The 57671-nt window shown below is 43.3% G+C and carries 49 protein-coding genes (2 of these 49 cut by a window edge); 23 read left to right on the top strand and 26 right to left on the bottom strand.

Translation table 11 applies throughout. The features are described from left to right. Positions 1-460, top strand: the 3' portion of a protein-coding gene (locus H4W00_RS03505; protein WP_209956260.1) for a hypothetical protein. Its footprint begins 326 nt before the window's first position; the window shows 460 of its 786 coding nt (coding positions 327-786); its start codon lies beyond the left edge, outside the window; it ends in the stop codon at positions 458-460. A gap of 318 nt (positions 461-778) precedes the next feature. On the opposite strand, the gene H4W00_RS03500 is transcribed toward H4W00_RS03505, so the two are convergent. From H4W00_RS03500 to H4W00_RS03480, 5 genes are all read right to left on the bottom strand, one after another. Then, complete coding sequence (locus H4W00_RS03500) at positions 779-2596, bottom strand: aminopeptidase P family protein (protein WP_209956259.1); 1818 nt, start codon at positions 2594-2596, stop codon at positions 779-781. A gap of 513 nt (positions 2597-3109) precedes the next feature. Further along, on the bottom strand, positions 3110-4672 hold the full coding sequence (locus tag H4W00_RS03495; protein ID WP_209956258.1) for a peptide MFS transporter: 1563 nt from the start codon (positions 4670-4672) through the stop codon (positions 3110-3112). A gap of 337 nt (positions 4673-5009) precedes the next feature. Beyond that, on the bottom strand, positions 5010-5441 hold the full coding sequence (locus H4W00_RS03490; protein WP_209956257.1) for a hypothetical protein: 432 nt from the start codon (positions 5439-5441) through the stop codon (positions 5010-5012). Positions 5442-5581: 140 nt separating this feature from the next. After that, on the bottom strand, positions 5582-7156 hold the full coding sequence (gene lnt / locus H4W00_RS03485; RefSeq protein WP_209956256.1) for an apolipoprotein N-acyltransferase: 1575 nt from the start codon (positions 7154-7156) through the stop codon (positions 5582-5584). A 286-nt stretch (positions 7157-7442) separates the two neighbouring features. Beyond that, positions 7443-8342: an HlyC/CorC family transporter gene (locus H4W00_RS03480; RefSeq protein ID WP_209956255.1), complete on the bottom strand. Its 900-nt coding sequence runs from the start codon at positions 8340-8342 to the stop codon at positions 7443-7445. A gap of 446 nt (positions 8343-8788) precedes the next feature. On the opposite strand from H4W00_RS03480, the gene H4W00_RS03475 reads away from it, so the two are divergent. Continuing rightward, positions 8789-10069 (top strand): Lnb N-terminal periplasmic domain-containing protein, encoded by a 1281-nt coding sequence (locus H4W00_RS03475; RefSeq protein WP_209956254.1) that lies wholly within the window; start codon positions 8789-8791, stop codon positions 10067-10069. Between the two features lie 101 nt (positions 10070-10170). Here H4W00_RS03475 and H4W00_RS03470 read toward each other — a convergent pair whose 3' ends face one another. Next, positions 10171-10674, bottom strand: a complete 504-nt coding sequence (locus tag H4W00_RS03470) for a YcgN family cysteine cluster protein (RefSeq protein ID WP_327193342.1) — start codon at positions 10672-10674, stop codon at positions 10171-10173. A gap of 282 nt (positions 10675-10956) precedes the next feature. Between H4W00_RS03470 and H4W00_RS03465 the strand changes: the two genes are divergently transcribed. The 4 genes from H4W00_RS03465 (at position 10957) to mutY (ending at position 17669) form a co-directional block, all read left to right on the top strand. Then, on the top strand, positions 10957-11694 hold the full coding sequence (locus tag H4W00_RS03465) for a dienelactone hydrolase family protein (RefSeq protein WP_209956252.1): 738 nt from the start codon (positions 10957-10959) through the stop codon (positions 11692-11694). Positions 11695-11835: 141 nt separating this feature from the next. Beyond that, complete coding sequence (locus H4W00_RS03460) at positions 11836-14958, top strand: DUF2339 domain-containing protein (protein ID WP_334684860.1); 3123 nt, start codon at positions 11836-11838, stop codon at positions 14956-14958. 153 nt (positions 14959-15111) lie between these two features. Further along, entirely contained in the window at positions 15112-16068 is a 957-nt protein-coding gene (gene ylqF, locus H4W00_RS03455) for a ribosome biogenesis GTPase YlqF (protein WP_209956251.1), read from the top strand. A gap of 332 nt (positions 16069-16400) precedes the next feature. Beyond that, positions 16401-17669 (top strand): A/G-specific adenine glycosylase, encoded by a 1269-nt coding sequence (gene mutY, locus H4W00_RS03450; RefSeq protein WP_209956250.1) that lies wholly within the window; start codon positions 16401-16403, stop codon positions 17667-17669. Positions 17670-17792: 123 nt separating this feature from the next. Here mutY and H4W00_RS03445 read toward each other — a convergent pair whose 3' ends face one another. Next, positions 17793-18695, bottom strand: a complete 903-nt coding sequence (locus H4W00_RS03445) for an acyl-CoA thioesterase (RefSeq protein WP_209956249.1) — start codon at positions 18693-18695, stop codon at positions 17793-17795. Positions 18696-19291: 596 nt separating this feature from the next. Continuing rightward, entirely contained in the window at positions 19292-22210 is a 2919-nt protein-coding gene (gene rapA, locus H4W00_RS03440; RefSeq protein ID WP_209956248.1) for an RNA polymerase-associated protein RapA, read from the bottom strand. A 393-nt stretch (positions 22211-22603) separates the two neighbouring features. On the opposite strand from rapA, the gene H4W00_RS03435 reads away from it, so the two are divergent. Next, the gene (locus tag H4W00_RS03435; RefSeq protein ID WP_209956247.1) at positions 22604-23545 is read left to right on the top strand and encodes a D-2-hydroxyacid dehydrogenase; all 942 of its coding nucleotides are present in this window, start codon (positions 22604-22606) and stop codon (positions 23543-23545) included. Here H4W00_RS03435 and H4W00_RS03430 read toward each other — a convergent pair. Next, positions 23542-25032: a flavin-containing monooxygenase gene (locus tag H4W00_RS03430; RefSeq protein WP_209958860.1), complete on the bottom strand. Its 1491-nt coding sequence runs from the start codon at positions 25030-25032 to the stop codon at positions 23542-23544. The two genes, H4W00_RS03435 and H4W00_RS03430, sit on opposite strands and share 4 nt — an antisense overlap. Positions 25033-25438: 406 nt before the next feature. Then, entirely contained in the window at positions 25439-26152 is a 714-nt protein-coding gene (locus tag H4W00_RS03425) for an RluA family pseudouridine synthase (RefSeq protein ID WP_209956246.1), read from the bottom strand. A gap of 344 nt (positions 26153-26496) precedes the next feature. On the opposite strand from H4W00_RS03425, the gene trxA reads away from it, so the two are divergent. The 3 genes from trxA to H4W00_RS03410 all read left to right on the top strand — a co-directional run bounded on the left by trxA (position 26497) and on the right by H4W00_RS03410 (position 29307). After that, positions 26497-26823 carry a thioredoxin gene (trxA, locus tag H4W00_RS03420; protein WP_209956245.1) on the top strand — a complete coding sequence of 109 codons (327 nt, stop codon included), beginning with the start codon at positions 26497-26499 and terminating at the stop codon, positions 26821-26823. A 512-nt stretch (positions 26824-27335) separates the two neighbouring features. Beyond that, complete coding sequence (gene rho, locus H4W00_RS03415; RefSeq protein WP_209956244.1) at positions 27336-28604, top strand: transcription termination factor Rho; 1269 nt, start codon at positions 27336-27338, stop codon at positions 28602-28604. 469 nt (positions 28605-29073) lie between these two features. Beyond that, entirely contained in the window at positions 29074-29307 is a 234-nt protein-coding gene (locus H4W00_RS03410) for a glycine zipper 2TM domain-containing protein (protein ID WP_209956243.1), read from the top strand. A gap of 231 nt (positions 29308-29538) precedes the next feature. On the opposite strand, the gene ypfJ is transcribed toward H4W00_RS03410, so the two are convergent. Then, the gene (ypfJ, locus tag H4W00_RS03405) at positions 29539-30417 is read right to left on the bottom strand and encodes a KPN_02809 family neutral zinc metallopeptidase (protein ID WP_209956242.1); all 879 of its coding nucleotides are present in this window, start codon (positions 30415-30417) and stop codon (positions 29539-29541) included. A gap of 433 nt (positions 30418-30850) precedes the next feature. On the opposite strand from ypfJ, the gene H4W00_RS03400 reads away from it, so the two are divergent. After that, the gene (locus H4W00_RS03400) at positions 30851-31189 is read left to right on the top strand and encodes a hypothetical protein (RefSeq protein ID WP_209956241.1); all 339 of its coding nucleotides are present in this window, start codon (positions 30851-30853) and stop codon (positions 31187-31189) included. A 107-nt stretch (positions 31190-31296) separates the two neighbouring features. Here H4W00_RS03400 and H4W00_RS03395 read toward each other — a convergent pair whose 3' ends face one another. From H4W00_RS03395 to rpmI, 7 genes are all read right to left on the bottom strand, one after another. Further along, positions 31297-31734, bottom strand: a complete 438-nt coding sequence (locus H4W00_RS03395) for a BLUF domain-containing protein (RefSeq protein ID WP_209956240.1) — start codon at positions 31732-31734, stop codon at positions 31297-31299. 67 nt (positions 31735-31801) lie between these two features. Then, complete coding sequence (locus H4W00_RS03390) at positions 31802-32308, bottom strand: BLUF domain-containing protein (protein ID WP_209956239.1); 507 nt, start codon at positions 32306-32308, stop codon at positions 31802-31804. A gap of 553 nt (positions 32309-32861) precedes the next feature. Continuing rightward, the gene (locus tag H4W00_RS03385) at positions 32862-33161 is read right to left on the bottom strand and encodes an integration host factor subunit alpha (RefSeq protein ID WP_209956238.1); all 300 of its coding nucleotides are present in this window, start codon (positions 33159-33161) and stop codon (positions 32862-32864) included. Between the two features lie 355 nt (positions 33162-33516). Further along, positions 33517-35928: a phenylalanine--tRNA ligase subunit beta gene (gene pheT / locus H4W00_RS03380; protein WP_209956237.1), complete on the bottom strand. Its 2412-nt coding sequence runs from the start codon at positions 35926-35928 to the stop codon at positions 33517-33519. 107 nt (positions 35929-36035) lie between these two features. Continuing rightward, positions 36036-37091 carry a phenylalanine--tRNA ligase subunit alpha gene (pheS, locus tag H4W00_RS03375; protein ID WP_209956236.1) on the bottom strand — a complete coding sequence of 352 codons (1056 nt, stop codon included), beginning with the start codon at positions 37089-37091 and terminating at the stop codon, positions 36036-36038. Between the two features lie 347 nt (positions 37092-37438). Then, complete coding sequence (gene rplT, locus H4W00_RS03370; protein ID WP_209956235.1) at positions 37439-37795, bottom strand: 50S ribosomal protein L20; 357 nt, start codon at positions 37793-37795, stop codon at positions 37439-37441. A gap of 91 nt (positions 37796-37886) precedes the next feature. Next, entirely contained in the window at positions 37887-38084 is a 198-nt protein-coding gene (rpmI, locus tag H4W00_RS03365; protein ID WP_209956234.1) for a 50S ribosomal protein L35, read from the bottom strand. Positions 38085-38726: 642 nt separating this feature from the next. On the opposite strand from rpmI, the gene H4W00_RS03360 reads away from it, so the two are divergent. The 7 genes from H4W00_RS03360 (at position 38727) to H4W00_RS03330 (ending at position 45399) form a co-directional block, all read left to right on the top strand. Continuing rightward, positions 38727-39158 carry an acyl-CoA thioesterase gene (locus H4W00_RS03360; RefSeq protein ID WP_209956233.1) on the top strand — a complete coding sequence of 144 codons (432 nt, stop codon included), beginning with the start codon at positions 38727-38729 and terminating at the stop codon, positions 39156-39158. Positions 39159-39317: 159 nt separating this feature from the next. Further along, on the top strand, positions 39318-40199 hold the full coding sequence (gene hisI, locus H4W00_RS03355) for a phosphoribosyl-AMP cyclohydrolase (RefSeq protein WP_209956232.1): 882 nt from the start codon (positions 39318-39320) through the stop codon (positions 40197-40199). Positions 40200-40405: 206 nt separating this feature from the next. Then, positions 40406-40723 carry a Sec-independent protein translocase subunit TatA gene (gene tatA / locus H4W00_RS12700; protein WP_209956231.1) on the top strand — a complete coding sequence of 106 codons (318 nt, stop codon included), beginning with the start codon at positions 40406-40408 and terminating at the stop codon, positions 40721-40723. A gap of 49 nt (positions 40724-40772) precedes the next feature. After that, complete coding sequence (tatB, locus tag H4W00_RS03345; protein WP_334684859.1) at positions 40773-41603, top strand: Sec-independent protein translocase protein TatB; 831 nt, start codon at positions 40773-40775, stop codon at positions 41601-41603. Between the two features lie 155 nt (positions 41604-41758). Next, positions 41759-42496 (top strand): twin-arginine translocase subunit TatC, encoded by a 738-nt coding sequence (gene tatC, locus H4W00_RS03340; protein WP_442966457.1) that lies wholly within the window; start codon positions 41759-41761, stop codon positions 42494-42496. A gap of 222 nt (positions 42497-42718) precedes the next feature. After that, positions 42719-44215 (top strand): UvrD-helicase domain-containing protein, encoded by a 1497-nt coding sequence (locus H4W00_RS03335; protein WP_209956229.1) that lies wholly within the window; start codon positions 42719-42721, stop codon positions 44213-44215. A gap of 119 nt (positions 44216-44334) precedes the next feature. Beyond that, complete coding sequence (locus H4W00_RS03330; protein WP_209956228.1) at positions 44335-45399, top strand: tRNA dihydrouridine synthase; 1065 nt, start codon at positions 44335-44337, stop codon at positions 45397-45399. A gap of 92 nt (positions 45400-45491) precedes the next feature. Here the strand turns inward: H4W00_RS03330 and H4W00_RS03325 are convergent, their stop codons facing one another. Both H4W00_RS03325 and H4W00_RS03320 read right to left on the bottom strand, forming a co-directional pair. Next, positions 45492-45917: an MAPEG family protein gene (locus H4W00_RS03325; protein ID WP_209956227.1), complete on the bottom strand. Its 426-nt coding sequence runs from the start codon at positions 45915-45917 to the stop codon at positions 45492-45494. 14 nt (positions 45918-45931) lie between these two features. Next, positions 45932-46345: an OsmC family protein gene (locus H4W00_RS03320; protein WP_209956226.1), complete on the bottom strand. Its 414-nt coding sequence runs from the start codon at positions 46343-46345 to the stop codon at positions 45932-45934. 433 nt (positions 46346-46778) lie between these two features. On the opposite strand from H4W00_RS03320, the gene H4W00_RS03315 reads away from it, so the two are divergent. Then, complete coding sequence (locus H4W00_RS03315) at positions 46779-47297, top strand: RNA pyrophosphohydrolase (RefSeq protein WP_209956225.1); 519 nt, start codon at positions 46779-46781, stop codon at positions 47295-47297. Positions 47298-47466: 169 nt separating this feature from the next. Here H4W00_RS03315 and H4W00_RS03310 read toward each other — a convergent pair whose 3' ends face one another. After that, positions 47467-48435 carry an NRDE family protein gene (locus H4W00_RS03310; protein WP_209956224.1) on the bottom strand — a complete coding sequence of 323 codons (969 nt, stop codon included), beginning with the start codon at positions 48433-48435 and terminating at the stop codon, positions 47467-47469. A 327-nt stretch (positions 48436-48762) separates the two neighbouring features. On the opposite strand from H4W00_RS03310, the gene lgt reads away from it, so the two are divergent. The 3 genes from lgt to H4W00_RS03295 all read left to right on the top strand — a co-directional run bounded on the left by lgt (position 48763) and on the right by H4W00_RS03295 (position 51252). After that, positions 48763-49647 (top strand): prolipoprotein diacylglyceryl transferase, encoded by an 885-nt coding sequence (gene lgt / locus H4W00_RS03305; protein WP_209956223.1) that lies wholly within the window; start codon positions 48763-48765, stop codon positions 49645-49647. A 61-nt stretch (positions 49648-49708) separates the two neighbouring features. Next, on the top strand, positions 49709-50569 hold the full coding sequence (locus H4W00_RS03300) for a thymidylate synthase (RefSeq protein ID WP_209956222.1): 861 nt from the start codon (positions 49709-49711) through the stop codon (positions 50567-50569). A gap of 83 nt (positions 50570-50652) precedes the next feature. Continuing rightward, complete coding sequence (locus H4W00_RS03295) at positions 50653-51252, top strand: dihydrofolate reductase (RefSeq protein ID WP_209956221.1); 600 nt, start codon at positions 50653-50655, stop codon at positions 51250-51252. Positions 51253-51379: 127 nt separating this feature from the next. On the opposite strand, the gene uvrC is transcribed toward H4W00_RS03295, so the two are convergent. The 3 genes from uvrC to H4W00_RS03280 all read right to left on the bottom strand — a co-directional run bounded on the left by uvrC (position 51380) and on the right by H4W00_RS03280 (position 55490). Then, positions 51380-53224: an excinuclease ABC subunit UvrC gene (gene uvrC / locus H4W00_RS03290; RefSeq protein WP_209956220.1), complete on the bottom strand. Its 1845-nt coding sequence runs from the start codon at positions 53222-53224 to the stop codon at positions 51380-51382. A gap of 221 nt (positions 53225-53445) precedes the next feature. Beyond that, complete coding sequence (locus tag H4W00_RS03285; RefSeq protein WP_209956219.1) at positions 53446-54975, bottom strand: DUF3360 family protein; 1530 nt, start codon at positions 54973-54975, stop codon at positions 53446-53448. Positions 54976-55136: 161 nt separating this feature from the next. Beyond that, positions 55137-55490 (bottom strand): HNH endonuclease, encoded by a 354-nt coding sequence (locus H4W00_RS03280; RefSeq protein WP_209956218.1) that lies wholly within the window; start codon positions 55488-55490, stop codon positions 55137-55139. 341 nt (positions 55491-55831) lie between these two features. Here H4W00_RS03280 and H4W00_RS03275 point away from each other — a divergent pair, with 341 nt between their 5' ends. Then, entirely contained in the window at positions 55832-56389 is a 558-nt protein-coding gene (locus H4W00_RS03275; protein WP_209956217.1) for a DUF4442 domain-containing protein, read from the top strand. Positions 56390-56594: 205 nt separating this feature from the next. On the opposite strand, the gene rplS is transcribed toward H4W00_RS03275, so the two are convergent. Both rplS and trmD read right to left on the bottom strand, forming a co-directional pair. Further along, positions 56595-57026, bottom strand: coding sequence for a 50S ribosomal protein L19 (gene rplS, locus H4W00_RS03270; protein ID WP_209956216.1), 432 nt, complete (start codon positions 57024-57026; stop codon positions 56595-56597). A 207-nt stretch (positions 57027-57233) separates the two neighbouring features. Then, on the bottom strand, positions 57234-57671 hold the 3' portion of the coding sequence (gene trmD, locus H4W00_RS03265) for a tRNA (guanosine(37)-N1)-methyltransferase TrmD (RefSeq protein WP_209956215.1). 327 nt of this gene lie beyond the right edge of the window; only the last 438 of its 765 coding nucleotides appear in the window; its start codon lies beyond the right edge, outside the window — the gene reads right to left on this strand; the stop codon is at positions 57234-57236.

Below are 57671 nucleotides of genomic sequence, written 5' to 3'. Positions count from 1 at the left end.
TTTGCAAGAAACAGAAGAAGTGCAAACTAAAAAAAATAAAATAGCTACGAATCGAGCAAATATTAATAGTAACAGCACCGATAACCTTCAAGATCATCAAGATCATCAAGATCATCAAAATGAGGCTGACGACTCAATTAGCAACGCTACGCTGACTGAAAATGACAATAAATTAGCTGATGATAAAGCCCGTACTGAAGATAACGCGACCAATGATAGTCATATCAAAGCGCTTACAGACAAGCTGAACCAGAGTTCAGTAATTGACCTATCTCTAAAAGACCTTAAACTAAGTGCCGCTCATGAAAGCTTGATCCATGAGTTAGAAATACACGTTGATGATTACTTAAGCGAACAGATGGCGCAAATGTCTGAGAATTTAAAGTCTTGGCTACGTGCTGAGGTTACCCAGCAATTGACCGCACAAGATTCAGCTGTTGATATAAATAATAAAAAATAATAAGAAATAATAAGAAATAATGCCATTAAAAAGTAAGCCTGCTAATAACAACAGCCATTAGTCGCTATAGTCAATCCAATTTAGAAACGGTACAGTGCTAATAAGATGCTACTGTAACAAACGTTTTGTAGCTTATGTCATGCTGGCGAACAGCACGCCAGAAAAACTTATGCCAGCAGTATGTTATGTATCGATATTACTTTTCATCGACTATATAGCACTTAGTTAAATTTCTAAACAAAAAAGCGCCCAGCAAATCATTTACTGGGCGCTTTTTTACCTTACTTTTAGTATTTTAACAATGTTCTAATAGCTGTTTTATATTGCCTTTGTGCGCTCGGTTAGCCACTCAAGAGCAGCCCCTTTAACGCGGCTATTTAGCTCAGCATAGACTTGCTTATGATAATTATTTAACCAATCTACTTCTACATCGCTTAATAATGACTTTTCGATTAAACGAGTATCGATTGGACAGTAAGTTACGGTTTCAAAGTTCAGAAAATCACCGAAATCAGTTTCTGTAGGCTGAGCAACACGCTTATTGACCATCAAATTTTCAATACGAATACCGTACTTACCTTCACGATATAAGCCCGGCTCATTACTTGAAATCATACCGGCTTTCATCGCGCGCTCTTTAGGCGTGCTGGCACTATAGGCAATAACTTGTGGGCCTTCGTGAACGTTTAAAAAGAAACCAACGCCATGACCGGTACCATGACCATAATCCATCTGTGCTTGCCATAATGGGGCACGGCAAATGGCATCGATCAATGGTGAGGCAATCCCATCAGGGAAGTTGGCGCGTGCAAGGGCAACATGCGCTTTAAGCACAGTCGAAAAGTCACGTTTGTGCGCGTCGCTCACTTGGCCAATACCAACCACGCGCGTGATATCGGTGGTACCGTTTTGATATTGGGCGCCGGAGTCAATCAATAACAAACCGCCTTCGCCCTCGGCAACATCAAGATAGCTGAACTTTTCCGGCGTCGCACGATAATGCGGCAATGCGCCATTATCATTGAAGCCAGCAATCGTTGGAAAGCTCGGTGAGACATAATGCGGTTGCTGACTACGTACTGCTATTAACATACTGTCAACATCAAGCTCACTTAAACGTTCGCCATCGGCTAAACGCTGCTCAAAGTCGGCAAAGAACTCACATAAGGCAGCTCCATCTTGGCGCATCGCTTCACGGACATGATCAATATCAGCATCTGATTTAACTGATTTAAGTAACGAGCTGGGCGCCATTTGCTCAATAAAGCCCACGTCATCTGCTATTTTTGACAAGGTACCGATAGCAACTTTACTTGGGTCTAATAGCAATAAGTCCTCAGGCGTAAGCGCGCCTAGTGCATCCTGTACGGCATTATAGTCAGCCAGAGTAAAACCACTATCTTTTAAGCCTTGCTCGATTTCACTACTGATTTTATTGTTATCGATAAACAAGGTTGCATTGTCGCTACTGATAAGCAAATGCGATAAGAATATCGGATTGTAATCGATATCAGCACCGCGTAAATTGGTCAGCCAGGCGATATCATCTAAGCTTGATAGCAAATGGTGAGTCGCACCTGCTTCCTTCATGCCTTCTCGTACCGCGGCAAGCTTTGAAGCCGCTGATTGCGCAACAAACTGAGCATTATGCACGTACAATTTTGCTGTTGGTAGCGCTGGACGGTCTGCCCAAACGTCATCAAGCACATCACGATCCGTAATGAGGGTAATGTCATTGGCGTCAAAAGCATTTAGCAGCTTATCTTGCTCGGCGATAGACAGGACATTACCATCAACTGCCACACTATCACCCTCTTGTAGATGTCCAGCTAGCCAGGCGATATGATTGGGCTGACCAGGAGCAAGTTTCTCCAAGCTGATACCCGTACCTTCTAGCTGATCAGCAGCGTGCACCCAGTAGCGACTATCGGTCCATAACCCAGCAAAATCAGCAGTCACCACTAAGGTGCCGACTGAACCGGTAAATCCGGTCAGCCACTGTCGCGCTTGCCAGTATTCTGGTAAATACTCAGATAGATGAGGATCGGCTGAGGGCACAATAATGGCGGTCAAATCTTGCTCAACTAATGCTTGGCGCAAGTTATCGATACGATCATGAATATTTTGCTTATTCATTAAGTTATTCCTTATTTATTATTCAGAAAATTTCCATCATAAGTTGACTATAGACAGTCTTTTTATTTGAGCAGTTAAACTTATAGTTAGTCTTTAATAACGACAAACACTATCTAAATCTAAGCAAATATAGTCAATGAAAAGTAATATCGATACATAACCTACTACGCATAAGTTTTTCTGGCTTGCTGTGCCTACGCAGACAGAGGCTGCAAAAATCTTATACCAGCAGTACCATCGCGTTTTTAAGGTGTTTTAACTATAATTCAGTTTGCTAAAAACAAAAACATCGAGGATAAATGCGATACGATATATAAAGATGGCCAGATAAACGTGATGTTATTACGAAAGCCTGTCATTAGATGTTTGGGCAGATACTAAGCTTTCAATAGCCTAGTAAAAATATATGAGCAATTAGATAACAAAAACGTGCTACCGATGAGGGTAACACGTCCTATCACACGTAAATTATGCGGTTGTCATTCACGAATATATCTTAATACATCTTATCAATTAGCTAAGCTGATCAGCACGCTCGCTCTTTTTAAGCATATTATTAACCGGCTTGGCTAATGCTAACAGCATAATAGCAGTGACCACCAAGAAGATGGTCATGGTCGTAAACAAACCCGGTAACCCTTCAATTTTATCAGCTGACACATGGCCACCAAAGAAGGCAGCAACCAAGTTACCCAGCGCTATAGAGGCAAAGAAAAGCCCCATCATCTGGCCTTGCATACCTTTTGGCGCAAGCTTAGTCATTGCCGACAAGCCAACAGGACTGAGTGCCAACTCACCAAGGGTCAAGAGGAATAGGCTACCCACTAACCATAAAGGTGACGCCAACCCACCTTCATTGGTCAAGATGCTTTTAGAGGCAAATATCATCAGGGCAAAACCGGCAGCGGCCAACAGCATACCAAGCGCAAACTTAGTCATACTACTCGGCTCAAGATTTCGATTGCCAAGCTTGACCCATAGAATACTAGCGATAGGTGCTAACATTAAGATAAATAGTGGGTTCAATGACTGAAACCATATACTAGGTACCTCAAAGCCTAAAACATTAAGATCAGTATAGTTATCAGCGAACAAGTTAAAAGAAGTCGGCTGCTGCTCAAAGCTTGACCAAAATAGTGTCGAGCCAATAATCAGGATAAAGCAAATCAACAAGCGCAGCTTATCTGTTTTATCCAATCGTGGAGAGATGAACATAACCGCAAAGTACAGTATGACCACAGCTGCAATCAGATAAGTCATATACTCTGCGACCATTTCAGGCGCGAATGGCATGATACCAGTAGATACCAAGACAATGATGGCAACCAGTAAAGCCAAAAATCCTGCAACCCAGCGACCTACGTTTTTATAACCCTCATTAGCATGCTCCCAATCCGCAGTGATACCTTTGGCTCGCGCATAGCGCGTTAGACTTTTTTGAGCCGTAAAACGGTATATCAGCAACGAAACTAACATGCCCAGACCACCGACCCCAAAGCCCACGTGCCACATGCCTTTTTCTTTAAACACCCCGACAATAAGCGCGGCTAATAACGCGCCAATATTGATACCCATATAAAACAAAGTAAAGCCGCCATCACGGCGAGCATCACTCTTGGGGTACAAGGCACCTACCATCACTGAGATACAGGTTTTGAATAAGCCTGAACCCAAAACAATACATATCAGACCGACGAAAAATAGCGTCATACCAAACATAGCAGATAGCGCAATACACAAGTGACCAAGGGCAATTATAATGCTGCCCCACCATAGCGCTCGCTCCTGACCCAGCCAGTTATCAGCCAACCAGCCGCCCGGTACCGCTGCCAAATAAAGGGAGCCAGCAAAAATACCATAGATAGCAGAAGCTGTTACTTCATCGAAGCCAAAACCACCGCTACCAACGCTCGCCACCATAAATAAAACCAGTAGCGGACGAATACTATAATACGAAAAACGCTCCCACATTTCTGTGAAAAATAATGGACGTAGCGGTTGGGGATGTCCCATAAAGCCATCTTCTAGCGCTGCCAATTCAGCAGCACTAAATTCTGATTGTGGTTCCGTGCTCATAAATTTATTCCTTTAAATACCACTATTAATAATGACCAAGCCCTTAATTATTTTGTTGGGTGGTCATGTGCGCGGGTTATTGTTCCACCAGACTGTTTACATGTAAAGAAAAAAATGGTTAATAATTGAACGACTACCCACAAAAAAACTCGCCCTCAGTAGCTGGGGGCGAGTTTTTGGCAATGATAATGGCGGTATCATAGTTCTATAAGACGGCAAGTATAAAAACCTCAGCCATGTTATAGAGCAGCTATTGGATATCTACTCTACTTATGGATACCCAAATAATTATGGATGTCCAAGTAGGCCAAACAAACTTAGTTGGCTATGTATAGACTTACTGTATGGTTGTTGTTTTATCAGCATTGCCCGCATCTAAGTCGCCATCAGCTTGTTCAGCAGTCGCATCAGCATCTGCAACAGCAGCTTGGTTCGCTGTTCCTTCAGCGGTTGCCGTACCCGCTTCAGCAGCAACGATCGCATCGCCAGTATCTGGAGCAGGGGTAACTGTCGCATCAGCGGGTGTTGCTACCGCTGCAGTTGTGGCCTCTGTAGTGGCAGCCGGTGCAGCAGCATCTTCTGCAGCAATTGCTGCTGCTTCGTCAGCAGCGACTGACTCTTCTGTGGGCTCAGCGGTAATATGCTCACCAGCTGGACGCAAAAAGGCTGAGATACCAATGAGCAATACGATACCCAAAAATAAGCCCACGCCGCCTAAGGCAAACAGGAACTCTTTCTTGGGGTTATTTTTAACAATATCTTCTGACATACCTTATCCACCTTGCACAAAAAATATTTAAAATATCGGTTTATTATATCGCAATTTATAGCGTTTTGTTCAAACCCTTAACGATTTAAAGGAATTATTAGTAAAAAATATATTCATTGGATATTTACCATGATTGTTATTTATTTACCCGAACGCGTACAAGTATGTTCACGCTTGCCAAGATAGCTTAGTAGCAAGAGCAGAGCGATGATGATTAAGATGGGGTAATGACCAAACAGCATAAACGGGGTGTTGCCAACTCGTGCTTGGATATCACCACGTAGGACAGTGCGTTCAAACTGCGGGGCGCGCTTTACGATACGCCCTTTATGATCAATGATCGCAGTCACACCAGTATTAGTCGCACGCATAAACCAGCGACCATTTTCAAGAGAACGCATTTGTACCATTTGTAAATGTTGTAGCGGTCCTGCTGAGGTACCAAACCAAGCATCGTTTGAGATAGTTAATAAAAAGTCAGCACCAATGGCGTTTTTACGAGTGGTGTCCGGATACGCCACCTCGTAACAAACCGCCACACCGATATTATGACCACGCACACGCAGTGGTGACTGCTGCTCGCTACCACGACTATAGCTCATAATATCTTGGCTACCCGCTAGATTAGGCAAAATATCCAATAGACCTTCAAATGGAATATATTCACCAAACGGTACCAAGCGTTGCTTTTTATACAAGCCATCGGCTTCAGCGCCTAGCGCAATGACACTATTATAAAATGGCGGATAATCATCAGTACTGGCGTTGTATGCGGCTTCATCTTTGTAAGGAATACCCGTTATCCACGAGGTATTAGTCTCATTGGCCATTTTGACCATCTCACTAATAAAGCCCACAGCCTCAGTCTGAAACATCGGAATAGAGGATTCTGGCCACAGGACAATATCACGCCCCCACTCAGTACTGGTCAAGGTCGCGTAAATATTCAGAGTTTCAACTTGATAATCCGTTAACCATTTTAAATCTTGCGGAATATTACCTTGGATTAAGGATACTGATAAGTCTGGGGTGCCTTTGGGCTGGGTCCATTGTGGGTTAATTAGCCATAACGAGGTACTGATTATCAATACCGCAGCGGAGGCGATAAGATAGCCGCCGCGACGACGTAGCAGCTCCACCACACTTGCTGCCAATAATACGGCAACGAAGGAAACCGCAAACACACCCCCAACTGGTGCTAACGAAGACAGCCAATACTCTTCAGTGAAGGCGTAGCCAACGAACAGCCACGGAAAACCTGTCAATAGCCAAGTCTTTAGCCATTCTTGTAATACCCAAAGGGCGGTAAAGGAAAAAGGTTGCTTGCCTACCATGCGGTTAAAAGTAAGCGCTAGAAAACCATGAAATAATCCCATAGCCAAACCCATCAGCGCGATCATAATCAATGCTAGCCAAGCCGGCGTATTGCCATAATCATGGATGGAGGTATATAACCAAAAGGCCCCAACACACCATAATCCCATGCCATAAGCTTCACCGATAATAAAGGCGCGCTTGCCACTCATCTCTGGCAATAGCAGCGCATATAAAATAGCCGGTGATAGCAGGGCTACAGGCCAGAAACCGTAGGGCGCAAGGGCAAATAAGAATATACCCCCCGCCACCCAAGCAAGCAAAATAGTCAGACTCAGAGGTAAGCGCTTAGACTTGGTGGGGTTCAGACGCTTTTGTAGGTCAACCGTAGACAGACGCATATCAATTATCCAAAATTATCAACGTTCAATACCAGCTTTTAAAATTAAAGTCTTAGCTTACGGTTTGATTTGAAGAAAGCCAACCAACATAAGATTTGACCCCTCAAATTTAAACTCGCCTATGATAACAGTCTGCGCTAATAAATGGGTAAATTTGCGTGCCTTGATAAGCTGACTGTTATGTATATTTTTATAAATCCCTGACAGCAAAAAACACGATCACAATCGTGTTTTTATGGTGTTTACTGTAGTAATTTGATTTATCAAGACTGAGCAACTGGCTCGTTTAGTGGTTGCCTATCAATAAATGCTGATCGGGATCAGTTTTGGTCAGCTCTAAATTATGAATGAAGCGACCCTCAACATCCGTAACCGTGATTTGCCAGTCATCTATTTTTACGCTCTCACCTTCCAAATCGCCTACGTAACCAAGCGCTTGCATGACCAGACCACCCATGGTATCAACATCGGTATCGTCAAAATGGCTGCCCAACTCGTCATTACAATCTTCGATCACAGTAGAAGCCTGAACGCGCCAAGTATTGGGCTTTTCTGGATGGACAACAATATTATTAATATCACTGTCTTCATCAAAATCATCATGTTCATCAACGATATCACCGACGATTTCTTCTAGTAGATCCTCCATCGTTACCACGCCAGCGAAGCCACCAAAATCATCAACCACAATGGCCATATGTACCTGGGTACGCTGCAATGAACGTAACAAGGTATCAGAGCGCGCCGACTCACTAATATATAGCGGCTGGCGTACTAGGTCTTTTAAGCGTTTGCTGTCGATTTTATCTTCTTGATCACGCACCATGTGCACTAAGATAGGAATTAGATCTTTCGCCAATAAAATACCAATAACCGCAGCATCATCCTGGCTGTCAATGACCGGATAACGAGAATGGGTGGTCTCAAGAATAATATCCATGACCTCCGCGAGGCTGGTACTTTCGTGCAAGCTAATGACTTGTGGACGCGGGGTCATAATTTCGCGTACTTGAGTCGCGGGTAGATCCAGCACACCTTCGAGCATATCTACAGTGTCGGGTTCTAAGAATTGGCGCGAGTGCTGCACCAAACGAATCAGTTCATCGCGAGTTTCGGGGGCGGTCGATAGCCAGCGTTTTAAGCCGCGCATCGACCAACTACTCGGGCTGGGAGTGTCGTCAGACATGGTGTTGTGAGTTAACCTCGTTAGTAAATATTAAAATGTTAGATGGGGATGATGTTACTAAATAAAAGTCGCTTAGGTACATAAAAAGTGCTAAAAATTAACGCTGTCCTGAACCTAGTACTTCGCTTTGCATTAGACTTATAGATGTAAGATTTGCATTAAATTAGCTTCACTTTATCGTAAGCTCAACAGACATTCAACGACAAATTTATCCAAATTGTATTGTCAGTGTGTTATAAATTTTGCTATGGTCAGGGCATTCATTCATTTAATTCACGCTTATGTCGCCTCGCTCTTTTTTTTCACGCTTATTATCTTTGCGTACCAACAATCAAAATCTAACAAACTGTAGTAAAGACGGCACTTGCCAGCACCATACATGGCGACATTACCTTGTACATTTTTTTATCGTAATCGCTTTAATACTGTCTGCCGTCTGGCTATTAATGGCAATTTGGTATCAGTTTGGTGCACACAGTCCTCTGGCATGGTTTACCACCGCAGTCATTGTAGGTTTGTTAGCTGCTCTATTAACGATGCGTTATTTACCTGATACGCTCACTAAAAAAATATTTAATAAACAACTTTTTAATGCGAATCTTTCATATAAGAAGCTTTCCTATAATAAGACTATTGAAAATAATCTTTCTAAAGCCCTTTCTAAAAATAATACTACTGAAAGTATCGCTTTTGATAAAAGTACTGCTGTTAAAAATACTGACATTAAAAATATAGCGATTAGAAACACTACTACTAGGTGGTTAACTGGGTTTTATGTCGCTGTTTGGCTAATCGGTGCGGGCTGGTTTGTCTCCATCTCACCGCAGCAGAATCGTGACTGGCAGGCCGATGTCAGTCAAAGGCTTTCTTACCAACGCGATACCAATAACCCTAATTTGATTACCTTATCTAACGTGCGTAACTTTGATTGGCACACTGCTGACCAAGCTACCGAGCGCTGGGAAACCCGTACTATCGACTTATCAAAACTGTCTGGCGTCGATGTTGTCAACTCTTACTGGATGGGGCCATTGATTGCTCATACCTTAGTCAGCTTTCGCTTTGAGGATGACCGACCGCTATCGTTATCGCTAGAGATTCGTAAAGAAAAAGGCGAATCATTTTCGGCGCTAGGTGGATTTTTTAAACGCTTTGAGCTCAGCTTAATTGCTGCAGAAGAGCGCGATATTATTTATACGCGAACTAGCGCACGCGGTGAGCAAGTCTATTTATTCCCCGTTAGCCATTTACAGCAGCAAGAAGTAAAGTCGTTATTTGAATCTTATTTAACCGTTGCCGATGAGCTGAACGCAAAGCCGGCGTGGTATAACACCTTGACCAATAACTGTACCAATCTTATCTTTTATATGGCACGGGTGGTGAGCGGTGAGCGACTACCTTGGGACTACCGAATTTGGGTCTCCGGCTGGCTGCCAAATTACCTGTATGACATCGGCATGCTAGATGCTGATCCTCAGCTAAAAAACGAGGCGCCAAGCGGTCAGCTGTGGTCAATGGATATGTGGTATGAGCGCACCCACCTTAACCCCAAGGTGCAAGGTTTTAATAATCAGTTTGATAGCAATAGCGATACCAGTGACGGTCATGGTAGGGCGTTCTCGAACCAAATCCGTCAAGGCATTCCTATTCCCCTACTCGCTGACTCTCAAGCCGCTGCTGAGGCAGAAGCCAAATCTGCTGCCAAGGCTGTTGATGAGGGCTCATGATGACTAGCATTTCTAATAGAAGAATGTCTAATATTTCATTCTAACAGCTGGTTCTAATAACTGACTCTAATAACTGACTCTAGTAATTATTAAACAAGCTGTTAAGGTGTTACCCAGTTCACCACTCGCGTTTCGATGTCTTCATCCGCCATACCAGTCTCAGTGACACAACGTCCCGCTATCCCAATATTGGCAGCGCGCATTTGTTGCTGGGTCAGCACTGCATCTTCAGTCAATAACAGATGCCAATCTGGTAGCGATTGACCTTTATATACTCGCTTATAAGCGCAGTGTTCAGGTAGCCACATCATATTCGGCATTTTATCAGCGGTCAGTTGAATGCAATCAGGCACATACTGCTGGCGCGTGTCATAGTGTTGACAGTAGCCGGTTTCACAATTCATCAATTGGCAGGCCACATCAGTATATTCAACTAGATTTTCATCGACATCGCCGTTCTCATCTTCATCAATATATTTAATTAAGCAACAACTGCCGCAGCCATCACATAAGGCTTCCCACTCACTATGGTGTAGCTCACCCAGTGTAAAGCGTGACCAAAACTGCGGACGCAATGACTCAGTTGTCGTATTATTAGTATGCATACTCACGGTTGTTTCTGACTGTATTTCTAACTGTACCTCTGGATTGGAGTCTGGTTGGCAGTCAGAGCTGGTATTTAATGGATGTAACAAATTTAACCTCATAGCATTGCAGTAGCATTTTTATAAATAGCGTTACAGTATTATAGCTGTTTTTGACCGTTATGGGCGTTAAGGTAGAACCAGTAAACAATCTGTATACTTATAAATGCAGATGGCTTTATATATAAACGTAGATAACTTCTTAACATTTCTAACCCTCTCAACATAAAAAAGGACCATAGCATGTCAATTAAGACTTTTGAGCTAATAAGCACTACCGAAAATGGCATTCAGCTAATAAGCTATGTCGCACTACCAGAAAATGTGGCAGATAATAAACCAGTCGCTGGCGTCTTAGTCGCACCTGAATGGTGGGGCTTGGCTGAGCATTCAAAAAACATTACCGAGCGCCTAGCAGAAGCAGGCTATGCCGCAGTGGCAATGGATATATACGGCGAAGGCAAACTCACCTCAGATGCCGCTATGGCAAATATGTGGATGGAACAAGTATTAGAAGACCAAGACATGCTAATGGCTCGCTGTCGTTTGATTCTCAATGACTTCAGTGATCAATTGGCTGTTGATAGCGATAAGCTAGCGGCGATTGGTTATTGCTTTGGTGGTAAAATTGTCCTAGATATGGCGCGTGAAGGCATGCCATTAAAAGCAGTGGCGACTTTCCACGGTAACCCTGAACCAAAACAGCCAGCGGATAATAAATTCAAAGCCAAAGTCCTCGTCGCTCACGGTCGTGATGATTCTATGGTGTCTATGGAAGCGATTGAAAGTCTCAAAAAAGAGCTGGACGCTGCTGAAGTTGATTACACCATCGATGTCTATGATGATGCCAAACACGGCTTTACCAATCCAACTGCGGATGAGCGTGGCGCCAAAAACAATGTTGACCTCGGCTACAATGAAACTGCAGCGATGCAAAGCTGGGACAATATGCTGGAATTTATGAAAAACAACTTATCATAAGAAAATAACCATAAAGAGCTTGGCATAACGAAAGGTATGTCGCTCGCTCTAAAGGACAATATCAGCTCCTCTATATGGTCTTGTTTTTATGATTAAATAGCGTCATCATCATGCAATTGTAGGATAAGTTGGATGCTGGTGATGCTATTTTTTTTCGTGAACCAACTGGGTTGGTTGGCTTTTATCGCTTTATTGGTCGTAGTTACAGTCTTATATGTCAGAGTAAATCAACATCTTGCACAGCTGCGCCAAGATATGGCCCAGCTGCAATCTGACCTGCAACAGTATAAAGCTCAACAATATAAAATTCAGCAGCATGGAGATGGCATTAAGCCAGTTGACGGCTCTCATGCTCACGCTACTACTGATTCTGATTTGCCATCTGACGCTGCATCTTTTTCCGTATCAACAAAGCCACCCTCTGACATCCTATCAGAATTAGCAACACGTTTGCCCCTATCAAATCTCGAATCCGAACTCGCATCAAATTCATTATCACCGTTAACCTCTCCTCCGCCTTTACCCAACCTTGCTGCTTCTGAGCACGCAGACCATGTCAGCCAGCAAAAACCAGATGACGCACCTAGCGCATCTATAGAACCGGATGAGCATTCGTTGCCTATGGTTACCTCGCTTTTTAATTCTATTAAAAACTGGTTCTTGGGTGGCAATCTAGTTGTTCGGGTTGGGGTCTTAGTGCTACTGGTTGGCGTGGTGTTATTGCTACGCTTGTTAAGCGAGTACATCGAAGTTTCTATCAGTATTAAACTGGCAGCGATTGCTATGATAGGATTAGCGCTAGCAGGTCTGGGGTTCAAGCTGGCATCAAAACGCTTTGCTTACGGTACAACCTTACAAGGTACCGGTTTAGCCATTACCTATTTAGGTACCTTTTTTGCCTATAATGTCTATAACGTCATCGCCAGCCTACCCAGTTTTATAACGATGGCTATATTGTCTGTGGTCACTGTCATTTTAGCAGTACGCCAAAATACTTTTCCCTTAGCCTTATTGGCATTATCAGGCGGATTTTTTGCGCCCATACTCACCAGTACTGACACCGACAGTTTGGTAATGCTATTTAGCTATTACCTACTATTGAATGTTGCCATTGCGACCATTGCGCATTATCGCCCTTGGAAAGTTCTCAATTTATTAGGCGTAGTCGTAACTTTTGGTTTGGCCTACTATTGGGGCGCCACTGAGAATTTAACTACCGTTATTCAGAATCAGCGCTGGTCATTAGTATTGCTAGTAGCGCTACATTTGTTGCTGTATTTATTCGTGGTCATTCGCTATGCGCAGCAAATTATTGCTTATAACGCCAACAATGAAAATGAAGTTAGTGCTGGTACTGATACTAGCAGCGCGAGTAAGATAGCGACTGCGCCTAGTGCGTATCTATTTCCTATTGATATTGGCCTGTTGTTCTCAGTCCCACTATTAGCATTTGGTTTATTTTCCACCCTACTAAACGACATTCCAAATGCTCTAACGATGACTAGCCTGATTTTAGCCACTACTTACCTAGGACTTGGTTGGGTGTTTATTAAGCGCAGTGAGCGTTATGCCTTAATTACTGAGGGCATGCTAGCGCTAGGTTTTGGATTCTTAGCCTTGGTTATTCCGCTGGCCTTCAATGCTGAGTGGATCGCTTTTGGCTGGTCGGTACAAGGGCTGGCGCTAGTATGGTTTGGCAGGCGTTCATTGCGGGCGTGGTCAGTATCATTTGGTTTATTATTGCAGTTAGTCAGTGTGGCGCTGCTGGCTTTCAAACTGGTGCTAACCCTTAATTATCACCCTACTTTGACCTTAACTATTTCTGCTATCAGTGCCCTAGCATCGGTCTTTATCCTACGCGCCAGCAATTCGCCTGTTAATACTAAGCGCACCTTGAGTCAAATATCCAAGCAAGCCTCAGCTTCAAGCTTAACGACTGCAGCCATATCTCAATATGCTCAATCATTGGGAATAAGCAAACAAGCTGCAAACCAATGGCTGGCTACTATAAACAGTCAAAGCGCTGTATTCAAGTTGATCTGGCATAGCCCTACACTCATACGTTTTTTAACCCTTACTGCTATTGGTTGGACGCTTTACGTATTGGTTATCGACTTTGATCAATGGCTTGCCAGTTGGCAGTTAGCAATGACGACGCTAATAGCAATGGCGACCATATCTAGCCTTGCCATTTATTGGCTAATCAATCGTTATCGCTGTTGGGCGGAAATAATACAATTTAGTCACGGGCTACTATTAATGTTTTATGGAATGCTAGTGTTGCAGCTGCCCCAAAAGTTTGAATTCGATGACCTGTGGAACGCTCCTGCTTGGATGCTATTCATTAGCTTATTAATAGGCTGGCTAGTCGTTGGCCAACTGTGGTTGAAAACCTGGCATGATACTTTTACTCTCTCGCAATACGATAGCGCTAGTTGGTTCGGGACTGGCATCTTAGTCGTAGCCGCAGCGGTACATTATGGTTTACCAAATTCGCAGGGAGTTCTAACCGTTCTGGTTCCAATCACTCTGATGCTCATGGGGTTATGGTTCAATTATCGTTATCGTAGCACTCAAAAAGCAAATGCAACCAAACAGCATCTTCTGCATTGGTTTAATTGGCAAAGTACACTACTGGGCTGTGCTAAAGTTTTTATACCGGTAACCTTGTTTTGGGTAGTTCTCACCAACTGGTCTTATGACGGTGTGATTTGGGGTCTGCCCTATTTTCCACTTATCAACGTATACGATATCACTCTATGGTTGGTGTTGTTATATGGTCTGAGCGCTTATTACTTGAACCAGCAGCATTCTAGTCAAGGGCAAACCGCTACAGATACTAAGTCCAAAGTTATTAAAATATTTAGGAGCGATGCTTTACTCATTGCTTTGGGACTGATCAGCTTTTGGATAATTTCCAGCATGCTAGTCAGAACGCTGCATGCCTTTATCGATACGCCCCTTTGGTATGGTGGCTCATGGAGTAGCGAACGAGTTCAGACTGGTCTGACGATTTTATGGACTCTACTGGCATTGGTTGCCACTATTATTGCTAGTCGCTACAAGCATCGTGCGCTATGGTTTATGGGCATTGGCTTATTGGGTATTGTAGTGCTTAAACTGGTATTGGTTGACTTGTCACAGACCGAGGCAATTTGGCGGGTAATCTCATTCCTTGGCGCAGGCAGCTTGATTTTATTGATCGGTTATTTAGCACCGCTACCGCCTGCGCATTTAGACCAGCCCGAAACCGCTGAAGAATAGCATCTCCTTAGACCGATATAAATTAGCCCGTTATCACTTTCGTTCTGTAGTAAAATAACTGTCACAGTAGAAGTAAAAAACATCTTATTACTTTTGGCACTCCATGAATTACCCCCTTTAATAAGGGATTGAATTAAAAGGTTATGAAAGCAAATGGATACTAGAGCGAATATTCAGTGGTTCCCTGGGCATATGAATAAAGCCCGCAATGAAGTAAAAGAAATCATGCCGCAAATGGATGTGATTATTGAGGTGCTGGATGCGCGCATTCCTTATAGTAGCGAGAACCCAATGGTGGCCACCCTGCGCGGTGATAAACCAGTCATTAAAATTTTAAATAAAGCCGATTTAGCCGACCCTGAGATGACCCAAGCATGGATGGATTATTTTGAACAAGAAGATGGTGTCAAGGCCCTGGCTTTTGATGATAATAAAACAGCTGATGTACACCGTATTGTCGAACTGTGCAAAAAATTAATGCCTAATAAAGCAGAGTCGGGACGACAGATTAAAGCCATGATTTTGGGTATTCCTAACGTTGGTAAATCAACTTTAATTAATACTTTAGCAGGCCGAACGGTGGCAAAGACAGGTAACGAGCCGGCCGTGACTAAGTCGCAGCAGCTTATCAAGTTAGAGGGCGGCATCATGCTGTATGACACCCCTGGCATGCTGTGGCCAAAAGTTGAAAACGCCAACTCAGGCTATCGTTTAGCCGCTACCGGCGGTATCCGTGATACTGCGTTTGACTTCGCCGATGTTGCCAGCTATACCGCAGAATTTCTAATACATGCCTATCCTGAGCTATTAAAAACCCGCTATAAAATTGGAGACCTGCCAGAAACTGATTGGGAGTTTTTTGAAGTCGCTGGCCGCAATCGTGGTTGCGTGCGTGCAGGTAATAAAATCGATACTTATCGGATGTCTGAGATTCTGATCAACGAATTACGCAGTGGCACCCTAGGTCGTATCAGCATGGAAACCCCTGAGATGCGTGAGGTTGAGGAAGGCGTAGTAGCAGAACAACGTCTCGCTCTTGAGGCGAAAAAAATAGCCAAAGAAGAGGAAAAGCGTCAACGGCGCTTGCGTACGCGTAAAAATCGTAAGTAGGTTTGATATTGCTTGAAATGTTCAGCGCTATCTAAAAGTGTAAAGTAATCTTATTCTTAACATCACTAGCTTCTTTGTTTTTAACCTCTCAACCCTTACTTAACCCTTATATATAGTCAATGAAAAGTAATATCGATACATAACCTACTGCTAGCATAAGTTTTTCTTGCTTGCTGTGCCTACGCAGACAGAGGCTGCAAAAATCTTATAGCAGCAGTACTGTAGCGTTTTTAAGGTATTTTAACTATAGTAGTGAGTAATTGAAGTTACTCACCACTTCGCTCGCCTACTTGCCAGCAACTTTTTGATAATTAATAATGATATGACCGCCTATGACTCAGCTTACCGCCAATCCAAATTCCCCACTGTCAGATAAAACCATCAGTCACACTTCTACTTCGCTTAATTCCTTTGCCCCGCGCTTGCTGGATTGGTTCGAAACCAATGGTCGCCATGATTTACCCTGGCAACAGCACCAGACCGACACGCCCAATCCTTATATCGTTTGGTTATCAGAAGTCATGCTGCAACAAACGCAAGTAGCGACGGTACTGCCCTATTTTGCACGCTTTATGAACTCGTTTCCGACTGTGCAGGATTTAGCAGCGGCGGAGTGGGATGAAATAGCCGAACATTGGGCAGGATTGGGCTATTATGCGCGTGCGCGTAATTTGCATAAAGGCGCCAAGCAGCTGGTAGCAATCATTGATGAGACCGGTGACTTTCCGCAAACGCTAGCAGGTTGGGAAGCCATCTCAGGTGTCGGCCCCTCAACGGCTGGGGCAATTATGGCCATGGGCTTACATCATTATGGGGTGATCTGTGATGGTAACGTGAAACGAGTGCTGACGCGCTGGGCTGCAAATGATGGTGATATTACCAAGTCTGCGACTACCAAAGAGTTGTGGGCATTGGCGGAGCGCTTAACCCCTGAGCAACATTCAGGACTATTTGCGCAGGCCATGATGGACATGGGCGCAACCCTATGTACACGGAGCAAACCTGCTTGTCTTTTGTGTCCGCTACAAGAGGACTGTCTGGCGCATGAGCAAGGCCGTGAAGAAGAATATCCAGTCAAAGCTAAGAAAAAACCTAAACCTAGCAAATTTAGTAATGCATTATTAATTCAAAATTCAGCTGATGAAATATTGTGGCTTCAACGTCCTGATAACGGTATTTGGGGTGGCTTGTGGAGTTTACCATTAGAGTTTATAGAGAAAATCGATGGTAAAGCAGTTGCAAATAAACCAGATAATAAAATAATGACTGAACCACAGCTTGATGTTCGTAGTAATGAAAAAGCGTACGAGACAGAATTCACTACTGCTGAGCAAATTATTAATGAATGGTTAAATAAGAATCAGCTAGTAGCAGAGTCAGTGAGTGCGACTTTATTTGACAATGCGCCTGCACCAATCAAGCATTCGCTGACGCATTTTCATTGGTATTTGACCCCGCAACAATTAACCTTAAACACAGAGCAGTCTCAAGAATTGACTACAGCATTGCAAGCAGCTGAAATTAATGTAAATTGGCTAAACAGTAATGAAGCTCAAGCGACCCTAGGATTGCCACGCGCGATGGTGAAGATACTACAATAAGACCTTAGCATAAAGATATAAACCAAAATAAAAAAGCGCCATCATAATTAATTATGATGGCGCTTTAGCTTTAAATACTAGTAAAACAAACAGTAAAACAAGTGAGCAAAATTCCATAGCAAACTAAGACTTCGGCACCCGCAAACGCATCAGCCCTTCTTGCTGTACGGTCGCAACCAGCTTGCCATTTTGCCAAAACTGGCCATGATTTAACCCTTTAGCATTGGAAGTCGTATCACTCCACATGTCATATAATAGCCAATTATTGAGATCAAAAGTGCGATGGAAATGCATCGAATGATCAATGCTAGCTGCTTGTAGGCCACTGGTCATAAAGCTGACACCGTGTGACATAAGCCCCGTACCCACCAAATAAAAGTCAGAAGAAAATGCCAATAGCGCTTGCTGAATGGCAATAGGCTGTGTGCCCAGTTCGCGAATACGTAACCAGTTAGCTTGCTTAGGTTTCATCGGCTCCGGATGAATGGGGTCGCGCGGTTTAACGGGTTTGATTTCCACATGACGGCGGCGCATAAAACGCGATTTTAGAGCATCTGGTACTTTGCCGACGTAATCTTCCTTTAGATCTTGCTCAGCCAGCAGGTCTTCTGGCGGTGGGTAGACAGGCATATTCTCTTGATATTCCAAGCCTTCCTCCATCGGTGAGAAGGAAGCAATCATCGAAAAGATCACTTGCTCGACTGGTGGCTTACCGCGTATTTGCTTATATTGAATAGCAGTCACTTCACGCGCAGATAGGCTACGCCCGTCACGTAATCGGCGAACTTGATAGATGACCGGCTGAGTAATATCCCCACCCCGTAAAAAATACCCGTGCAGCGAGTGACAAGGCTTGTCTTCGGTGAGAGTATGGGCAGCCGCTATTATCGCTTGGGCTAGCACTTGTCCGCCAAAGATACGCGCGCCGACATAGTCATGGCTTTTGCCTTCAAAGACATCAGGGCTAACTTCAATAAGCGCCACTGTGGCGAGTAGCTCATCAATCAGTTGCGAATGATCAGACATGACGATACGTTTCCTTATCTTTATCAATAACTCTCGCGACCTGACAATGTCAATAAGACATAGTTTAGGGTAGCTTGGGATTTGAATTTAGAACGATATGAAATCACTGGCAGTAATATTCAAGATGAACAATACAGGGGTAATAGCGTTATTACTAGCACTGAAGACGGGTAAGCAAAATGACTATCATAAGAGGAAAAAACAAACATTTTAACCAGTATTTATGTTTTTGACCAGTTATTGGTTGCAAGCATTCTAGTATTAAGCTGACTGTTCAGGTTAGGCTGTCTAAAAATCAGTGAAACATCAAAAAGCTAATAGTCAAAAAACGAGATACTATCTATAGTTAAAATACCTTAAAAACGCGACGGTACTGCTGGTATAAGCTTTTTGCAGCCTCTGTCTGCGTAAGCACAGCAAGCAAGAAAAACGTATGCCAGCAGTAGGTTATGTATCGATATTACTTTGCATTGACTATAGTGAGTACCTCGTTGTTATCAAAAAGATCTCTTACTTAAAGACCGCTGCTTAAAACTCACTGCTTAAAGTATCAATCCAGTAACCGATACAGTACTGTAAGTTAGAAGCCTGCAGGTCTATGGCTTCACTGCTACTAGTACACGAATAGAATCAGGTACCAATGACAGGTTTGCCAAGGCTTGCTCGCCTTGGGCTTGTAACTGCTCCAAACGCTCAATCTCTTCAGAGCGCACGTTAGGGTTGATAGTTTGCAAATGTTTAAGGCGTTTTATTTCACGTGACCACTGCTGGCTAAAGCGAGTGCTTGCTTGCTCACCAATGTCAGTCAACTGCTTACGAGCAATGGCTTCAGCTTCATAATAGCGTTGCTCAATAATATCGCCGCGCACTTTAATCACTTGCCGCGCCCGGTTTTTATCCAAGCGGTCAAGATGCGGCATAATCATCTCGGCACTGATACGTGCTGATAAATCACTACCTTGCTCACTAATAAAAATACGAATATTTTGCGATGATAAAGTCGCCGGCAGGTTCAGTAATTTTGGCGCGATGGCTTCAACTCGAAAGTTGACTTCTAGCATAATCATCCCCTGCGGCATGGCAGAACTTTTGAGCATCGCCACCGTGGTATTACCAAAGGTACTGGTACTAGCAAGCTCATAAATAGCGCGCATCAATGGATGTTCATGAGTGATGAATTCGATATCTTCACGCTGCAGCGCCTGCTCACGATCAAAGGTCAAGGTCATACCGTCTTCATTACCGAGCGGCAGACCGTCGATATAGTCACTAATCTCAGTGCTGTCTATCGGCGCAATTGCCCATGAACCATCGCGCTGGATATTATGATCAATATTAGCTGACGCAAAGAAACGCTCAATAAACTGCGGCAATAAAGTATGACTATCAAAGTCATGCATGGCTTCAGCGATCCGACCAGCAACACCCGGACGGCAAGAGTTATATTCTAATAGACGGTCACGACCAGCTTGTAATTGAGCCTCAAGTCCCAAACGGGTGTCCAACGCATCCGCAATAACTTCTTGCAAGATAATACGGTTTTCGGCAGTATCCGCACCTTCAAGCATGGGCTTAAGCATTTGAATATATTGCTCTTGTACACTTTGCGCAGTCGGTGAAATCTGATTGAATATATTCAACGCATTGTGATACCAATCATAAAGCCGCTCTTGCGCCGTCCCTTCAACATAAGGCACGTGCAAGGTGATCTCTTGTGTTTGCCCAATGCGGTCAAGGCGACCAATACGCTGCTCTAAGGTATCAGGATTGGCGGGCAAATCCCATAATATAAGCTGGCTGGCAAACTGGAAGTTGCGACCCTCTGAACCAATCTCAGAGCACAACAATATCTGCGCGCCTTCGCTATCAGCAAAGAACGCCGCCGCTTGGTCACGCTCAAGCAAGGTCATCTGTTCAGTAAAGATAGCGGTCTTGATTCCCGCATGTAGGCGCAATACCGCTTCCAAACTTTCAACTGTTGCACCACTACGTGCAATCAGCAACACTTTTTGATGTTTGAGCTCGCCTTTTAAAATATCAATCAGCCACGGTACACGTGGATCATCTTCTAGCCAGCCGCCATCAGGTTGATTTTCTTCGCCCCATAACTGTTCACGCAGTTTACCTGTGGTCTGGTAGCTGTCTATCCATACATCCGGTAGCGGTAGAGGATGCGCCTGACTACTGCGACCATGAAACCCTTTGACACTCTCGCGGGTATTACGGAATAGGATGCGCCCTGTACCATGACGATCTAACAGCTCGTTAAGTGCATAAGTCCGCAGCTTATCATCCTCATTAATAGCGGCCAATTCTTCTTGGCTCACATTTAATAGACTGGTCAAAGCAGAGATTTGTGTGGGATTCAGCGGCTTATCTTCTATCAAAATACTGGCGACCGTTGCGGTCTCTGCAAAAGCTTCTTGACCCTCAATAAACTCGTCTAGATCATCAAAACGGTCCGAATCGAGCAGACGCAAACGTGCAAAATGACTTTGCACACCCAACTGTTCAGGAGTCGCTGTCAATAGCATAACGCCTGGGGTCTCATCAGCAAAGTCAGCAATCAGATCATATTTATCGTTACCGCCTTGCGCCTCATCCCAATGTAGATGATGCGCCTCGTCGACCACTAGCAGATCAAAACCTGCTTCCATCGCTTGATCATATAAATCAGGATGATCGAGCAATAGATCCATACCAGCAATAATACATTGCTCGGTTGCAAAAACATTTTGCTCAGGGTCGTGTTCTTTAATGGCCGCGGTACGTACTAGGTCAAATAGCGCAAAGTTTAGATTAAAACGACGGCGCAGCTCGATCATCCACTGGTATTGCAAGCTATCAGGAACTAAAATAAGCACTCGTTCAGCCCTACCTGACAGCAGCTGTTGATGGATAATCAGTCCTGCTTCAATGGTCTTACCCAGTCCAACCTCATCGGCAAGTAATACACGCGGCGCAATACGTTTACCGACTTCATGAGCGATATAAAGCTGATGCTCGATAATGTCGACGCGAGCGCCCATTAGACCCTTTAGTGGATGACCTGCAATCGCTGCTTGCATACGCAAAATATCTTGGCGTAGCTCATACCAATCCCCACGCTCAATACGTCCTGCTAATAAGCGCTCAAGTGGTTTTGCCAAAGTGATATTGGCCGCAAGGCGGGTTTCCATTATCCCTTTACTAGTAGCTCCTTTAGGAACAACACCTTTTTCATTATCTTCGACACTGTACTTGAGCACCCCCATGACCTCATCGACTGCGGTGACCGTATAGCTATGACCTTGTTGGTCACTAATGCTATCGCCAACCTTAAACACTACGCGAGATAACGGCGCAGAGCTTTTTGCGTAGACGCGGGTCTCTTCGCTTTGCGGGAATAAAATATGCACACAACGGTCGTCTAGATCGACAACTACACCTAAGCCCAGCTCGGACTCAGTATCAGATAAATAGCGTTGACCAACGGCGAATTCAGAACTGTGCAATGAAGCGGTAGAGATAGTCATAGGGCGATGTCTTTTGTACTCAGATGATAAGAAAGTAGATAGCAAATAGGGCAGCAATGTCAGCAGATTATCTTATTCAGCAGATAACGGGACTAACAAGCAAGCTGAACCATTATATAGCGTTAGCGGCTAGATGCGTGCGTTAAGTTGACTTTTCAAGTGCCTAATTACTGGTCGGTACGTTAGCGGCAGAAATATTATGCCGACTGTCTTTACGCTAACGCAAGTTCTCCCTTAATTTGAGTATCTTGTTACAGATTCGATTGCAAAGTCTTAGCCCGCTTAATAAGTGCTTTTTGCGTAACAGCTTTTGACTAACTCAGGCAACGTGCTACATTAAGCTGATAACGACTAGATTGAATATTCAAAATAACTTATAAATAAGGAAGATATATGCAAGCGGTATTTTTAGATAAAGGGACTTTTTCTGATGGCGTAGACTTGTCAGCACCGACTGGGGTTAGCGACTATATTCTTTATGACGACACGCCCAAGGATTCTAACCTTATCATTGAACGTTGCCAAAATGCTGAGATTGTCATTACCAACAAGGTTCAGATTAGTGCTGAAGTGATTGCAAAGCTACCCAAGCTCAAGCTCATTCAACTGACTGCTACCGGTATGAACAATGTCGACCAAGACGCTTGTGCGGCTCATAATGTAACCTTATATAACGTTGCTGGTTATGCCGTCAAAAGTGTGCCTGAGCATACCTTTATGCTGATGCTCAACGCCATGCGCGCCGGTCTGTATTATCATAACAAAGTCGTCGATGGCACTTGGCAGGCTAATGGCAACTTTTGCTTGCTTGATATCCCACTGGTAGATTTAGAAGATAAGACTTTAGGTATTATTGGGGTGGGTACTATTGGTAAACGAGTCACTGAAATTGCACAAGCATTTGGCATGACCGTATTGTGGGCAGAACATCAAGGGCGCGCGCCGCGTAATAACGATTATACGGCCTTTGATGAGGTGTTGGCTCGTGCTGATGTGATTAGCCTGCATTGTCCGTTAAACGAACATACCAAGCACCTTATTAATAAAGAGTCGCTGGCCAAAATGGCCAAAAAACCCCTGCTTATTAATGTGGCGCGCGGTGGCATTGTGGATAGCAAAGCACTTGCTGATGCTATTATTAGTGAGCAGATTCTAGGTTATGGCAGCGATGTGTTTGAGCAAGAGCCCATCGCTAACGATGACCCCCTGTTAAGCCTAGGAGATCATCCGCGTGTAATATTTAGCCCGCATAATGCGTGGGGCAGTAGAAGCGCACAAGACACTTTATGGCAAATCTTAAGTAAACAAGTGACAGACTTCATTAAAGTCAATTAACGAGAGAAATGTAACCAATCATCTTTGATTTTACGGTATTTCAGCATAATGCGATCGCTTACATAGTTATGGGTTACATACCATGGATAGCGATCGCCTTGTTTGGGTAACTCGTCTTTTGCACGGCTAACATAACCTGCTGATAATGCGCCTAGTACTGTGTCTGGCCTTACCTGTACCTGTTCTTGTTCAGTTTGAGCCTGCGAACAGACTGTTTTATAATTGTGCTTATCCATATAATCGAGTAGACGTACTACATATTGACAGGCCAAATCAATTTTCAGCGTCCAAGAAGCGTTGGTATAGCCAAACATTAGCGCAATATTAGGCACGCCCTCAAGCAGTACCGCCTTATAAGTCATTCGGGCGCCTACATCTACCTGCTGTCCATCAATATACAAGGCAGCACCGCCTAGCATCTGTAATTTGAGGCCAGTGGCCGTAACAATAATATCCGCCTCAATATGCTTGCCAGATACCAGTGCAATGCCCGTTTCGGTAAAATGACTGATTTTGTCAGTGACGACTTCTGCCCGCTTACCTTGCAATGCCAAAAATAAGTCACTATCCGGCACCGCACATAGGCGTTCATCCCACGGGTTATAACTGGGCGCAAAGTGCCCGACATCAACACCGCTACCCTTGAGGTTCTTTTTCACGCCATGATTTAAAAATGCCTTCATTACTTTTGGCGCATGAGTCGCTAACTGATAGACGCCTTGTTGGAACATCACATTGCGCGTGCGTAGCAAGCTATAAGCTTGACGCTTTGATAACGGCGAAAACTTACCGGACAACCAATCAAGCGCATAATCATCGCCTGGCACACTTGCGACGTAAGTCGGTGAGCGTTGCAACATGGTAACGTGGCGGGCGCATTGCTCGCTACTTTCATCGACCAGTGCGGGTAATAAAGTCATGGCTGTCGCGCCACTACCAATGACGACAACTTTTTTATCATCATAAGCCACATTTTTCCAGTGCTGCGGATGCACGATATTGCCTTTGAACTGTTCTTCGCCTTCAAAATGTGGTTTGTAGCCTGTGTCATAATCATAGTAACCGGTCGCGCCGACAACGAAGTTTGCCGTTAAGGTCAACACCTCGCCATTATTATGATTTTTGATCATCGCCGTCCATTGCTGAGTGGCACTTGACCACGACAGTTGCTGCATCTCATGCTGATAGCGAATGTGTTCTGTGACCTTAAATTCGCGGGCAGTATCGGCAATATAGCTTTTAATGTCGACACCTTTTGCTAGCATTTTATGACTTAACCACGGTCGGAAGCCGTAGCCAAACGTCAAGGCATCAGAGTCAGAGCGGACACCAGGATAATTAAATAAATCCCACGTGCCTCCTAAATCAGCGCGTTTCTCTAATACTAAAAATCGCTGGATTGTATTTTGTTTTATAGATTTACGCTTTTTGGGGCTGCTACGTCTAAACAGCCCTCTGCCTGATTGCTGTTGTAAATGGCAAGCCATACCAATACCGGCAATACCGGCACCAATGATAAGTACCTCATAATCTGCCGTAGTCTTGGATTGTGATTTTGAGCGTGTCAATAAACCTTTAAGCCCTTTGCTCGCCGCTTTCTTATTGGCAGTTTTGTTAGAAATTTTATTAGGATCTATATTAATGGCATCTTTACTTTTATGTGCACGCTTATAGCTATCACTGCGCGGCTGAGATAGGGTGTTATCGACCATAATCTTGTCCTTGTTTATTGCTCAATTGTCCTTAACTCATACAACTATAAACGGTTTTGGTGGTACATTCTGCCAAAAGAACGACTGTATCGTCAGCCTATTCTGCCTCACTATTGTTTATTTTTATCCTCGCCTTTCTAACTTAACTGCTCTAGACTTAACTGCTCTAGACTTAACTGCTCTAGAAAGGTACTGGGCTTTCCCAATCCATCCAGGCACCAAGCGTTGGATGTTTAAGCCGCAGCTGCTGGGCGTGTAGATTAAGCCGTGGGGCAATATTTAGTGCCGTATCTTCTGCATAGATCGGGTCTCCGATAATCACATGACCACAGTGCACCATATGTACTCGCAGCTGATGACTACGACCTGTCACGGGCTTAAGCGCTACCCGTGTGACCATTTGCCCATTGCACTGTTCATGTGCGAGTATCTCATATAGTGTCAGGGCGTGCTTTTGCCAGTCAGGATCGACGATATGGCGCGGCTTAGTGGCTGGCTCGTAACGTACTGGTGCTGATATTTTGCCAGTCGCACCAACACTTTCCCACTCTCCAAACACTCTTGCTTGGTATTTCTTTTGTGGTAAGCGCTCGATGAACTGCTTACTGATATTGGTCTGTGCTGCCGCGTTTTTAGCGAAGATCAACAGCCCTGAGGTATCCATATCTAGACGATGAATCAGTTTTACCGCTGGGTTTGCACGTTCAAGTCGTGACAGTAAACTCACATTTAAAGTTTTGCCCTTGACACTAAGTAGCCCTGCAGGCTTGTCGACTACCCAAATATCATCATCCTCATAAACGGTAACCTGTTTCGCAAATGTCTGAAAAAACTCAAGTGGATAGATACTTTCTTGTAGGTTGAGGGCCGTTGTCTCTTCATCAGTAAAGGGCATAAAAATAGCTACTTATTTTAGTGGGTTGAAATGTAAGGGTGATAGCAAATACTAAATCTAGTTTCGCGTTAAGATGACAGCAACTACAGTAGGTAACAGACCAAACACCACCTGTTTCGTTATGTTTCGATTTATTGTGCTAATAGTAATTGTTGAATAATTTAACCTGCTTACCACTGTTAAGACTTGGCAAACATGTTAATATAATGGCACATTTTAACCCGTTCTTAACTATTCTTTAGCCATTCATTACTCGCTGTCAGAGTAATAGTTGTTTAAATATTATTAACTAACATGCGTGCCATTCGATGGCGATAGACATGGTAGAACAAGAGAGAAAAAATATGTCAGATCTTATTATTAATACCACCGATGCTAACTTTGACCAAGATGTGCTACATTCTGATGTGCCGGTGCTAGTAGATTTTTGGGCCACATGGTGTGGACCCTGTAAATCGATAGCCCCTATCTTAGAAGATTTAGCCGTTGACTATCAAGGCAAGGTCAAAATTGTTAAAGTCGATGTCGATAATAACCCACAAGCTGCCAGTCGTTTTGGTATTCGTAATATCCCAACATTGTTTGTCTTCAAAGATGGCGAAAAAGTTGATTCAGTGATGGGCTTACAGCCAAAAGCTGAATTGGCAAAAGTACTTGATAAACATTTGTAATATTATAGATCTAAAGTATTGAATTGACTGAATGCTTTTTAGCATGATTAAAGAAGCCATTATCTATTTAAGATAGTGGCTTCTTTGCTGTATTTTTAACCAAAAAGTTAGGTTTTGCGACTTTTTTAACGAAAATTATTGACAATGTCATCATGATAACCGTATAGTCTGCTGACAAGGGAAACATAACTGTTTTCATAAGTACCTTGTCGCTATTCTCCCAGTGTTTATCAACAAAAAATACAATTGTTGTCATTAAGCATAATTACTGAATAAAGTTATTGATCTTGAGTTCTTTTCTTTGACTCTTATGTCACCTTCTCTATATTCACTTTTTGTCATCCTGCCACAATGTGTGCAGCCGGTGATAAATTAATACGTAAAAATCAATACTATCTCAAAACTCAACTCCGTGTACATACCCTATTGCTACACTTCCGTTATATTAATCAATGTCGTGGGTTGTCCAGCTACTGGCAATTCTCACCCGATAAATTGCTAATGACCTATCTATGAATCTAACTGAATTAAAGAAGAAAACAATCGCTGAGCTATTGGCCATTGCCAAAGACATGGGTCTTGATAATATGGCGCGTAGCCGTAAACAGGACATTGTTTTTGCTATCCTAAAAACGCATGCCCGTAACGGCGAAGCCATCTATGGTGACGGCGTACTTGAAGTGCTTCCGGACGGTTTTGGCTTTTTGCGCTCATCTGAAGGCTCATATTTAGCTGGTCCTGACGATATTTATGTCAGCCCAAGTCAAATTCGACGCTTTAGCTTAAAGACTGGTGACAGTATTGCTGGCACTATTCGCCCACCAAAAGACTCTGAGCGTTATTTTGCGCTATTAAAAGTTGGCGAGATCAACTTTGATACCCCAGATCGCTCACGTCATAAGCTTATTTTTGAGAATTTAACCCCACTATTCCCCACTGAGCATCTTAAGCTTGAGCTTGGCAACGGTACCACTGAGGACTTGACGGGTCGAATCATTGACTTGATTGCACCCATTGGTAAAGGGCAGCGCTCTATTATTGTGGCACCGCCAAAAGCCGGTAAAACAATGCTGCTACAAACTATCGCGCAATCCATTACTCGTAATAATCCTGAGTGTTATCTGATCGTCTTACTGATCGATGAGCGTCCAGAAGAAGTGACCGAAATGGTACGCACAGTACGTGGTGAAGTAGTCGCTTCAACTTTTGATGAGCCACCGCAGCGTCACGTACAAGTGGCTGAAATGGTTATCGAAAAAGCCAAACGCCTAGTAGAACACAAACAAGATGTAGTGATCTTACTAGATTCTATTACTCGTCTTGCTCGCGCTTACAACACGGTTATTCCATCATCAGGTAAAGTATTAACTGGTGGTCTAGATTCTAATGCACTTGAACGCCCAAAACGCTTTTTTGGTGCTGCCCGTAATGTAGAGGAAGGTGGCAGCTTAACCATTATTGCCAGTGCCCTTATTGATACTGGTAGTAAAATGGATAGCGTTATCTTTGAAGAATTCAAAGGTACCGGTAACCAAGAAATCACTCTAGATCGTGATTTAGCTGAAAAACGTGTCTTCCCAGCGATCAATATTAAAAGATCGGGTACACGCCGAGAAGAACGTTTACTTGATGAAGATAAACTGCGTAAAGTTTGGATTTTACGTAAACTGCTCCAACCGATGGATGGTGTACAAGCGACTGAGTTCTTACTCGACCGACTCAGAGAAGCTAAAACCAACGATGAATTTTTTGAGCAAATGAAGCGTAAGTCACAAAACTAAAATTAACTTAGTTTCTATTATTTAGTGAAAAAAGACCGCTTTAATGCGGTCTTTTTTAGTTTGAATTTTAGTAATTTCTACAAAAAAATTAGCGTATTGATAATGCAAATACAATAACATTAAGCAAAACCAAAACCAATGATATGTTGAAGTAACATCTCTTACAGAGTCTTTGCAAAGATTAGCGTTTCTACTACGACCAATAACAAGTGAATAGTTTACTATTAGACACAGTACGATTCTACTTTATTGATTAATATGACTTTCCAGCCACTTAATTAATTTATAACTATTAATCTATTGTGATGCGAGAAATTAATTTATAAATGAAGTCGAAGTGATTACCAAAAATTTTGATCTCGTCTGCCTTAAAACTGGCTTGTTAGAACTTGTTCTAAGGTTAGACCTTGTCAGAACCTGTAGCCATAGAAATATTTTATTTAATTTTGACAACCTAATAGGTGACAATATGAAGTTCGCTAAAACTCTTGCAATGACTGCTATTACAAGCTCAGCTCTTATCATGGGTGGCTGTAACTCTGGTCCATTTGGCAATGCTAGTAATACGGCTAAAGGTGCTGCTGCTGGCGCTGCTGCCGGTGCACTTATCAGAAGTAAAGGCGATAGCAAGGATATCGCTCGTGGTGCATTAGCTGGTGCTGCACTAGGTGGCGCAGGTGGTTACATTATTGACCAGAATTAAATGACCATCTAACAATTTAAGTAATTAGCATTCGTTGAGTTTTTTTAGTTGAACGATTGTCGTTACTATAATTTTAGTTATTATAATTGTAGTTATTATATAGATAGAACTAGAAAAAAAGCCTGCAATCTTGATTGCAGGCTTTTTTTAGTTGGCATTTATTTTAACCGTATTTTCCCACAGTGAGGGGACCCCGCTACTATATGGCCCCACTACTACTATATGGCCCCACTAACTAAAGGTATCGCATGATTGTACATTACCACTCTCAAGGCCGCGCGTGAACCAATTAATGCGCTGCTGACTGGTACCATGAGTGAAGCTATCTGGCGTTACAGCGCGACCACTAGCGCGAGCTAGACGATCATCACCAATTTGACCGGCAGCACTTAACGCTTCATCAATATCACCCGCTTCTAAGAACTGTACACGCTGCTGATTCCGATTGGCCCAAACCCCTGCAAAGCAATCGGCTTGTAATTCTTGCAATACCGATAAATTATTAGCCTGCGCTCGCGTGACTTGACGACCGGCTTCATTAACCTGCTGAGTAATACCTAACAAAGTCTGGACATGATGACCAACCTCGTGTGAGATAACATAAGCTTGAGCAAAGTCGCCAGCTTTCCCCTGATTTTCTTCATCGCCTGAGCCTTGTTGGTCTCCAGTTATACCCAGGTTTTGGCGCATCTCTGAAAAAAACGAGGTATCCAAATACACAGTCTGATCGCCAGGGCAATAAAATGGACCAGTAGCTGCTGTAGCGCTACCACAGGCAGAGCTGACTTGCCCATTGAACAAGATTAATGAGGGCTCTTGATAAGTGCCACCGCCTTCATTAAATACTTGATGCCAAACCGCCTCGGTATCAGCAAGCACTACTTCAACAAACTGAGTATCACGGCTATCATCATTGGCAGGTTCAGTCGATGTATTGGTACCACCGCCCGCTACAACTTGACCAGTCTGTAGCGCGGTCATTGGATTTACGCCAAACACTAACCATAGAATACCAGCAATAATAATACCGCCAATACCACCACCAATCACCTTGCCACCACCACTACTTGTGCGGACGTTAGAGCTACCTCGCCTGCCTTGCCACTTCATAGCGTTCTTCCTTAGCTATACGTTACCTGCTGTTAAGTATTTCAATAGTTATTTATCTTAATAACTTGATTTAGAACTTATTTAGACTTTATTTATATTCTAGATCACTTAAGATTTTTGAGACGAGTGATTTCAAATCATGTTAAATGATATAAAATATGATAAATCTAGCTGAAAAAGCAGCAGTTTTGTTAAGTATACTTAAATTGATTTAAAATATTGTATTAAAACTTATATCAAAGCAAACTCGAGAAACGACGTTTACTACTTTATTGTTACCAAAGTGTAGTAACTCTTTTCTTTTGAAAAAAAAAGATATAGAATGCGTGAAAGCTGAGTAGCTGTGACTAAAGGGAGTCGGAAATTCGAGATATATCGAAGTTTCAACCCCTCGTTGCTGCTACGGCTCATTTCAATTTCCGGAGAATATAGTATGAAACTTAAATTACTTGCACTAGCTGGTATTATGACTGCAACTATGGGCTTAACTGCCTGTGACAGCAACAAAGAAAACGCTGCTGAAGATTTATCTGACGCGCAAGAAGAAGTGCAAGATGCTTCACAAGAGCTAGACGAAGCTGCTGTTGACGGCGAGCCTACTGTTGAAGCTGATGCTGCTGTTGCTACTGCTGAAGCTGAAATTGCTGATGCTCAAGCCGCTACTGCGACTACTGAAATGGATGCTGAAGTACCTGTTGACGGCACTATGGCTGGCGATACTGAAGCCGCTGACGCAGCTGATGACGTTGTTGTTGAAGAACCAGCTCAGTAATTTTTATTACTATTATGGTCGCTAAGATTATAATGGATGTCTAATACTATAAATAAAAAAGAGAGCCTATGCTCTCTTTTTTGATGCCTGCTTTATTGCTCACCTCACTAGCTTCGTTGAACACTAAGCTCAGTCATTAAGCCGCGTGCGGATTCAGCGCTCATCAAGTACGGATTAAAATCAGCAGTGGTAGAGTATTTGAGATAAACTGCCGCATTCTGTTCATTAAGAGAAGCCTGGTTCATCGACCATTTGGACCACTCTCTATGCTTTAATTCACGGGTTTCAAGTAACTGTAAATCATGATGTCGCTGATCTAAAATTAAGGCATATAATAAGCGGTTAATCTGCGCTCTTGGCCCTTCAATGGTTTGCAAAAAATAATTATTATTGAAAACTAACATACCGGTAATACCGTTCGCAGTATTGTTCTTCTGTGCCTGCTGCAAGATTTCACCAAGTGCTTTCGGTGATAAATCTAAGTTTGCGCGGCTAACATAGGTCATATTCACTAAAGTGTGTGCATCTGAAGTTATTTGTGCCATATGGGGCCTCTTATATAATACAGTTAAAACTTATCGGTGCTACTGAGTCTGATTTACGGACTAAGCACTAAAACCTTTTCTTAAAGGCACGCTTTTCTTCTTTTTCTTGGAGTTTCGATAGCGTGTCAATGAACATCATGACCTGAGAACTGCTCATCAGGTAAGGGTTAAAGCTAGTACCCGCTGAGAATTTAAGTACATATTCGTTATTTTGGTCGCTAGGTGTTAGATATTTCATTGACCACTTACTCCAACGCCGCTGCTCAACTTCGCAACATTCAATAACCTGTAATGAAAAATGCCGGTCATCCTTGACTAACTTTCGTAACAACCCATTAATAACTGGTCTTGCACCCTCGATACTTTGAAGAAAATAGTTTTCATTTAGTACCAAAGCACCCGTAATGCCATTGCGTTCATTGTTGCGTTGCGCTTGTGCAAGAATACGTGCTACTTCGACATTGGCGTTAAGATCGTTATAACGACTAATATAAGTCAAACGCAAGATGATATGCTCACCATCCCGGCTATTCAAATCGCTGTTTTCTAAACGCTCAGCTAGTTCTAGTTCCATAAGATACTCCGTTTGATTGGCTATATTTTTGTCAAACTATACAGCCTAATGAATAGCTATAATAATTGTCATTAAAGGGTTGTTTTTCAATGTGAACGGCTAAGTCTGACTATAGTGTATCTTAATTAGTCTTAGATATTTTATGATTTGAACAGTTCATTGTAAAAGTAATAGCCGTCGTGTTTTTGGCTGTGGACTGCCAAGCTTAGCATCAAATCGACACCTAAAGTTCAGCGTCACTGTTTAATCAAAATGCATCACTATTATTTATTTTTAAATCGAACGCATGATTTTAGCTCAGCACTGTTTTAGCTCAGCACTGTCTTAGAGACGTACTGGTTGCTTGAGACCCTACACTCTGAAACATAAAAAGGCCTAGCGTTAATACGCTAAGCCTCTCTTAAAAGATAGTTATTATAGATCTAAGAGCCAATATGTACTGAACTATTGGTTCTACGTCAGTTTTGTATTAGTCAAAAGCTAAAACCTAAATCCACTCATGGAATTTTTATCAACAAGTAGGTTTCGGCTTATTGATAGTTGCAATTACTAACTACACATCAAATAAATGCTCGTCAACTTTTTGACGAAATTTTTGACCAGTTTTAAAGGTGACTACCCGACGTGCAGAGACCGCAACCGGTTCACCTGTTTTTGGGTTACGGCCTGGGCGGGTATTTTTATCTTTAAGCTCAAAATTACCAAAACCTGAAAGCTTTACCTCTTTGCCATCGATTAAGTTTTCTGTCAATTCATCAAAAAAATTCTCCACCAAACAGCGCCCTTCTTGGCGAGTTAAGTTGAGCTGACTCATCAAATGCTCAATCATGTCAGATTTGGTTAGGGTGCTCACAGTACGACTCCTATGCTATGTCGTGATGGCGGGTTTTATTATTCGGCGATACAATTACTGATCATGGCTATTATAAAGGTTTTTTGCAGTCTTATTAATAAAGTCTTCCACAAAATCCTTTATTAATAAGCAGTTAACTGGTTTTTGGCCATCATGGTCTTTATTATTTCATTTAAAGTAAGGTCTTATATAGTCAATAAGAAGTAATATCAATACATAACCTACTGCTGGCATACGTTTTTCTTGCTTGCTGTGCCTACGCAGACAGAGGCTGCAAAAAGCTTATACCCGCAGTACCGTCGCATTTTTAAGGTATTTTAACTATAGCAACAAAAGCTTGAAGTATGACTTAATATTAACTGTCACGAAGCTGCGCGCCATGCTGTGTAGTCAGTGCTTGAATAACGGTGTCAGTTGCAGCTTTTACTACCTCATCAGATAAGGTCTGTGTGCTGTCTTGCCATATTAGCGCAAATGCTAATGAACGCTGACCAGTTGGCACATTCTCGCCTTGATAGATGTCGAACAACCATAAATTCGTCAACAGCTTACCTGCAGTCTCACGTATGGTTGCCTGTAAGATCTGTAAGCTAATATCACTATCTATCAAAATAGCTATATCACGGCGCACTTGTGGAAATTTACTTGGTGTTGCTATCGGGTGTTGCTCACGAGCTAGGGTCAGTAACGGGGCTAACGCCAATTGCGCGACCCAAGTTGCTGGTAGATCGAGCTGTTTGGCCGTGTTGGGATGCAGTTGACCCAACCAACCGATGTAATGATTATCGATATAAAACTTAGCACTTTGACCAGGATGCAAAAAGTCTAGCTCACTACGCTCATAGCGAATGCGTGCGCTATCAAGCTGTGTGGGTAGCAGCTGTTCAACATCGTGCTTAAGATCATAAAAATCTATCGCGCGATTTTGATAGGCTTGCTCATCCCAAATATCACCGACCGCTACCAAAGCCATACTAGGTGTTTGCACCAACTCGCTAACACTGTGACCCACGAAGCTAAGACCAGTCTCAAAAAATCGTACCCGTGATTGCTGACGGTTAAGATTGTATTGTACGCAAGGTAATAAACTAGATAATAAAGTACGGCGCATCACTGCTAAATCACTAGAGATCGGGTTGGCAAGTGCTAATACTTCACCTAATGCTTCATCATCGATCAATGCTTCTAACTTAGCATCACTAAAGCTAAAACTGATGGCTTCCATATAACCGGTATCGACCAGCGCTAGTTTCATCTCATGAGTCAAATCTGCGGTATCGTCATAATCCATGCTAACTTGCAAGTGCGGCAAGGTGCTAGGAATATTATCATAGCCATAAATACGAGCAATTTCTTCGATCAAATCTTCTTTGATACTCATGTCAAAGCGGTACGATGGTGGCGTGCAGATCAATGAATCCGTTTGTTGTTCTACGATAAATCCTAACTGGGTTAAAATGCGTATCATTATTACTGGTTCAATATCAATACCAATAACAGCAGCAACCTTGGCTATCGGCAAGATAATCGGTGTGCGTGCAGGTAGGTGATTGCGATGCTCAACAGTGGCTACTTGCCCTGCTTGACCGCCGGTAATACTGGTAATCAAATGACAAGCACGTGCCAGCGCCAACGCTGGTAATTCAAAGTCAACTCCACGCTCAAAACGTTGTGAAGCATCAGTATGTAGACCAAAGCGACGCGCACGCCCGGCGATAGCCAATGGACTAAAAAATGCACTCTCCAACACAATATTAATGGTGCTATTCGTGACACTACTACGCTGACCACCCATGATACCAGCCAGCGCCAGTACGCCTTTATCATCAGCGATTACTAGTTCATCGCCAGTTAGGCTAATAGTTTGTTCATTAAGAAGAGTCACGCTTTCTTGTGGCTGCGCTAAACGAACAATAATATCACCAACAATAGTATCGGCATCGAAGGCATGTAGCGGCTGTCCAAGTTCCATCAGTATGTAATTCGTCACATCAACTAAGAAGTTGTGCGAGCGTAGCCCTGACTGAATCAGCGCATCTTGCAGCCATTTTGGACTGTCAATACTGCGATCAATATTATTAATAGACTGCAATAAATAGCGCGGGCACGCTTCTGTAGCACTTACTGTTACCGTAGGCGCGCCGACAGCATGATTAGTAGGTGTTGGTTCAGCAGTAGAAATAATGGGCAGCTGCATAGGTAAATCATTAGTGACCGATATTTCGCGAGCAATACCACGCACACTAAAACAGTCACCGCGATTGGGGGTAATAGAGATATCAAATATTTGATTGTCCAGCCCTAGATAATCGCGAATATCAGTACCAATCGGTGCATCATCAGGCAGCTCGAGCAAACCATCTAGTGCATCAGTCAAATCAATCTCAGAAGCGCCGCATAACATGCCATTTGAAGCAATACCGCGTAGCTCGCTGGCTTTAATATGGAAGCCCGCTTTATCATTGCTGGGCAATACTGCCCCAACAGTGGCAACCGGCGCTTTCATACCAACGCGAACATTGGGCGCGCCGCAAACAATCTGTAACGGCTGATCGCTACCAATATTGACCTGGGTCACGCGCAGTTTATCGGCGTCAGGATGCGGTTCGACACTGATTACCTCACCGACCACCACACCACTAAATGGACGTGCAACGGCATAGCGATCATCAATCTCAAGCCCCGCCATAGTTAGCTGTTCGGCCAGCTGCTCACTAGTGTTAGCAGGGTTTACCCATTGACGTAGCCATTGTTCGCTAATTTTCATAAATATCTCGGATCAAAATATCAAAATAAATGTAATAAAACTGCCGTTACAGCGGCGCTATTTGTGTGTCAGTACTGGTCTTCGTGTGCTTAGAACACTTAACTGGTTTAGCCAAACTGTTTTAAGAAGCGCACGTCATTTTGGAAGAATAAACGCAAATCATCAATGCCGTAATATAGCATTGCAAAACGCTCAATACCCATCCCAAAAGCAAAGCCGGTGTACTTATCCGCATCAATACCACAGTTGATCAGTACTTGTGGATGCACCATACCGCAGCCCATTACCTCAAGCCATTTACCATTATCATCTAAAATATCGACTTCAGCCGATGGTTCAGTGAACGGAAAGAATGACGGACGGAAACGTACCGTCAGCTCTTTGGCAAAAAACGCCTGTAAAAATTCGCTAATTAAGCCTTTTAACTCAGCAAAGGTACTCGACTCAGTAACCATCAAGCCTTCTAGCTGATGGAACATCGGTGAATGAGTTTGGTCTGAATCATTACGATACACACGGCCTGGGCAGATAATACGAATGGGCGGCGCAGTTTGTTCCATGGTGCGAATCTGTACTGGACTGGTGTGAGTACGTAATAGATAGTGCGCATCAAAATAAAAAGTATCATGCATGGCACGAGCTGGATGATGCGACGGAATGTTTAGCGCTTCAAAGTTGTAATAGTCACTTTCAACCTCAGGGCCAGTCGCCACATTAAAGCCAGCTTGGATAAAAAACTGCTGCATACGCTGGGTAATCATGGTCACCGGATGCAAATGGCCTTTTTGACTACCGCGCGCCGGCAAGGTGATGTCAATACGCTCGGCTTCCAACTTGGCGTTCAGAGCTGCAATCTCTAACGACTGCTGCTGTTCGGTAAGCGACTGCTGAATACGGCTACGCACTTGATGTAACCAGCCGCCATAAGTTTTTTTATCGCCGCTATCAAGCTTGCCTAGCTGTTTTGACCAGCCGGTTAACAGGCTTTTTTTACCCGTAAGTTGCACGCGTAACTCTTGCAGCGCCCTGATTTCAGCAGCTTGTGCGATCAAGTTTTCAGCTGAGCTCGCAAAATGGGTCAGTTGTTCTTCATTAAGCTCATTTAGCTCAGAGGATAAGGTCGGTAGCACCGATAAATCGGCGTTAACAGCAGGGGTAGTCATAAGACGCATCATTCCTGATTTAAACAAACTATTAGTTGTAAGGATGTGACCAAATATTACAAACCATTTATCCAATCATTTTTCAAACAAAAACTATTGAAAACAATGGCTTGAATATTTAGACGACCATAAAGAAAATTAAGTACCAATGCAAATCATTAATGCAAATCATTAATGCAAATCAGTGATTTGAATAAGTGATATAAAAAAAGCCACCGACCAGCGGTAGCTTTTATTAACATAGTATTATCAATTAATATTGACCCGACTTATTTAAATACTAATGACTCTTAACTTGTAGGATAACCTACAATATTATGAATTAAGCACTCAAATAGGGTAAATATTTATGCCAATTCCGCTTTTGCTTTTTCGACCAAGGCGCTAAAAGTAACTGCATCATGCATGGCGATGTCAGCAAGTACGCGACGGTCAACAGTGATGTTGGCTTTTTTCATGCCGTTAATAAAGCGGCTATAGCTTAGGCCGTTTAAACGTGCACCAGCATTAATACGAGCAATCCAAAGACGACGGAAAGTACGTTTTTTATTGCGACGGTCACGATATGCATATTGACCAGCTTTAGTTACTGCTTGTACCGCTACACGGTAAACACGTGAACGGGCACCGTAGTAGCCTTTTGCACGCTTTAAGATTTTTTTGTGACGGCGATTTGCCTGTACACCACGTTTTACACGGGCCATAACTTACTCCAAGATATTTTTAATCAGTATTAAGCGACAAACAAAGTTGTCAGATTGCAAAGTCAAATAAAATGTAGATGACAATAGTCAATTAGATGTATGGGCACATACGACGAACTGCTGATTCGTCAGACTTGTCCACCATCTTAAGACCGCGCAACTGGCGAATACGCTTAGCTGATTTCTTGGTCAAAATATGGCTTTTGAATGCTTGCTTGCGCTTGAAGCCGTTCGCTGTTTTTTTGAAGCGTTTGGCGGCACCGCGTTTGGTTTTCATCTTCACTTTCATGAGTGATTGCCTCTTTATCTTTGTTAGAACCTGGTCGTCAAATAACAGATGTTAGTATGCTTTATTTAAATAGCAACTAACCCTCTATTTGCCTCGAGGTGGGAGGCGCTATTTTAGCAGATGTGAGACTATTTTGCCAAGCAAAGTTTTAGCATGCTCTATAAGCATTTACTAACATGAGCTACTGTTAAGCAGTAAAATTGTATAGCCCAATACCAATTATTGGTTCCGCCCTTGATACACAACCCTTTCACTTGACCATTAAGCACTTATATTTAAGCACTTATATTGAATTTATTTTTTTATGAAATTGCAGATAAGGTATAATTAAAGCCATCTTTTAGAGGTGATAATTAATCCAACCGCTCACACCTAAATAGATTGTATGTCAGCTTAAGCTATGTTTAAGTAGTAACAGAGTTTGCATATAAACTTACAAACCATAGCTTGCTGCACCATATGTGAAAATAGTAGGGGTATAAAATAGCGGGCTAGCTATTGTGTGGTCATAGACAATTACGATACTGTCATCCCGCATCCCGGGCGCTTGTACGCTAGGCGCAAATCATTATATATAAGTCATTATGAAATATAAGTCTTTATAAAATATAAGTCATTATGTATAAAATGTAGGAGATCATAGTGTCAGACCAAGAGCTAGCTTTCGATAATGAAGTGTTTGTCTTTGAAACGGTTATGCGCGTGCGCAACACTGAAATCGATGCGGGTCAACATTTGACACTTGAATCTCTCACTGCATTATTGACTGAAGCACGGCAACGTTTTTTGCACTCTAGGAGTATTAAAGAGATTGATGCTGACTATCAAGGTTTACTCGTTAATAACTTGCAGCTCAGCTTTAATGGCCGTGTACGCGTGCGTGAGGAGCTATTATTTGAGGTGGGCGTTGAGCGATTGTCTGATAACGATGGCGATATCATGATTAAAGTTACTCGTATGCATGATGGCTCTTTGGTGGCAAGAGCGCGACTGCACTTTATCAATTTCGACTTTCGCTCGAATAAAGTGACGGCGCTTAATACCACCATCAAAACCGCATTAGAGCTCCGTTAGAGCTATAGCCGTTTAAGGTCTGATGCTACCTTAAACCTTGCCATTAAAAATTAGCTCCCAATCTTTTAGTAACACAGACTTTATGCCACAAGTTTAATTGTGACTTACTTATTATCACTCTCACTATTCATTCACTACTCACAAGATGACAGATAGATTATGACTTTACCTGCTTGGTTGACTGCGATAAATTTCAACGCTGACGGACTGATTCCTGCAATTGCACAAGATCAGCAGTCGGGACGTATTTTGATGATGGCCTGGATGAATGCCGAAGCACTACAGTTGACAGCGCAGACCCAGACTGCCGTTTATTTTTCACGTTCACGCGCTAAACTATGGCATAAAGGCGAAAGCTCAGGTCATACTCAGCACGTGCATGACCTTCGCCTGGACTGTGATGCAGATGTGATCGTCCTTCGTGTTACCCAAGTTGGCGGTATCGCTTGCCATACTGGACGCGAGTCTTGTTTTTATCAGCGCCTAGATGTGACAGGATCAGAGCCAACTTGGCAGACCGTCGATAAGGTCATCAAGGATCCTGCTGATATTTATAGTGCAAAGGACCATTACTCGGATAAACATAGCGTAGATAAATCCGCTAATACGAGCCCTCAAATTGCTGATACTAGTCCTACTAGTCAGGCCAGTGTCGCAATCGAAACTGCTAGCACTGCTAAAAATCGCGCGGAATCTATTTTGCAGCAGCTTGATCAGGTGTTAGCTGAGCGTAAGCACGCTGATGCCGATAGCTCTTATGTGGCCAGCTTATACGCTCGCGGTCTCAATAAAATATTGGAGAAAGTAGGTGAGGAAGCCACCGAAAGTATCATTGCGGCCAAAGACTTGGCCAGTAGTAATGAGCAAACAGGCAAAGCGCAATATGATGCGGCGCGTAATGAGCTGATCTATGAAGTAGCGGATGTCTGGTTTCATACTTTAGTGGGACTGGCATGGTTCGACATTGAGTCAGATACCGTATTGACTGAGTTGGGACGGCGCTTTGGCTTATCAGGTATTGATGAAAAAGCTGCTCGGTAATGGTAGATTAACTACTAGCCGTGTGCGATTAGTGTTGTTTTCACCTTTTTGACGACCGCGCACGTTATAATAAGCTTTGTTACCTATAAAATGATTAGCCCGATAACCGTTGACATCAAACTTTAATATTTGATAGTTATCATTGGGCTGATAAACTTAAAATACTAATACTTAGAGTGGTTTCACCAAAATATAAGGATACCGTTATGGGTAGTTTTTCCATTACGCATTGGCTGATTTTATTGGTTGTGGTGGTTGTCGTATTTGGCACTGCCAAACTTAAAAATGCTGGTAAAGATTTAGGTGGTGCAGTAAAAGGTTTTAAAGAGGCGGTCAAGGACGAGAATACAGAGCAGGCGAAGAAACATCATGTTCTTGACCATGATGCCAGCTCGCGCGCGCCAAACACCTCGTCTGACACTAGTATTGATAGCGCTAGTATTGATAATAATAATATTGATAGCGCTAAAATTGATGACATTGATATCAGTCCCGCCCCTGCCGATGATAAGCACCAGGTATAAGATGTACACTCTCTTAACTACTGCGTTTAAATAGCGATGTTTCACCATTATGTTTGATATTGGATTTTCTGAGTTACTCTTGTTTGGCGTCATTGCTTTAATAGTCCTAGGCCCAGAAAAACTGCCTCAGGCAGCGCGTACGGCTGGAAAATGGTATGCCAAAATTCGTCGAACAGTATCCACCCTCCAGTCCGAGATAGAAGCTGAGCTTGATTTGGCTGAAACCCGGCAACAAATGCAAAATGAACTTGCCAAAATTCGCCAGACTGAAGCGGATATGAAGCGTGAAATAGCAGAAATGCGTGGCAGTATGCAAGAGTTTGAGTCTTCGCAAAATAAAGAGCTAAAAGCCACGCCTAAAACCACTACTCATCAGAATCAAGCTGAGAAAAAGCAGCCTATACCAGCAGAGTTTGATTATTCCTATGAGCAAGATCGAGATTATCCTCAAGGGCGAGACAGTCAAGCGCCAGCGACACCCTCATCTGGAGCTGATGGACTCGATGGCAGCGATACCAGCCATGACAATGATGTCAGTAATGAAAATGTGGCGAAAAACCCCAATCCAACCATTCAGCCCATTATTACCAAACCATGGGAGAATATGTGGTTTCGTCTTGGTGCCTATGACAAAGCCCGTCGTCTACCCTCACCTCCCTACCTCCCTAACTATCAAGCTGATATCCTACTGCATACGGGTTTAAATAAAAAAGTGCTGGTTGATCGCTCAGGTGATGATCGCTCAGGTGATGATCGCTCAGGTGATGATCGCTCAGGTGATGATCGCTCAGGTGACATTTCAGCAAATACGATTGCAGCAGATACCTTAACTCATCAACCAAATAAGCCTCCCTCTTTGCACAAACAGGAGGTGGATTAATGGGTCTATTTAAACGACAAAAAAGTCGACAAGAAAAATTAGCAGACGCAGAAGCCAATACACCTAAAATCGATACATCCAAGGCCAGTACAAACACCCAAACAGATACTGCCAGCGGTGCTAAGTCTGACGACCTATTAAGTACGCTTGCTGACATGCCAATTACCGAGCACTTGATTGAGCTGCGAGTGCATTTGATTAAAATATGTGTGGCAGTTTTACTAATATTTTTAGTGTTAGTAGGTTTTTCACGCGACTTATATAACTTTTTATCAGACCCCTTGGTCGCGCAGCTGCCCGCTAATTCGACTATGATTGCGACTGACATTACCTCCAACTTTATGGCACCGATACGCCTGACCGTATTTGTTGCAGCGTTCTTTGCGATGCCTTATATTTTGTATCAAATTTGGTCATTTGTCGCTCCTGGCTTATATAAAAAAGAAAAGAAAATTGCCATTCCTGTCTTAATGTCTTCGATATTTTTATTTTATGCTGGGGTCGCTTTTGCCTACTTTGTGGTACTCAAAGGGGTATTAAAGTTTTTTATCATGTTCGCACCGCAGAACGTATTACCGATGACTGATATTGATAGTTATTTGAGTTTTGCCTTAAAATTATTTATGGTCTTTGGGATAACTTTTGAGATTCCGGTGGTGACCTTGCTGTTGATATTAGTCGGCATCGTCTCCATTCAGACCCTAGAAGATAAGCGTCGTTATATTATTGTCGGTTGTTTTGCGGTTGCTGCCGTGGTCACACCGCCCGATGGCGTGTCGATGTTAATGTTGGCAATTCCAATGTGGTTATTGTTTGAACTGGGATTATTTTTAGCAAAAGTATTGATTAAAGAAGATAGCGATACTGAGTTATCACCAGACCACGAGGTCTGAAACCATAAATAACTGGTTATAAAACAAAACTATTCGATAATAAATATAAAAATTCGTTGGTTATTATTGCTCACTCACTTATCAACGTCCCTATTAATTTACTGTTTATTACCCTTACTTACTGTCACAATCATTATTCAACAGTCAGCCATTGTCTATTCAGTGGCTTTTTTTACCCCCATTACTTTATAGCCATGTTTTAGTATTTTAGGTAACATTATTATGTCCGCATCTATGCCCGCTTATATGACCAACCCCACCGATGAGCAGCTCAATGCGCTCAATATGGCGATGGACCAAAAGTCATTTAAAGTGGTGGCCTATGCGGGTGCAGGTAAGACGACTACGCTAAAACTTATTGGCGAGCGACTGCGTGGTCGCGGCTTATATTTAGCATTTAACAAAGCCATTGCTAATGATGCCCGGCAGAAATTCCCATCGCATGTGGATTGCCGCACCTTTCATTCACTCGCTTATAGACATGTTCCTCGCGATATAACCGCCAAACTGTCGCTACCACGCTTTTCACCTAAGCGACTCGGTGATGATTTAGGTTTACAACCGGTACAAGTCCGCCGACAAATGGATGGGATAAAGAAATACATTACCCTGACACCAGCGAGACTGGCACGCTTCGTCAGTGATGCCGTGAGTAACTTTTGTAGTACTCATGCCAGTTATCCAGCCCCAAGGCATTTGCTATTTCCAAGCTGGCTTGATGAGTCTGACGCTGAGCAGCTACGCGAGATGCTTTATCCTTCAGTTGAGCAACGCTGGTTGCAGTCTATCGATGCGCGCCATCCGGCCGGTATCGGTCATGACATTTATCTAAAGCTTTGGGCATTATCCAAACCTAGTATTCCAGCTGATTTTATTTTATTTGATGAAGCCCAAGATGCTGATCCATTAATGATGGGGATTTTGACCCAGCAGCCGAGGCAAGTTATTTATGTTGGTGACGCCCACCAGCAGATTTATGAGTGGCGCGGTGCGGTCAATGCTATGAAAAAACTACCCCTACCGCAAACCTTATTGACCCAGTCCTTTCGCTTTGGTGAACCGATTGCTGAGGTTGCCAATACTTTATTAAAGGCCCTGCAAGAAGATGTACCCCTAATAGGCAATCCCAATAAGCATTCCTCTACTGAAAAAGGTAGAGTACATAGTAAAAAAGATGCCATTCTTTGCCGTACCAATGCTGCCGCTATGTCACAATTATTGACCGGACTTAAACTGGGTCACCGTGTGGCGCTACAAGCGGATACAGATCGCATGCTTAAGTTCTGTCAGGCAGCAGAAAACTTGAAAAATGGTAAATCTGCTTATGGCGTGCCTGAGCTGGCTTATTTTTATAACTGGTCGGATGTGCAAGAATATTCTGAAACCTCTGAAGGCAGCGATCTCAAGACCTTGGTGAAGCTGGTTGATGACCATGGTACCAATGTGCTCACTCAAGCTGTTAATAGCTTGTCCAGTATTGAAAATGCAGATTACGTCATCTCAACCGCCCATAAAGCCAAAGGCCTTGAATGGGGGCGCGTGCAACTCGATGATGACTTTTATTATGATGTGACGACCAATGGGATTAAGATCAGCCCTGAAGAATTACGCTTACTGTATGTGGCTTGCACACGTGCCCAAAGCAATTTAGATATTCATAATATTCAAAGCCTAATCTCAGGGCTACAAGCCGGTAAAAAAGTAATTTATGGCCGTTAATATTTAAGTAGCTTTTAACTATTAAATTTTATAATTATATAATTATTAGTTAGCCTAATTTGAACATCATTAACTTTATACATAAACGCCACCGAATAAGCATAGATGAACAGACTCTAATGAACAATACTCAACACCCTGATTTATTACCCGTGCAATATAAGATACAGCAACTGTTTTCGCAGCCAGTCCGTTTATTGGCACCTATGGAAGGCTTGTCCGATCCTTTAATGCGGCAAATCCTAACCCAAATTGCCTATGATTTGGGGCGTCCTTATGATTGGTCAGTTAGTGAGTTTATTCGGGTGACCCAGCATGTATTACCGGCACATGTTTTTTATAAATACGTACCTGAACTACATAATGATGCCAAAACTGCTATCGGCACCCCTATTCATGTCCAACTATTAGGCAGCGAAGCACAATTAATGGCAGAAAATGCCGCTTATGCTTGTGAGCTCGGTGCGCCTGCTATTGATATCAATTTTGGTTGTCCTGCCAAAACTGTGAACAGTCATCGGGGCGGATCAGTACTGTTAGATGAGCCTGCCGTACTCTATGATATTATCAGAGCCGTACGCCAAGCCGTCCCCGCTCATATTCCGGTCTCAGCAAAGATTCGATTGGGTTATACCGATACTTCTAGGATGGATGATATTCGCAGCGCTATCGCCGATAGTGGTGCAGATTGGCTAACCATTCATGCCCGCACTAAAACGCAGGGTTATAAGCCACCCGCCTATTGGGAAAAAATTCAAACGTTTAACTCGCTCAAGATACCCGTAATCGCTAACGGTGAAATTTGGACCACTGAGCAAGCACACGCTTGTATGCAACAATCTGGTACAGCGCATTTGATGCTAGGTCGTGGGGCGGTTACTCGTCCGGATTTAGTAGCGCGTGTAGATAACTTAATGGATAACTTAATAAATAGCTCAGCAGATAACTCAGTAAACACTACTGCAGGCAATGCTAGAGAGTTATCATGGCAGGCCTTGATACCCCATCAAATTAAGTTCTTAGAAGGTCAAGCCAAGAGCGAGGTGATATTGGTAGGTCGTTATAAACAGTGGTTGGGTATGCTGACTAAAGGTTATAGCGAGGCGCAAACCTTGTGGGACGATATTAAACGTGAGAAAAATAAAACTGCTATCATTACTGCGCTAAAAATGAGCGCGCAGTAATGATAAGCATATTATTACTGTATATTATTAGGGCGTGTTGAACATTCAATACGCCCTAATAAATAGCGACTTTCATTGTAGAAACCATAAGGCTAAGCGCTAACTCTGATGGCTAAGTAAAATAGCATTAGACAACACGCGATCGATAGTCCCCACAGTATAGAGCGAAAAGTCGCTAAGTTGGTGATATAAGCAGCACCAAACCCTATACGGATAATGACGTATAACCAGGCTAGATTATTAATAATGACTTGCGGCACAAAGAACAGCATGGCAACCAATACCGAAACTAAAAATATAGGTAGCGTCTCATAGCTGTTCTGTTGTGCGGCATTAGCGCGAGCAGCCCTACCAGTGGTGTGCTGCAAGAAATTACGCGGATGCTCATTGTCTGCTAGATTAAAGCCACCAAGGATTTTAGACAATATGGCAAATGCTAACGGTAGTAAACTGGCTACCACCATGGCCCAGATCGCTGCCGCTGCTGTGTCAGGGATAAATCCAAATAATATACTCATTAGTATGTGTTCCCCTACCCTGCAATGATTTCAAAATCATGGGTAATATTCACCCCACCTTGTACCAACATCCGACTGGCTGAACAATATTTTTTTGCTGACAGCTCGATGGCTTTTTCTACTTGCTTGTCTTTGACGTCTTGGCCAGTCACCACAAAATGCATATGGATGTCGGTATATACCGCGGGTACGGTTTCTGCACGCTGAGCCGTCATCTCACAACGCACAGCAACTAACTCTTGGCGCGACTTTTGTAAAATCGCCACCACATCATAACTGGCACAACCACCCAGCCCCAACAAGATCAGCTCCATTGGGCTTGAGCCCTTTCCTTTATCAGCATCAATTTGCACATCATGTCCTGATGGAGACACCCCCATAAAAGCTTTGTCTTCTTGCCACGTGACGCTTGCTTTTGATTCTGCCATTGTTAACGATCCTTTTTTAAGTCACTGATTGAGCCAATTGGATGGTTTTTCGTTGTTTAATAATTGCGATACACGCTAGTGTAGCATAAGCCAAAACAGGATTTTATAGAACAACTGTCATCTTCCATAACACCTTTTATCTGACCAATGAACCAGATCAAAAACTATGTATAGTGGACTAATATAGTATTGAACCAAAGCTGTAAAAACGTTTGAGAAATAGCATGGTAACCCTTTGATTTTAAATATTTAAATTTCTGAAACATTTTATAGCAAAATATTGTTACACATTTTGGCCGTTTCTTGGTTTAATAATGGCAATGAATCTTATTTTGATATGGTAATAATATCAGTCACCTTATAATAACTATGACTGTTGTACCTCTATTATGTTGAAATAAGCGGTTTTTTAAACAATTTGAAAGGTTTAGTCATGATAGATGCAGACGGCTTTCGTGCCAATGTCGGTATTATCTTGGCAAATACACAAGGGCAGGTTCTGTGGGCAAAACGTATTGGTCACAATGCTTGGCAGTTCCCTCAAGGTGGTATTGACCGCGGGGAGACACCAACGGATGCAATGTATCGCGAGCTCTGGGAAGAGGTCGGCTTACATCCGCGTCATGTGGACTTGCTGGCGGTAACGCAAGATTGGCTGCGTTACCGTCTGCCAAAGCGCTATGTGCGTCATGGACAATATCCACTGTGTATTGGGCAAAAACAAAAATGGTTTTTGCTGCGCCTAGATGAGCTAAATACCCAACATATTCGCTTTGATGAGGGGAAGCCTGAATTCGACCATTGGCAATGGGTCAGCTACTGGTATCCACTAGGACAAGTGATTCATTTTAAACGTGGGGTATATCGCCGCGCCTTGCAAGAATTGGTGCGTGAACTGCCCCTTAAGCAAGAGCTTATTATTCCTGAACAGGACCATCACTTATCGCTATAAATTTATTTTCAATAATAAGTAGTTTTTTTTAAGACCAAAAATAGTTTAAAAAAATGTCTGTTTTAGCATCTAACAACTATTAGATACTAGGGTGGACATTTTTATTTGTGCTGGGTTTATTACTTTAAAAAAGCGACTTCTATCAGGTTTCAATTAAGTTTACTAAACGTTAGCTACTATCACAGTTGAACTCGCGACTGATAAGCGTTGTCATGAATTTTGATTCAGTGACGCTGTTATCATCCTCGTTTTTATCAAGACTTACTGCCTTGAGGGTTAGTATGCTTTGAGTGCGCGTGCCGTAGTTTGGCATTACACTCTTAAGATCTGTTAAAGCTGCCGGCTCAATACAGATGGCAGATAAGGCTTGCTCGATATCGATACCGGACCCAGTATCTGGCAGCTGGTCTATTGGCGCTGGCATGTTATCAGACAGTGCGCTAAAGGCAGCGTCTTGCCAATACTCGAACATACTGTCTTCAGCAATCAGTGGCAACACTTCTTGGCGTAGCCTTCCGCGTAGCCGTTCGGTCTTAAACCAATCACTTTCAGGCTGGCCGTTAGAAAACACATGCAAGCCTGCATGCAATGCCATCGGTGCATGACCGCGGTTATTGACGATTACGGCCTGCTGGGTATCGCCTATAATTAAATTAAAGCCAGCATAGTCCTGTAGGCTAATTTGCCGTGCAAATGCCATCGGACTCATGGTACCGGTCAAAAAACCAGTGACGAGCTCGCCGCGAGAGCGCTCATCAGAACTTGCCTGCACCCCATCACGAAAATTTAGCACCGCCGCCCAGCGACCATTCTGTTTATAACATTGATTTTGATTGCCTTGTTGATTGCCTTGTTGATTGCCTTGTTGATCGCCTTGTTGATCGCCTTGTTGAATATCATTTTTATTATCAACAACTGATGACGCTAGCTTTTGCGATATTTGCTCTTGAGACAAATCCTGCTGCTGATGAATACCTAACCAAGTACCGCCACTTTGACAGTCACGGCCAGCATAGATAGGCTGGTCTGGCCATTGATGTAGCAGCTCAGTTGGACGCTGCAAAAACTCGTCGCGATTAGACAGTAATATCAGTGGTAATTCATCAGATAATTGCCAAGCAATGGCGACAACACACATAGCATTTCCTAAGTTATTACTTAATTGACAAATAATTCAATAACAGTTACTTCAACGTTGATTGATTCGACAACGGCTATTCCAAACATTGTTAATTATTTCAGTATGGACTATAACATAGCTTTATTCTGTCTAATCTAATCTCTATCAGTCGTGAGCAAATACTGATGGGCTACACTTATCAGTTTCCTCACCTCGTTATTGCAGCGCTTTGACGCTTTGATCAGCAGTGGATCATAACTTGTTCAAAGTCGCAATGATAGTATGCCTGAGGAGTGATTTTTGCTATTATGAACGGCATCTTATTGTCAATATTATGATTCCCTTATGATGATTCATCCCCAGTATGATCCTGTAGCATTAGCGGTTGGGCCAATCGAAGTCCATTGGTATGGGCTGATGTATTTGCTGGCGTTTGCAGCCGCTTATGGGCTGGCATGGTATCGCAGTACTAAGCGTGATAACTGGACAACTGATATGGTCTCCGACCTAGTGTTCTACGGCGCGTTAGGGGTGATATTAGGCGGCCGTATCGGTTATGTACTGTTTTACCAGTTTGGTGAGTTGCTGCAAAACCCCGCCTATCTTCTAAGAGTATGGGAAGGGGGTATGTCGTTCCATGGCGGCTTTATCGGTGTCATGTTAGGTATGTGGTTCTTTGCGCGTAAGTATAAAAAAACCCCGTTTCAAGTATTCGACTTTGTCGTTCCTTGCGTGCCGACAGGTCTATTTTTCGGGCGCTTAGGTAACTATATCAATGCTGAGCTGTGGGGCCGAGTTTCTGATGGTGGTTATAATTGGTTGACCTACTTCCCGCAAGCGGCTTCCTTTGATATGCAACAGCTACAAACCAATCCTGCCATGCAAGAGCTGATGATTGAGGTAAATGGTCAGTATCTACTGCCTCGTCACCCTTCACAGCTGTATGAAGCCTTTGCTGAAGGGTTATTATTGTTTCTATTTTTATGGTGGTATTCCTCTAAACCACGCCCACGTATGGCAGCGACGGCTGTGTTCCTATTGGGATATGGAGTAAGCCGCTTCATCATTGAGTTTTTCCGCCAGCCGGATGCCGACCAAGGCTTTGTGTTGTTAGGTTGGATGACCAAAGGGCAAATATTGTCGGCACCGATGATAATCCTTGGCTTTATTCTCCTGGTCTATGCTTATAAGCGCGGTATTTATGATTGGGGTAAGCAATCTGCTTATTAAGCACTCTTTCCTTGAATACCATTTTTGATACTGCACTTTAATAATACAAAAGAGCACTGTTATGATTAATAATAAAAACGAGCAAGCTTATCTTGATCTGCTTCGCGACGTCCTTGAAAATGGTACAGAAAAAGGTGATCGTACTGGAACCGGTACCCTTAGCCACTTTGGGGCACAGTTACGCTTTGATTTGGCCACAGGTTTTCCCTTATTGACCACTAAAAAAGTCCATTTTAAGTCCATCGTCTATGAGCTGCTTTGGTTCTTAACAGGTAGCACTCATGTTGATTATTTACAGCAGCATAATGTGCGGATTTGGAATGAGTGGGCCACTGCTGAGCAGACCGCGCATTTCAATCGCCCTGCGGGTGATTTGGGTCCGGTTTATGGTCATCAGTGGCGCAATTATGGCGCAAGTAAAAGTGCAGATGGTAGCTATAATGATGATGGTGTTGACCAAATCACTAAGGTTATCGAGCAAATAAAAACCAATCCTAATTCGCGACGCTTGATTGTTTCGGGCTGGAATCCTTGCGAAGCTGAACAGGTGGCGTTACCCCCTTGCCATACCATGTTTCAGTTCTTTGTCGCAGACAATAAGCTCTCTTGCCAGCTATATCAGCGCTCAGCTGATTTGTTCTTAGGCGTGCCATTTAATATTGCCAGCTATGCCCTATTGACTCAAATGGTAGCGCAAGTTTGCGGATTAGAAGTTGGCGAGTTTATTTGGACCGGCGGCGATTGTCATATTTACCAAAACCACCGTGAACAAGCCGAATTACAGCTGACGCGCACGCTTTTTGCATTGCCGACTTTGACCCTAAACCCAGATATCAATGATATTTTTGCTTTTAAGTATGATGACATCAGCGTTGATGGCTATGAGTCGCATCCCGCTATTAAAGCCAAGGTTGCCGTATAATTAGTCAGTTCTATACCTTATTCACTGTGCAGATAAGCCATTTTTCTCATATCAGTTGTTCGTATTAATCTAAAGGATCGTCTATGAGCTATGCTAATATCCAAGTCGCCCAAATTGCGGCTATCAGTAATAATCGCTGTATCGGCAAAGGTAACGATCTGCCTTGGCATATCTCAGCAGATTTGCAGCACTTTAAAAAAATGACCACACGTGATATACCCGTTGACCAGCCTGACAATGCTACTAATGCCAGCCTTTTACAAGGCATTGTCATCATGGGCCGCAAAACTTTTGAGTCGATGGGCAGTAGACCATTACCCAAACGTATTAGCTTTATTATTACCACGCAAATGGACTATGCCGAGCAAAAGGGTCTGGTAGGACGCGCTAACGTTTATGTGGTACATAATTTAGAGGATGCGCTTACCCAAGCCGCAAGCTTAGCGCATGACTTACAGCTTGATACCATTTGGGTGATTGGTGGTGAGCAAGTATTTGGCGAGGCCTTAATATATACTGACCGCATTGAGCTGACTCATGTGAACACTATGATTGATGACGGTGATGCTTTTTACCCAGAGCTGCCAAGTGAATTTGATGTTGCACAGGAATCTGAGCAAATGCACGATGAAAAGAGCAATTTAGACTTTAAATTTGTGACTTATCAAAGAAAAAGCCACTAAGCGTTAAACCCTAGCGGCAATTTTATTGGGTATTTATTGGGTATTTATTGGGTATATTGAACTGTTGTATCTGCACGGTTAATTAAGCTTTATACGTGTAGCAGCACCCTATATAGGGTGCCGTACTTTACTCATGCAAGACTTTATAAACAGTTTTAGCCAACACAGGTCCAATACCTGGCACTCCGCCCAACTCTTGCTGCGAGGCCCCTAATAACTGCTGCATACCGCCAAAATGATTGAGTATATCGCGGCGGCGCTTTTCACCCAGTCCTGGAATCACTTCTAACACGGATGATGAACGGCGCTTATCGCGTTTTTTACGATGGGCAGTAATCGCAAACCGATGCGCCTCATCGCGAATATGCATTAGCAAATGTAGTGCTTTACTGTCCATCGGCAAATCCAGTGGATCGTGGTCTAAGAAATGCAGTACTTCTAAGCCGGCCTTACGACCTTCACCTTTGGCAACCCCAATCAGCAAGGTATCACCCAGTATTCCCAGCTCAACCAACACTTCTTTTGCCATACTCAGTTGACCCTTGCCACCATCTATCAATAATAAGTCAGGTAATGGCTGCTTTTTATAGCGGCGGGTGAGCACTTGTTTCATCGCGGCATAATCGTCACCGCCTGTAATATCATGAATAGCATATTGGCGATAATCCCGCCGACGCGAACCACCTTGGTCAAAGACCACGCAGCTGCCAATGGTCGCTTCGCCCATAGTATGCGAGATATCAAAGCACTCAATACGATCAATCACTCGATCTGTCACTGACGCTAATACGTCTTTTAGCGCACCAAAACGCGCATGCAGCTCTAGATAATCGCCAAGCTTGGTTTTTAACGCATTATTAGCGTTAAGAGTTGCCAGGTCTAACCATTCTGCACGGTGTTCGCGTACGCTGGTTTTTATCGTGACTTTACTGCCAAAATGAGTCGCTAAGGCTTCACTAACCGCGCTTTGATCCGGTAGTTCATGGCTCAAGATAATCTCGGCAGGCAAGTCATCAGTCACTTGAAAATAAAACGACATAATAAAGGCTGACAAGTTATCTGCTAGCGATTCACTGCTATCGACATCAGGAAAATAGTTCTTGCCGCCCAGCACACGACCGCCTCGCACCGTCAATACATTAACAGCCGTTATTCCTGCTTGACTGGTAATCGCTATCACATCAGCCTCACCTTCTACCGTATAAACCGCTTGCCGCGCTTGTACCTCGCGCAGCATAGACAGCTGATCGCGATAAAATACGGCCTTTTCAAAATCCAGTTCTTCAGCAGAAGCTTCCATCTTTTCGATCAATGCATTATGGATATCACTAGAATCGCCCTTTAAAAAGCGAATAGTATTAGTCACATCTTCAGCATAATCTTCCGGCGTCACCAGACCCACGCAGGGCGCGCGGCAGCGTTTGATTTGATACTCTAAACAAGGGCGTTTACGCTGACGAAAAAAGGTATTGGTGCACTGGCGCATCTGAAACATTTTTTGCATCAATACTAAAGTTTCTTTGGCCGCATGCGCTGAAGGGAAAGGCCCAAAAAAACGACCTTTTTGATGATTGCCTTTGCCGCGTCCATAAGCCAAGCGTGGATAGGACTTGTCTGCTGATATAAACACATATAGATAGGACTTATCGTCACGCAGTAGCACGTTATAAGGGGGACGATATTCCTTGATTAAATTTTGCTCAAGCAGTAACGCTTCGGTCTCACCACGAGTAATAATGGTTTCGATGTTATGAATACGCGCGACCAATGCTCGAGTCTTCGGGTGATCAATAGTCTTAGCGAAATAGCTATTTACCCGGCTTTTAAGCGACTTGGCCTTACCAACATATAGAATATCGCCATTTTTACCCAACATTTTATACACCCCTGGCAAATTTGGCAGGCGCTTAATTAAATGTTTAAGACGGGCTTGCTTGTCATCGACGGTACTCGATGCTGAGACAGTAACCATAAATCTAGTGCTCTTAAAAAAGTACTGTAATAGCGGTAATAAATGCTGTAGTACAGTCAATTATGGGGGATAACAGCAATTTTGCAAGCGTACTCCCGTGCCGTTGTAAGTCAGTTGCTGTTAATATTAGATCACAAAAAAAGCCAGCGTAAAGCTGACTTTTTAGCGTTCAAATAAAAGCTTAAACAATGACACTTGAGCAACGAACTTAAAAGACGAACTTAAGGACGGAAATTCGGTAGCAAGGCTGGAATGCCCGGTAACATACCAACCACAGCCATCACCCCAGTAAGTACCACAAACATGACCGTGGGAATGATCCAGCGGCTCATTTTACTCAAGCTAGCACTACGCTTTTTTGAACCAATCAAGCCTAAGTTGTCGAGTAGTAAGGTAATTGACCAACCAAAGGCTGGGTTGACCAGAGCTGAAGCAAAGACCACAATCGCAGCAGACTGGGTGGTTTTACCTTCACGCGTCATTTCCATGCCCGCTTCTAGTAACGGAATAAAAACCCCTACAATCAAGGCCACGCACATCACCGGTTCCCAAATCGCCAAATCCATCGGATAGCCCCAAAGTCCTGCTACTACACAGAATAATGCGGTTAATACCGCACCAGCTGGAATAGGACGCTTGGCAATCGCTGCAGGGACAATGTAGGTGCCCCACGATGAGGCAAAGTTTGCACCGCCAAGCACCGAGCCTGCAACCTGTCGAACGGATGCACTGACCATAGTGTCATCAATATCCATCAATACTTTTTCGGTACGCTTAGGGTAGCTGATTTTTTGAAACACTTGGTGACCCAAAAAATCAGGTGACCACATCGCTACTGCCAACACTGCAAATGGGAGCACTACGACAAAGCTCTCGACGGTAGGCAGACCAAGCATCCAACCGGTATTTTCGCCCCACCAATATGCTGGGCTCATATGCGGCAAACCAGGTCCGGTCTGAAACTCAAATGGTGCGCCTAATGCGAAGGCAACCCCGCCGCCTAATAAACAGCTAAGTGGTACCGCAAGCCAACGCTTATTAAAATTCTCTAAAACAGCATACAGCACGATGGTGAGCAAAATCACAATGAAGGCAATATGCGACATGCCAATACCTTCTGCCCAGGCGAATAAATTTTTGACTTGCGAGGTGGTACCGATAAAGCCCAAGTACAGTAACAAACCACCGCACACGCCTTTACTGGTCAAGTTTGCCAGCAAACTCCCCCCCTTACTAACCGCTAGCAAGAGACCAAAAGCACCAATAAGCAAACCAAAGGCCATTGGATGCCCACCGGCAGCAACCACAATAGGTATCAAAGGAATCAGCGGGCCGTGGGTACCAGCAAGGTTAGCGGTTGGTAAGAAGAACCCTGAGAATAAAATAATAAAAACAGAGACGATTAATAGCTCATAGCGTACGTTTTCTAGCACAAATGCTTCGCCCAGCCCTAGCGGCCCTGCGAAGGTCGCAGCGATGGCGCCCACCATCACTACTTTGCCAATCGTTGCCGCCATTGCTGGAATAGTATCTTCATACTCAAAACGATAATCACGGAACGGCAAATTGGCACGCCAGCGCTTAGGCTGCATGATTTGTAGTTCATGATTAAGATAAGCGTCACGGTTTTTGAAACTAGAGTTTGGCTTATGCAACTCGGCATAGCTGCCTTCTTGCAACTCGTGGTGGTCATCGGATGGATTCGGTAGCTGCGGGCTAGACCCTGATGGGGGAATCTGGGTATTACTCATCACATCTCCATGTATTGACTGGGGCTGGTATTTACCCTGTACGTGATGACTTATCCAACCAAAATTGTACGTGAGATAAGCCAGCGGGCACAAAATTGCGGTCATTGTATGCCATCAAAACTTAGAATGCGAGTGTTGTGGAATAAAGTATTATAGAGTTCTCAATGTCTGACTGATATTTTGAGCCCTGCAGGTCGTTTCTTAACCCAGTTGATAAACGTTTGTACCTCGCTATGTTCTTTTAAACGCTCAATCGTATGGTAATAGCTCGCGAGCTCATGATTAGCAAAAATACAGTGGACTTGACTGTGGCATGGCCGACATAGCATAGCGATATCCGCTTTCATAGCGTCACGACTAAAGTTGCGTTGAGTGCGGCGCTTATTGTGCCGAGACCGAGGAATAAGGTGATGGCGAGTCAATAGCAGCACATTACGCCCACAAAGCTCACATAGTCCTTGCTCATCTACTCTGTTATCGATATTGTAGTTATCTTTTTGACAAATACGTGACATGACAGCAAGGCCTCCTGTTTTGTATTGGTGATCAATACTGGATCGTTATCAATATTAGTTATCAATATTAGTTATCAATAATACATCATTATTTTAGTTACGCTTTAAGACTGGCGAGGTCTATTATTTTTAATTATCATAGATACTTTTTGTTCAGACCCTACTTAGTAGCAACGGTTAATAATAACGATCACGGTTAAAAACGTTATTCTGTGCTGATTGCCCTACCTATCACTGACGGCGCTGCCTGCTATTCATTTTCGCTTTTCTGCTCACTAAGACCCAACAACAGCCAAGCAGGCACGACTGACAGAATTGCCAATAGGCAAAAGGACAGATTTATGAGTTTACTACCCAAAAACTTTGAGACCCTAAAACGTAAGACCAAAAAAGGCATTATGCCGCTACTGACTCCGCACCTGCTCAAACTACGTATTAACACTTATGCACCTTATGTCGGCGCTGGAATCAAGGTAGAGCATATCGATTTGGATCAAGGCCTATGCGTCGTTAGTATGGGACTTAACGCACTGAACAAAAACATCGTGGGGACACAGTTCGGCGGTAGTTTATACTCAATGGTCGATCCATTTTATATGCTGATGCTTATGCACCAGTTGGGTGGCAGCTATGTGGTTTGGGACAAGAGCTCACATATCGAGTTTATTGCACCTGGCAACAGTAAAGTCTGGACCCGGATGAAAATTCCCAGTACAGAAATTGCAACTATTCAGGATCTAGCAAAAGAGGGTGAGGCGGTTTTTCGTGAATACACGACAGACATCGTTAACGATCAGCAAAAAGTCGTTGCGACCGTCAAAAAAACCATTTACATCCGTCTACGTAAACACAGTAAGTCTAAAGACCAAAGCAGCCGTATAGACAGTCTAGAATCATAAAAACTCAGACCTCATACAAACTCAGACCTTATACAAACTCAGACCTTATACATACAAAAACCCCAATCTGGCATACGCGCAGATTGGGGTTTTGTCTTTTTTGGTACGCCCACTTATTTATATGATAAACCTATGAATAAGGGCTTGTATCTACTTCTACCTAGTCACCTTAGCGTCTTAATAGGCGCTAAGGCAAACGGCAAGCTTAAACGCCAGGTGCAGTCTTAACCGCATCAGGTACACCAGCATCAGTTTTTTTCTGAGCTGCTGATTTTGATGGGCGGACGCCAAGCTTTTCGCGGATACGTGCTGATTTACCAGAACGCTCACGTAAGTAGTACAGTTTCGCACGGCGAACAGCGCCGCGACGTTTCACTACAATGCTATCGATAATTGGTGAATGCAATTGGAATGCACGCTCAACACCGACCCCACTTGAAGTTTTACGGACGGTAAACGCTGAGTTTAAACCGCGGTTACGCTTAGCAATAACGACGCCTTCAAAAGCCTGTAGACGCTCACGCTCACCTTCACGTACTTTTACTTGAACCACGACGGTATCGCCGGGGGCAAAGCTTGGGCGCTCAAGCAATTGAGCGTTTTCAATGATCTGAACCAAAGGGTGCTTGTTGCTCATGAGAGTTATCTCCTCACATTAGACAATAGAGGCTTTACGCATATCACCTGTTTGTAATAAGTAATCATGCCTATTATTAATAGTATGTATTAAATAGACACAACATAAATTGGGTTGGCAAACGGCCATTATCGTATGACCTGTTTAATCTTGCTCAAAATTCTATTTATTAACTGTTTATCAAAGCAGTTTTTTATCTTGCCAAAACTACTTTTTATCTATTTTTGCCAATGCTTTTAACCATTTAGCTTGCTGCGTCGTTGGCCTAAAAGCCTGCCATAAATCTGGACGCCGCGTTTGCGTGCGTTCAACTTGCTGACTAAAGCGCCATTTGGCAATGTTGGCATGGTGGCCTGACACTAGTACTTCAGGCACTGCCATACCAGCAAAATTATGTGGCTTAGTATAGTGTGGGCAATCGAGCAAGCCATCGACAAACGAGTCTTGTTCTGCTGATTGGTCATCACCCATTATATTAGGTAGACGACGTATCACACTATCCATTAGCACCATCGCTGGTAGCTCGCCACCAGTCAACACATAATCTCCAACCGACACTTCCATATCGACATGCTGCGATAATAGGCGTTCATCAATACCTTCGTAACGACCACATAATATAATCATGCCGTCATACTCAGTCAT

The sequence above is a fragment of the Psychrobacter sp. PL19 genome (assembly GCF_017875835.1).
In the GTDB taxonomy this organism is placed as follows: Bacteria; Pseudomonadota; Gammaproteobacteria; order Pseudomonadales; family Moraxellaceae; genus Psychrobacter.
The sequence above is the reverse complement of the archived record's forward strand: the minus strand, read 5'-3'. Positions and strand labels throughout refer to the sequence as shown.

Bases quoted from the DNA above. Each gene is read 5' to 3' on its own strand.
- rpmI (WP_209956234.1), bottom strand. From the start codon at position 38,084: ATGAAAGTGAAGATGAAAACCAAACGCGGTGCCGCCAAACGCTTCAAA.
- H4W00_RS03300 (WP_209956222.1), top strand. From the start codon at position 49,709: ATGATTAATAATAAAAACGAGCAAGCTTATCTTGATCTGCTTCGCGAC.
- tatC (WP_442966457.1), top strand. From the start codon at position 41,759: ATGCCAATTACCGAGCACTTGATTGAGCTGCGAGTGCATTTGATTAAA.
- H4W00_RS03280 (WP_209956218.1), bottom strand. From the start codon at position 55,490: ATGTCACGTATTTGTCAAAAAGATAACTACAATATCGATAACAGAGTA.
- H4W00_RS03320 (WP_209956226.1), bottom strand. From the start codon at position 46,345: ATGGCAGAATCAAAAGCAAGCGTCACGTGGCAAGAAGACAAAGCTTTT.
- rapA (WP_209956248.1), bottom strand. From the start codon at position 22,210: ATGACTATCTCTACCGCTTCATTGCACAGTTCTGAATTCGCCGTTGGT.
- lgt (WP_209956223.1), top strand. From the start codon at position 48,763: ATGATGATTCATCCCCAGTATGATCCTGTAGCATTAGCGGTTGGGCCA.
- uvrC (WP_209956220.1), bottom strand. From the start codon at position 53,224: ATGGTTACTGTCTCAGCATCGAGTACCGTCGATGACAAGCAAGCCCGT.
- H4W00_RS03390 (WP_209956239.1), bottom strand. From the start codon at position 32,308: ATGGAACTAGAACTAGCTGAGCGTTTAGAAAACAGCGATTTGAATAGC.
- H4W00_RS03410 (WP_209956243.1), top strand. From the start codon at position 29,074: ATGAAGTTCGCTAAAACTCTTGCAATGACTGCTATTACAAGCTCAGCT.
- rplT (WP_209956235.1), bottom strand. From the start codon at position 37,795: ATGGCCCGTGTAAAACGTGGTGTACAGGCAAATCGCCGTCACAAAAAA.
- H4W00_RS03310 (WP_209956224.1), bottom strand. From the start codon at position 48,435: ATGTGTGTTGTCGCCATTGCTTGGCAATTATCTGATGAATTACCACTG.
- rho (WP_209956244.1), top strand. From the start codon at position 27,336: ATGAATCTAACTGAATTAAAGAAGAAAACAATCGCTGAGCTATTGGCC.
- pheT (WP_209956237.1), bottom strand. From the start codon at position 35,928: ATGAAAATTAGCGAACAATGGCTACGTCAATGGGTAAACCCTGCTAAC.
- ylqF (WP_209956251.1), top strand. From the start codon at position 15,112: ATGGATACTAGAGCGAATATTCAGTGGTTCCCTGGGCATATGAATAAA.
- lnt (WP_209956256.1), bottom strand. From the start codon at position 7,156: ATGCGTCTGTCTACGGTTGACCTACAAAAGCGTCTGAACCCCACCAAG.
- H4W00_RS03430 (WP_209958860.1), bottom strand. From the start codon at position 25,032: ATGGCTTGCCATTTACAACAGCAATCAGGCAGAGGGCTGTTTAGACGT.
- H4W00_RS03325 (WP_209956227.1), bottom strand. From the start codon at position 45,917: ATGAGTATATTATTTGGATTTATCCCTGACACAGCAGCGGCAGCGATC.
- pheS (WP_209956236.1), bottom strand. From the start codon at position 37,091: ATGACTACCCCTGCTGTTAACGCCGATTTATCGGTGCTACCGACCTTA.
- H4W00_RS03295 (WP_209956221.1), top strand. From the start codon at position 50,653: ATGAGCTATGCTAATATCCAAGTCGCCCAAATTGCGGCTATCAGTAAT.
- mutY (WP_209956250.1), top strand. From the start codon at position 16,401: ATGACTCAGCTTACCGCCAATCCAAATTCCCCACTGTCAGATAAAACC.
- H4W00_RS03490 (WP_209956257.1), bottom strand. From the start codon at position 5,441: ATGTCAGAAGATATTGTTAAAAATAACCCCAAGAAAGAGTTCCTGTTT.
- H4W00_RS03395 (WP_209956240.1), bottom strand. From the start codon at position 31,734: ATGGCACAAATAACTTCAGATGCACACACTTTAGTGAATATGACCTAT.
- H4W00_RS03460 (WP_334684860.1), top strand. From the start codon at position 11,836: ATGCTATTTTTTTTCGTGAACCAACTGGGTTGGTTGGCTTTTATCGCT.
- rplS (WP_209956216.1), bottom strand. From the start codon at position 57,026: ATGAGCAACAAGCACCCTTTGGTTCAGATCATTGAAAACGCTCAATTG.
- H4W00_RS03475 (WP_209956254.1), top strand. From the start codon at position 8,789: ATGGCAATTTGGTATCAGTTTGGTGCACACAGTCCTCTGGCATGGTTT.
- H4W00_RS03335 (WP_209956229.1), top strand. From the start codon at position 42,719: ATGTCCGCATCTATGCCCGCTTATATGACCAACCCCACCGATGAGCAG.
- H4W00_RS03285 (WP_209956219.1), bottom strand. From the start codon at position 54,975: ATGAGTAATACCCAGATTCCCCCATCAGGGTCTAGCCCGCAGCTACCG.
- H4W00_RS03470 (WP_327193342.1), bottom strand. From the start codon at position 10,674: ATGCATACTAATAATACGACAACTGAGTCATTGCGTCCGCAGTTTTGG.
- H4W00_RS03330 (WP_209956228.1), top strand. From the start codon at position 44,335: ATGAACAATACTCAACACCCTGATTTATTACCCGTGCAATATAAGATA.
- H4W00_RS03500 (WP_209956259.1), bottom strand. From the start codon at position 2,596: ATGAATAAGCAAAATATTCATGATCGTATCGATAACTTGCGCCAAGCA.
- H4W00_RS03445 (WP_209956249.1), bottom strand. From the start codon at position 18,695: ATGTCTGATCATTCGCAACTGATTGATGAGCTACTCGCCACAGTGGCG.
- H4W00_RS03425 (WP_209956246.1), bottom strand. From the start codon at position 26,152: ATGCCCTTTACTGATGAAGAGACAACGGCCCTCAACCTACAAGAAAGT.
- H4W00_RS03465 (WP_209956252.1), top strand. From the start codon at position 10,957: ATGTCAATTAAGACTTTTGAGCTAATAAGCACTACCGAAAATGGCATT.
- H4W00_RS03480 (WP_209956255.1), bottom strand. From the start codon at position 8,342: ATGTCTGACGACACTCCCAGCCCGAGTAGTTGGTCGATGCGCGGCTTA.
- H4W00_RS03400 (WP_209956241.1), top strand. From the start codon at position 30,851: ATGAAACTTAAATTACTTGCACTAGCTGGTATTATGACTGCAACTATG.
- H4W00_RS03435 (WP_209956247.1), top strand. From the start codon at position 22,604: ATGCAAGCGGTATTTTTAGATAAAGGGACTTTTTCTGATGGCGTAGAC.
- ypfJ (WP_209956242.1), bottom strand. From the start codon at position 30,417: ATGAAGTGGCAAGGCAGGCGAGGTAGCTCTAACGTCCGCACAAGTAGT.
- H4W00_RS03495 (WP_209956258.1), bottom strand. From the start codon at position 4,672: ATGAGCACGGAACCACAATCAGAATTTAGTGCTGCTGAATTGGCAGCG.
- H4W00_RS03315 (WP_209956225.1), top strand. From the start codon at position 46,779: ATGATAGATGCAGACGGCTTTCGTGCCAATGTCGGTATTATCTTGGCA.
- tatA (WP_209956231.1), top strand. From the start codon at position 40,406: ATGGGTAGTTTTTCCATTACGCATTGGCTGATTTTATTGGTTGTGGTG.
- H4W00_RS03275 (WP_209956217.1), top strand. From the start codon at position 55,832: ATGAGTTTACTACCCAAAAACTTTGAGACCCTAAAACGTAAGACCAAA.
- hisI (WP_209956232.1), top strand. From the start codon at position 39,318: ATGACTTTACCTGCTTGGTTGACTGCGATAAATTTCAACGCTGACGGA.
- trxA (WP_209956245.1), top strand. From the start codon at position 26,497: ATGTCAGATCTTATTATTAATACCACCGATGCTAACTTTGACCAAGAT.
- tatB (WP_334684859.1), top strand. From the start codon at position 40,773: ATGTTTGATATTGGATTTTCTGAGTTACTCTTGTTTGGCGTCATTGCT.